This window comes from Streptomyces sp. NPDC088194 (assembly GCF_040702025.1).
In the GTDB taxonomy this organism is placed as follows: domain Bacteria; phylum Actinomycetota; class Actinomycetes; order Streptomycetales; family Streptomycetaceae; genus Actinacidiphila.
Window position 1 is genome coordinate 115,344 of record NZ_JBFBIV010000001.1, and the last position, 57,671, is coordinate 173,014.

Sequence of the window (57,671 nt, forward strand, 5' to 3'; positions counted from 1 at the left end):
GGAGCGGGATGGCCAGTGCCCAGTTGTCGGTGGCGATCAGCTTCAGGATGAGTGAACGAGCAGCTGCTTTGTCGTATGTGTCGCGGTCGCGTACGGCATGGACAAGTGTCAGGTGGAGGCGTATTGAGGCGTCCTCCGATGCGGGGTCGGTTGCCAGAGCGATGTCGGTGCCCGCCAGATGAGCGGCGACCGCGGCCTGGGTGGACGAGCGCATCTCCGATGTCGTCGCCGTCTCAGTGATCCGTGCGGCTTCCTCAAGATCACCTTCCACTACCTTGAGAACAGCGAGTTCGGCGTAGGGGATCTGATCGGGCGGGAGCGTGGATACCCACCCATTCACAGCATCGGCCACGCCGGCCGTGTCGGACACACAGTGGAGCCGCTCCAGAAGTGCGAGAAGGACGACGGACGGTGGGTGCCATTGCTGCCGGGGCTCATGCACGAAGGAACCTGCCTGGCACAGCAGTTTGCGAATCCGCGGTCCGGGCCGACGGATGTCTGGGAAAGCGAGGAGAAGTCCGGCCAATTGGGGGAGGGGCGAGAACGGGCTGCCGTTCCCGAGTCGCAGCTCTACTGCGTCTATCACAGGGTCGATGAGTCGGGCGGCTGCGTGGGGATGTTGTTGAGCGAGGCCGGCGGCGACCGCCGTCCGTGACTGGCGGATCTGCGCGCGGCGGGCGGCGGCCGGCATGTTGTCCTCCGGGTCCGTTCGCGTCGCCACCTCTTCGGCGATGTCAGCCTCGCCGGCATGTGCCAGAGCTTGGGCGGTGAGGCCCCGCAGGACGGGATCGTGCAGGCCGCCTGCGAGCTGTGCTGCGGCCCGTGCGTAGAGGCGCGCCTCGGCCTTGTGGCCGCCCTGTCCGCAGCCGATCGAGAGAGCGGCCAGATGGCGGCACTTGCGGGCTGGTTGCTGAGAAGCTGTGATCAGCCGATTCGCCATGGCGAACTCTCCGACAACCCCGAGCCCTTGAACCAGTGCGTACATCCCATGACTTCCGCTTACGGTTGGTGCTGTGCGTGCGGGCACTTGCCGGAGCGCATCTTCCAGGCGCTCGCGGCCGAGCAGAAGGTTGCCGTCGTGCAGTAGTCGTTGAGCCTGTCGCAGCAGCTCGATGTGTTGTGGCGGTTGGGTTCCATGCTCATGCCGATCGGCCGGAGTTCCATCGTGCTCCTTCTCGGGGAGCGGCTTCAGGCCGAGAAGCTCAAGGCGCCTTGCGGTACGTTCCGTGCTCCTGCGCTCCTCGCCCGCCACGAGGTTGGCTTCGCCGCGTTCCGCGAGATCGTCACCGAGCAGGCCTGAACGCAGCATGTCACGATGAGTTGACACCAGATCTTTGAGCTTGGCGGGAGTCTCCAGGAAGGGTGCCACATCGTTCGCCGCCTGACTGAGCCGCTCCAGCGTTGTGGACACCTCGCGTCGGAGATGGGCCTGGTCGGCGGGGGAGAGGGAACCTGGGTCCGCCAGGGCTGCGGACAGCCGGGCCACTGCTTCCTTCACCAACCGGCGCGCAGCCGCCTTGCTTCCTTTCAGTGCGGAAACGGCGACAGCGAGGACGTCCACGGAGGCCAGGCCGTCGCTCGGGTCCAGCTCGTCGCAGATCGTGATGATGCGCTCTCGGGCGAACTTGCCGCGAGACGGCATCCGGCGGGCGATCGTCGCCCAGACGTCCACGGCGGCGGCCTTCGCCCGAGCGTCGCCCGCGCCCAGGTCGTCCGCCCGCGCCTCGACGGCCGCCACCCACTCCTGGTCACCGGTCGTCGGCAATACGGTCAGCGCCTCGACGAGGGTCTCGATGTCGGCCGCGCCGCTGAGGACGACGGCTCGAAGCAGCATGAACGCGCTAAGCGTCTCGCCGCGTGCGCGCAGTTCGTGCGCTGCCCCGGCGATGTCCGCATAGGCGTCCGCGTCCTGAGCCTGAGGGGGGAACGACCGGCCGGCGCGGCTCAGTGATGTCGCCGCTTCCTCCGCGAGCGCGGCCGATCCCTTTCGCAGCCTCCGTTCGCACATCACCACCGCGATCCGGGCAAGTGCTGCCGCTTCGACCACCGGGCCCGGCATCGTACGTGCCAGGGCACGAGCGCGGTTGACATCGCCGAGCTCCGCGTACAACAGCATCGCGTCGAGCGGTACGTCACCGGCAAGGCCCGTCAGGTAGGCGCGCGAGGCGGCAAGGCGTACAGCTGTTGCGACATGTTCGGCGGCAACGTGACGCTCGTCGGCGTTCGGCTGCTCCGCGCCAAGCACGTCCAACTGTGCGAGGACGACGCCGTGTCCCGCCGTCGTCGCCAACCGCATCTGTCGGCAGGGGGCGAGTACATACTCGCGCCGGAAGTCGGGATCATTCAGCAGGTGCAAGTAGCGCTCGAGAAGGTAAGGGGGCGTCGTTTCCGGCCAGTCAGCGGAGCGCCAGAGCTCGGCCCAGGCGTGGAGCCGTGCCGTACGGCGTGCGACGCCGGTCGTGCCGAGGTCGCGGCGGACTGATCGCAGGATGTCGGCGTGGCTGAGCGCGTACGTTTCCGTCACCGCGTCGTCCAGCACAACACAGCGCCCGTCCACACCGTGGATGAGGCGCTCGACCTGGCTGACCGGAACGCCAGCCAACTCGGCCAGGTCCACCGCGCGCAGGCCCCCGCCCGCCACCGCGAGCAGTTCCATGACGGTGCTGCCCAGGGGGTGGGCTCGTAGCCGGTCGGCCTCGGCCCGAGAGACCCGTTCGATTGCGGTGGCGTGGGGTGAGGAGCCGAGCGTGCGATAGCACTCGCGTCGAAGCAGGGGGTGTTCAGCCGGCATGTCACCGGAAGGTGGCGTACTCCATCGTGTCGAGACGAGGATCCGCAGATCAGGGCCCGGGTGCACGGGCAGCAGAGCGGCGATGCTTCCGCCGGTGACAGCTCCAGATGTCCCCTCGCGTTCCGGCGCCGGACTGCCCTCGCCCCAGGTGAAGTTGGCCCAGGCTGCGTCCTCGTCGAGGCCGTCGACGATGAGAAGCAGTTTCCGTCCCTGCGTGGCGCTCTTGGCGGCGGCCTTGTCCAGGAGACGTGCCCAGCCTCGGGCGTCATGAGGCAACTCCCCCTGGAAGTCTTCACGTTGGTGGTCAAGGAAGGCGTGAATCTGGTGTCCCATCACGGCGGTGAAATCGGCGCGGGTGTTCGTGCCGTGGGCCTCGGAGACGAAGAAGCTCACGACGTTGACGCTGCGCTCTGGTCTCTTCACGTAGTCCGCGAGCAATGCCGTCTTGCCGACCGGGCGTTCCGAGTGCCAGCACAGGTACGACGGCGCGGATGGACCGGAGGCCCGAATGAAGGCGTGCATCGTGGCGCGTTCGTCCTCCCGTCCCGCCAGGCCGTCCACAACTCGCAGCTCGGACAGATGCGTTTGAACAAATCTCGTCTTCGGCTCCGGGGCGGGCGATTCATAGCCGTGCCCTCGTCTCCTGCCCTTGTGCTGCTGCTCCGGACTGAGCCCCCGCCCCTCGGCACTCTGCCGCTGCGCCGCCCGCAGTGCCTTCGCCCAATCGGCGTCGTCGTAGGGACAACGGTGCCCATGCGCTTCGGCGGCCTCCCGTAAGACCTTGATCAGCTCGACGAAGACCGGCTCAAGGCTTGCGGACGGGGCGGAGGTGCCGTCACGCCAGCGTCGGAGAGTGGTGATGTTCAGGACGCTTCCGGGGACGGCCGCGCAAGCGGCACGAAGGCTCAGCTTCGACGCCTCAAAGATCTCTGCGACCATCGCGCCAAGTTGCCCGCGCGGCGTTTCCCCGTCCTTGTCCGACACCATCGGTCACCCCCGCCTTCAAAGAGAGAATCGTACAAAAATTCGCATATATGGGTTTGGCCTGCGCTTATGACGAATGGACGTCAAGGAGCCGCTCGTGGCACAGGGCCTCGCCGTCGGAAGCTGCGTCCATCGACCGAGAGGCCCCCCGCGGTCTCCGACGGAAGGACTTCCGCAGTGTCCGCGCTCCCCGGACTTTTCCATGACGCCACCGCCCTGACGGCCATCGCCAGCCTTCTCTACGGAGGAATCCTGGCCGTAGTCGCCCTCGCCTCGGTGCTGGCCCGCACTCCCGAGCGCCGCCGCGACGCGCGCTCGACCCTCACCATTCTCGTCCGAAAGCGCCGGTCTGGATGAGGCCAGCTCTGGCCAGGCACGCTGTCCTGTTCGGCTTCTTCCCGCCCCCGCCTTGCTGCCAGCCGACGCCAACCGCACGACCTCACGCTCGATCCGGAATCACCCCACAACTCCGGTTATCAACTGCTAGCGTTCATGTCGCTCCAGCGGGTAACCACGCGTGTTGTCCGCCGATCATGATCCAGAGGGCGGTAGTCAGGTCTTGCCCGAGTTACGCAACCAGTACCCCGTCGAGGAACGGCCCCGCTGGGACCCCAGATACCAGCCGTGCATCCCGACGGTCACGCTCGACGGTGCCGTGGCTCATCACTCGCTGTGTGCCCTCCTCGCGGAGGCCGACGCGCTCAGCACCATCAACTGCACGACTCCGGGCGAGACCGTCGCCGTCATCGAGTACCTGATGGCCATCTGCTTCGCGTCGAAGACCTGCCCCTCGTCCGACGAGGAGTGGCGGGCGTGGAACGTCGCCGAGCACAGTCTCAGCGGTGCGTCCGACTGGCTGACCATCCAGCCGGACCAGGAGTGGGACCTGTTCAGTCCCGACGCCCCGCTCGGCCAGAACCGTAATCTCGCACCGGAGATGCCTGAAAGCGGCACCGGGCCAGCCCAGTTGGTGATCGAGCACGTCGGCGACTACAACCAGCACTTCGACCATCACCACCTCGAACGAGGTGACACCCTGCCCGCCGCCGACGCGTTCCGCGCCATGCTGACGCAGCACGTGTACGCCCCGTACGGTCGCGCACGCATATCCGGCAAGAATCTCGGGGCCACTGTCACGAACCTGGCGGCCGGGCGGCTGTTGGGGCGGGTTCGCGTCGTCGCCCTGGGCCGGACCCTGGGCGAGACACTGCGGCTCAACCTCTACCCGTCTGAGGGCACGGGCGAGTCCTTCAACACGTCGTGGACCAGCGGCTCCATCGAACGCCGGACTTTCGCGGTGAAGGCGAAGCCCAGGACACCGGAGAATTCCGCCGACCTACACAGCGCTCTCGGCCGGTCAGTGCTTCTGCACCCTGCTCGCGGAGCGCACGGTCAGACCGTCGTCGACCGTGTGCTCATCGGTGCCGGTGAGGTTCTCGAACTCGACCCGGAGCGCGATCTCCAGGACGCCGCTTACGTGGACACGGCTGCCGGTCGCAAGCCGCTGTGGCCATCCCCCACCAGAGCGCAGTGGCGAGACGCGCACGCGTTGTACGGCGCGGTGATGGAAGCCCCGACAGGTATGTACGCCCGTCTGCGAGCCTTGCCCCACGAGCGGAAAGGCCCCGGCGCTCCTTACCAGATGTGGGCGGTAGGACTCCTCGCCAACAAGACTCTGCCTGTTGCCTGGACGCAGGGCACCTATCCGTTCGCTCCTGCCCTGACCAGGCACCTGCACCGCGCCTCGTACCGCGGTTCCAAGATTGCCGAGTACATCGCCGACAGCCTCAGACGCGCGGCCGTGATCGCCTCGGAAACGGCGTATCCGGCCATGCGCGCAGCGGACGGCAGCGCGCAGTTGGCCCGCTTCGACGGCCGGTGGGAGTTCTGGCCTGCTGCCTCCGTGCCCTTCTACAGCCTGCTCGACGAGGTGATCGACGCGGGAGCGGTGGACGACGACGATCCGGTCTCGGCCCCTCTGGTCGACTACGCCTGCACCTTGATGAAGGCGGCGCGTGCCCACCTGGCCCACCGTCTCGACTCCCTGCCGCCCAACGACCGGGGAAACCGCGCGCGGGCCCGAGCCCAGCAGCGCTTCGAGGACGACATGAACAGCGACAAGGCGCCCGCCGAACTACGAGGGGAGACCGCACATGACTGAAGACAGCAGCGTCGACGATCCCCTCGCCCCTGGCGTCTTCCCGCACGACAGCGCGGCCTTGACCGCATGGCTCACCACGCTCGTCCGCAACCGCGAGTACGGCACTCTCGCGGATCTGCGTCGCGCGAAGGAACCGACCAACGCCCACATCCGAGCCGGCTGGTACGGCGGCGACAAGCACCGCGAGATCTTCGAGAAGGTGGCCTTCCTCTTCGCGATCTACCACCAAGGTCGCCCGGTGCCCTCGTACGGCTACGGCAGTCTGGGCGCCGCGGCACGCCGGATCGGAGACGGTACGGGTCGCGGTCCGGACAACCCGGGGGCACAGCGCCTGCTGGACCGGGTGGTCGCCAGCCGCCGCATCCCCTGGCGTCACCTTCAGCACGCGATCACACGTCTCCGGTCGTGTGATCAGGCGCCGCCTTCCTGGGCCCAGCTCACCGAGGACCTGATCCGCTGGAACGACCGGAAGGCACGTATCGCCTACCAGTGGTCGGTCGAGTTTCACACTCCGGTCACGCGGAGTCGGGCAGCACAGACCAAACAGACGACCCGAAAGGACGCGACCACGTGACCGAGGCCCGACGAAGCCAGTTCCTTTCCCTGCACCTGCTGGAGACACTCGTCGCGGTACTGCCGGTAAGGGATGAAAACGGACAACCCAAAAGCCTCGTGTACGGCGGGGCTGAGCGGCACATGATCACCAGCCAAGCGCGCAGGCGCGCCGAGCGGGTCCACGCACGCATCCGCGCCAACGCCGGTCTCGGCGCTCTCGCCCACCGGAGCATGGGTATCAGGACGCGGGAGTGGGCGCTCCTCGCCGGTCAGGCACTGGAGTCCGAGCACGGCTGGGCCAAGGACGAAGCGCTCGTCACTGCGCGGGCGATCATCGAGGCCAGCGGTCTGAAGTTCGGCGACCCGAAGAAGAAGACCGTGGCCAACCTGACGAAGGTCCTGATCTTCGCGCCCGAGGACACGGGCGTGAGAATTGCCGCTCACATCGCCGAACACGCCGACGACCTCAGGGAATGGCGAGAGACTTACCTTCAGGCCCAAGCCCAGGCGGAGGCGGCGAAGAAGTCCCGACGCGGAGCCAAGCCGAAGGAAGACGCACTGCCGCCGGAGGAGCAGGGCCCGACGGAAGCCGCCGCTACGACGCTCCCGCCGCTGCCCAAAGCCACCCGCGACGCCGTCCTCCTCGCGATCGCCCCGCGCGACGCGGTCGACATCGCTCTCTACGGACGTTTCCTCGCCGAGATCGCCGACTCGCCGAACGTCGACGGGGCTGTACAGAGCAGCCACGCCTTCACCGTTCACGAGGCGGAGCAGATCGACGACTTCTACGCGGCGGCCGACGACGCGAAGCTCGACCGCAAGCGGAACGCCCTCAACTTCCTTGACGCCGCGGACGATGCCGGCGCAGGCATGACTGGATACCAGTCCCTCATCTCCGGAACCTTTTACCGGCACGCGGTCCTCGACCGCATCCAACTCCGCACCAACCTGCGAGCGGCCGGAATGCCGGAGAGCGAGGCGGAGGAAGCCGCCGCGGACGCGGAGAAGGAATTCGTCAACGCCTTCGTGGAAGCATTCCCTGAGGCCAAGAAGAACTCCACCGCTTCCACGGGCTCACTGCCCGCCCTGGTCCTGGCCTTCGAAGGCGAACGCCCCTACAACTACGCGGCCGCCTTCCAACTCCCCGTCGACGAGGCACCCGTGAACGCCGGTGGTGAAGGTCCGGCGGGTCCGGCGGCCGTCCGCAGGCTCCTGCGCCACCACGCCTTCGTCAGCAAGCGCCGGGAGGATCTCCGTACGGCACGAGTCCTCACCTACGACCCTCAGGTCGACGAGGTCCTGAGGGAGCCGCAACTGTCCCTGTCCGCTGAGGTGGTGGAGAAGATCGAGGACCTCACGCCATGACCGAGACGCACGTCCTGCTCATCCGGCTGGCCGGGCCCGTGCAGTCCTGGGGGGTGGCCAGCCGGTTCGCGCGTCGCGACACCCACCCCCGTCCCACCAAGTCAGGTGTGATCGGCCTGTGTGCGGCGGCGCTCGGCCTCGATCGTGACACGCCACTGGGCGAGCTTGCGGCGACGCTGTTCGGCGTCCGCGCGGACCATCCCGGAGTTCCGCTGCGCGATTTCCACACCGTGGGCGGCGGAAAGTATCCGGTCCGGCCGCGCGACCTCGCCACCGACCACCGCCGGGCGGCAGCGATGGAAGCTGCCATGGGCGCGGTGGAGGACATACGTTCCGACTCCGGCCATTCGACGGTTGAGCCCTTCGGGCGTCAGGCGTTGGAGAGCTGGTACGGGGCTCCCAAGAGGATTGCGGCCGATCCGGTTTCGGGAACCCTGGTGTCGGCGGAGGTTCGCCGCCATCCCATGGTCACCGAACGCTGGTATCTCGCCGACGCCACCTTCCTCGTCGGACTCCAGCACGCCGACCGCACGCTCCTTGAAGGAGTTGCCCACGCTCTGGAGCACCCCAAGCGCCTGCTCTGGCTCGGCCGCAAATCCTGCCCGCCGACTGGGCAGTTGGCTCTTGGCGTCGTATCGGGAGTCTTGAAGGACGTGTTCGAGACGAGGTCCCTTCTCCCCGCCGCCGGCGCGCCGTCCACTCCGTCGGCAGGCACCCGCACCTGGGCCTGGATCGAGAGCCCACAGCCGCTCCCCGGCGTCGGACCCGTCCAGGACCAGCCGGTACGGTTCGACGCGGACGGCCCCGAGCACGGCCTCCGATGGGAGACCCGTCACCGCATCACCATCGCCCCGCACGCCAGCGAATGGGACATCATCCCGTGACCACCACAACCCCCGGCGTCGGTCCCGGAGCGAGGTTCGTCACCACGCACACCTTGCTCACCCTGGACGCGCGGCACCCCTTCGTCACCAAATCCCTGCTCGACGCCCAGGACATGCATCGGACCGTCATGAGCGGCTTCCGGGGCTGGGTCGAAGAGGGCAGCAGCGACGCCCGCTCCCAGATGGGTGTCCTGTCGACGTGGACTGTCGACCTCCGGAAAGCACAGCTCTCCCTGGTCGTGCAGTCCGGCGTTCCCGGTGACTGGAGCCCCATTCCCCGAGCCGCACTTGCCGAGAAACCGCACACACTCACCATCGACCGCACCTTCCGCGTCGGCGAAGAACTCGCCTTCCGCACGGTCGTCAACCCCGTCCACAGCCGGCCCCAGCCCGACAGTTCGCCGTCTGCGAAGGTCCGCGGCACCCGTGTCGCCCACAACCGCCCTGACCACATCAAGACCTGGTTCACCCGCCGCCTCCAACCCCTCGGCGAGCCGGCCGTTGCCCCCGACGGAGTGACCCGCATCGGCGCCGACGTCGACACCGAGCGCCTGGGCCTCCGTGTCCTCCCGAAAATCTCCAGCACCACCGCGCACAAGGGCCTGCGCATCGCCCGCGCCGAAATCAAGGGAACTCTCACCATCACGGATTCCGAGGTGTTCGTCGCAGCCCTCACGCGCGGTATCGGCCACGCCCGCGCCTACAGTTGCGGGCTGATCCTGGTGCGATGAAGGGCCGCCACGGAAGGGACGAACCAGGCCATGGCGGTGCTGGGCGAGAGCGGCGCCGTAGTGGTCTGGGCCGGCGAGAACGGCGTACGGTTCTACGCCGGCGGCCGGGCATTGACCCGTTCTTCCGCGCTGGTCGAAGCCCAGGCGGTGGCCTGGGCGAACCAGCGCACCCGGCTGGATGTCGCGCGGGCCATGTACCGGCTGCGCTTTCCCGACGAGGACCCGGCCGGCTGCACGCGGCGCCAACTGCTGGGCCGGGAGGGCGACCGCGTCAAGCGCTGCTACGCGCGGGAGTCGGCTCGTACGGGGGTCCCGTGGCGCGGACGACGCTTTACCCCAGGCGACTTCGGCAGCGGTGACGCACCCAACCAGGCGGTCACCGCTGCCGCTCAGTGCATGTACGGCATTGCCCAGACCGTGGTGGCCGCGTTGGGGTGTAGCCCGGGGCTCGGTTTCGTGCACTCGGGCCACGAGCTGTCCTTCGTCCTCGACGTGGCCGACTTCTACAAGACCGACATTGGCATCCCGCTCGCCTTCGAGGTCGCCGCGGAGGGCCCCGAGGACATCGGCCCTCGTACTCGGCGGGCGTTGCGCGACCGGATCAACAGCACCGGGCTGCTCGACCGGTGCGTGCGCGACATCCAGACCCTGCTCGCCCCGGCAGGCGTCGGCACGCGCGGCGACGGTGATCATGTGCCCCTGCTGTCCGACCGCGGCGCCGAGGTGGCGGCCGGCCGCAACTACGGTGACGCCGAAGGTGGTCAGGACGCCACCTCGGATGAGGACGCCATCTCGGCTCAGGACAGCAGCACGCAGGACGCCTTGGCGCGGGACGGTGTGATCTGGTGACGGTCGTTGTCCTCACACACTGCCCCCTCGGGCTGAGAGGCTTCCTCACCCGCTGGCTCCTGGAGATCTCCCCGGGCGTCTTCCTGGGCAACCCCTCCGCCCGCATACGCGACGCGCTGTGGGACGAGGTCCGCCAGTACGCCGGCAACGGCCGTGCGCTGCTCGCCTACGCGGACAACTCCGAGCAGAGATACTCCTTCAAGACCCACGACCACAAATGGCACCCGGTCGACCACGAGGGCCTGACTCTCATCTTCCGTCCGGCCGATCGCCCCTCGGGCCGCCGTGCCCCGGAGCACTCCTCCCCGGCCGTCGGCTGGAGCAAGGCGTCCAAGCGCCGCCGCTTCGGGAACCGGGCGCCGTAGTCCGCGGCCTGCGGGGACGGCCATCGGCCGGCGCTCCGCGTGCCGTACCGACCGGGGTACTGCGGACCCGGAATCTGCGCGCCGCCCCTCCGACAGGGGCGCCCCTTCCGCCCGAGGGGTCGCAACCCAACGAGATTGTCCAACTGCTGCAAGAACCATGCGACTGGAACTTCCCCCACCAACCTGACGATCAGTACGCCCCGAACTGCCGCCCCTGCGTGCGGGATATCGTCTCGATCGCAGCGCAGCGGCGGGCGTGAGCAGCAGCCGGGAGTCACATCCAGCGCGGAGTCCCGATGGGGCACCAGGAATGCCGCAGGGCGTCCGCGTAGCCTGTCACGTGGACAACTGGGTCCGCTTGGTCCCTTTTCTCCCGTACGTCCTTTTCTCTCATCCTTGCTGAAACAAGCGCCGCCCCTTGATAAAACCGCAGCTCACAGAGACCGCTCCCCGCGCCCGCGGGGATGGACCCGCGGACGTGGCGGGTGTGCCCAACACGATGCGCCGCTCCCCGCGCCCGCGGGGATGGACCCTTGCAGATCGCCGTCACCACGTCGCGGTCGAGCCGCTCCCCGCGCCCGCGGGGATGGACCCGAGGACGTTGCCAAGTCCCTGCCCAGGATTGCCCGCTCCCCGCGCCCGCGGGGATGGACCCTCGGGTGGGGACTGACGTGCTCGGTCCCGTCCCCGCTCCCCGCGCCCGCGGGGATGGACCCTTGCTCAACGTGATCAACGCCCGTCTACTCCACCGCTCCCCGCGCCCGCGGGGATGGACCCTACACAGCAGATCAGGGGAAACCACGGCTGATCCGCTCCCCGCGCCCGCGGGGATGGACCCGCGTCTGGGAGACCACGTACATCCCGGGCCTACCGCTCCCCGCGCCCGCGGGGATGGACCCCTATGACACGGAGTTGATCTTGATCAGAACGGCCGCTCCCCGCGCCCGCGGGGATGGACCCAGGTGGTGGTCGCTGACGTCGAACGGGGCGTACCGCTCCCCGCGCCCGCGGGGATGGACCCGCGGTGAACCGTTGGTCGGTCACCGGGTCGCCCTGCTCCCCGCACCCGCGGGGATGGACCCATGTCCATCAGCACGCGCATGTCTACGACCTGCTGCTCCCCGCGCCCGCGGGGATGGACCCGCGGCTGCGATCAACCCACCATCGGCCTCGACCTGCTCCCCGCACCCGCGGGGATGGACCCCCGCCTGGCTGACCCAACTTCAAGACGCCATGCTGCTCCCCGCGCCCGCGGGGATGGACCCAAGCCGGCGGCCCGGCTGACCAGTTCGACGCCCTGCTCCCCGCACCCGCGGGGATGGACCCGCCACGCTACGACGAACCGGGCGAGGGTCTCTGCTCCCCGCACCCGCGGGGATGGACTCAGGACGTGGAGCGTGGGCTGCACGGGTTGGTGTAATGCCACGCCCGCCAATCTGATGAAGATCGCCGACGCTCTGCATTGCCCGGTCGCGGTCCTGGAACGCAAGCGTGGGTTCAACGCGGCCGACGTCCGTGGTTGACGTCGCTCACGCTGGCGGGGTCCCGATTGGGCGGGTGTGCCGCCGGTTGCTCGGTGGGTGCAGGCCGAGTCCGGAGGGTGCCAGCGGTGCTGCGGGACATCGCGGCTCGGGCCAGCGGGCTCGGTGCGGAGCGTTGGGCCAGGCGGTGGAGGCGCCAGGTGAGGACTTGGGCGGGTGAGCGGCCGTCGGTGAGGGCGCGTTGGTCGGCGGCCAGTTGAAGGAGCCGGCTGGGGTCGTGGCCGGCGGTTTCGGCGTCGGTGAGGGTGGTGGCCAGGCAGGGTCGGACAGGATCTGTTCGGCGTGGGTGGGGATGGTCTGATGCGCTGGGCGTGGCGATCCGCAGCCGGCTGTGCAGGGGCGCGGTGGGTGAGGGCAGCCAGTGGTGTAGCGGCGGCGACGCTTCGGTGGGCGGCGCCGGCGGCCGCGGCACTGCTGGCGTCGGCGGTCGTGGTAGCGGGCGGAGTGCCAGCGCTGGATGGTGATCACGGCGAGGATCGCGGCGTCCAAGGACATCGCGAGGCCGGTGCCGTCGCTGGTGGCGGGCTGGCGGGCGATGGCGCGGATGGCTCCTCGCAGGGCGCGGGCGTGGTGGTGGTCGGTCTGGATGCGGGAGCGGCTGGCACGTTCGAAAACGAGGGCGGCTTCGCGGAATTGGGGTCGCAGGCTGGCGGGGACCTGGAGGGGCAAGGCGTCGAGGGCTTCGGCGAAGGCAGCGATGTGGGCTTGGGAGGTGGCGTCGTCGGTGCCGTCCAGCTGGTGGGGGATACGTTCCGCGGCGGTGATCGCCTGGGTCCACGGGTCGATTCGGCGGATGCCAGGGCTGATGGCGGTGATGGGTGAGGTGGTGGTGAGGCGGTCGAGGATCTGGAGGCAGGACAACTCGGGGGCGAGGGGTGGAGCCGGAGAACCACACGGGCTCGCCCGCCGCGTTGGCGCGCTTTCGGAGGGCACAGGTCGATTCAGGGGCGAGGCTGCTGGTACTGCTTCTCGCCGCACATCATCTGAACGTGAACGGCCAGGCGGGGAAGCCAAGGCCGACTGTCAGCATGGCCGCATAGGATCACCGCTTCCTTGAAGTCGATGCGTTGACAGGAGGGCATGGTGAGCTTTGACCTCGCAGTGTGGAGCGAGGAACTCCGCCCATCCCGTGCTGCGGCAGAGCAGACGCTTCGGCGACTGTGCGCGGGTGAGGCTGAGGTCGTCATGCCGGTCGAGGCGGTGCGGGGTTTCCACGCCGCACTGGTAGCCGAGTTCCCGGAGGCCGATGGCATCACGGACGAGGCGTCGCCGTGGTCGGCGGGTCTGGATGTCGGTGACGGCTTCGTTCTGATGCCGGTCCAATGGAGCCGGGCGGCAGAGGTGGCCACCCGGGTTGTCGAACTGGCCGGGGAGCATGGGCTGGTCTGCTTCGACCCGCAGGCCGGCGTTGTGCACGTCCCCCCTTCTCTCCGGGCCGCAGGAGCGTTGGAACTGCAATCATGTGTCGGCCTGCCGGTCAGCGACCCGGACCCGGAGACCGTCGCGCGGGCTGTGCGCAGGTTGTCGGCGGAGAACTGGTTCGTGATCCTTGAAGACCCGGCAGGACGATATGTACAGGTCGGAATAGGTGCTCATGCGGGAGTCGCTGCGGGGGGCCACGCGGTCGAGTTCCGGGATGACTCGTCCGGACGGCACTATCGCTGCGTGCTCCAGGAGCGTGAGCGGGCTGTGAGCGTTTTCGCGGCCTTCACGCGCGATTCGGCGACCCGACCGGATGGGATTGCGTGGGAGGAGCTGACGTTGTGAGCGTTGTCGGAAGCGGTACCAGCCCGCTATGGCACGCCAATGGCACGCGGCCCCGTAATTGGTCTGGGCAACGACAAAGCCCCAACTCGGTGAGTTGGGGCTTCTTTGTGGAGCGGATGACGGGATTTGAACCCGCGCTCTGAGCTTGGGAATCACTGGGGCCTTGCCGGCGTCTGTGCTGGTCTGGTAGCTCGGTGACCGTCGGGTGCTTCATGACCGCGGGGTGGTGTGTGACTGCGGGTGCCCGCGGCATACCGCTGGAAATGGTGCAGCGGTGGTGCGGTGTGACGCTCGCGCCCTTGCGGTCGTGGAGCCGCTGCGTCGAACCCACGCGTTTACTCGCTTTGCGAGGTGGCCGGGAGCGGTGGGCCATCGCACGACCTACTCTGTGCGGTAGGGAGTTGCCGGTCGCCCCCGCCCGTTCGGTGCCCCAAATGTCGCTTTCTCTGCAGTTGGTTCAGGGCAGGTCCACCCTCCCGAAAACCCGCAGGTCAGTAAGTCTGCTCCCCGCACCCGCGTGGATGGACCCATATTCTGCGGCACGTCGCGCGGACGCTGCGTCTGCTCCCCGCACCCGCGTGGATGGACCCATCATGGGCATCGGCGACGGCAAGTACGTCAACTGCTCCCCGCACCCGCGTGGATGGACCCGTGCCGGCTACGCCAAGAGCAAGGCCAGTGAACTGCTCCCCGCACCCGCGTGGATGGACCCTGCGCGAAGTAGTCCGCGGGCCCGTTGCCGTGCTGCTCCCCGCACCCGCGGGGATGGACCCACCCGGGCCTCGCTGTTCAGGTGCTGCTCGGTCTGCTCCCCGCACCCGCGGGGATGGACCCGAAGTCGCCTTCGAGCACGGCGCGGTGGAACTGCGGATCAGCCGCGCCGCACCCGAACTCACCACGGCGCCGAAGGGCGGTGGGCGACCCGAAGTCGCGGGCCGGGAAGCGCGTCGTGGTGCTGCCGGGGTTCCTCGCCGTGGACGTACGGCGGCACCTGGAGTGGTTCGCGGCGAAGGAGCCGGATGGGTTGCTGTTCGTCGGCGAGCGCGGTGCGCCGTTCCGACGCTCGACGTTCGGTCGTAGGTGGCGCAGGGCTCGTGCCGCCGCTGGCTTGCCGCCGAGTTTCGCTTCTACGACCTGCGGCACACCGGCAACACCCTCGCAGCCGACACCGGCGCCAAATTCAAGGACCTCATGGTCCGCGCCGGCCAGTCCTCACAGAAGGCCCAACTCATCTACCAGCACTCGACGCTGGAGCATCAGCGACGGCTGGCCGAGGGCATCGATGCTCATGTCCGTGACCGACGCGCTGGCGGCAAGCAGTCCGGAGGGGATGCCCGGCAAGCGTGATTGGGTGCGTGCCGCACGGCGGTCGTAGCAGGTTCTCCTGCCGAGGTCGCCGTGTTGGCGTGAACCTGGCCGTGCCGATTCGCAGTCCGGCACGATCGGCCGCATGACGTATGTGGTGACGGTGGACGCGGAGGTCCCCGAAGGCGCCCCCGAACTGGACGCGCTACAGCGCGAGGGCGTGATCAACCTGTTGGGCAAATACCTGGACCAGCTCGACGCGATCGAAGGACCGGAAGATCTGGAGGTCGACGTCCTCGACCGCGTGATCGCGGTCCTTCCCGGTGGTGCGATCGTGAAGGTGTTCGTGGACGCGTCCACGCTGGAAATCGCTGAGGAAGCCGTCCATGCAGTGATGACGGACATCCTTGAGCGCACCGAACTGCTCGCGGAGTGGACCATCGCTCGGTGCGAGGTCGAGCTGCATGAAGGTATTGCACAGCAGGGCCTCGACGCAGCGGACGGGCCGGACGCACCGCCCTCCGACCCTGCCGAGCGGGCGCGTCGGCATCGCGAGGCACTGACCGGGCCGGAGTCGGGGAAGCTCGACGAGGCGGAAGTGAAAGCGATGCGCAGCAAGCTGCGCGCCATGGGCACTCAACTGCATGCCTTCCCTCTCGACTCCTTCGGATTCACCGAGGACAAGGAAGACGAGGACGAGGAGGGCTATGGGCCGCTCGTTACCCAGGAGGCAGCCGAGATCGCGGCCGGCACCCTCGTCTACGGCATTCACCTCCTCGTGGACGAGCTGTTCGCCGATCTCGGCCGGCTGGAGAACGACGGGCCGAACGTCGCCGAGAGCGACGAGGTGTTCATGGTCCTCGACGGTCTGCCCGAGCGGTACGTCCTCAAGTACGACGTGCTGTTCGTACGCCGACTGGTCACCACGGCCGTCTGCATGACCGCCCGCCTTACACAGCCGAATTTCGGACCGTTGACCTGTGTCGCCGAGGAGTTGCTCATGCGCCTCCTCCTGACCGAAGCCGAGGTGACAGCCGACCTGTACGGACTCCTCGACGACGACGTACGCCGAGCCCTCGAAATCCTCGCCGATGAGGTCTACGAGGACATGGACCACGAATGGCTTTACCAGCCTGCCGCGGACGGAATCGACGAAGACCCTGCTTTCGCCCACATGGGAATCGCTCCCATGGGCATCAACGACTGGTTCAAGCCCTTCAACGAGGGACGCTTCGTCCACGTCTACGCGGCGGACGACGACAGCGAGGCCGCCACTGAACCGGGGACGGAGGAGTGAGTGTCGGCACCGTTGTGGCACAGCAATGGCACGCGGAACCGTAATTGGTCTGGGCAACGGCAAAGCCCCAACTCGGTGAGCTGGGGCTTTTATATGGAGCGGATGACGGGAATCGAACCCGCGCTCTGAGCTTGGGAAGCTCATGTTCTACCATTAAACTACATCCGCGAGGTGAGCGGCTTTGGGAAGACGCTGCGAGGCTACTGTACCCCATGGTGGGAGGCGGACGGGGCGGGGTCGGGGGGTGTGGGAGGGGTAGGTTGGGGGTCGGTGTGGTGGAGCCGGGTGGGGCGGGGGAATCCCCTAATGTGTGGGTTTGTCGGCCACGCGGAGTTGGGGAAGGGGCTACATGGAGCGCACGGTTGTTCGGTGTGCGGAGGGACATGTGTTCAGTACGGCGTCGTTTCCGATGCAGCATCTCGGAGCCGAGCGGTTGGGGCCTGGGCGGCTGTTGAGGTGTCCGAAGTGCGCGCGGCTGCGGCATGCGGTGCCGGTGGACGAGCTGCACGGGAGCACGGGGAAGTGAGCGGGAAGTAGGGCCACGCGTCCCGGTGCGCCCCGTCGCTCGGTGCCGCGAGGCGCCATGGCGGTGCCGTGAGGGCCCCGCGGGGTGCGGGGTGCGGGGCGCCGGGACGCGTGATCGGGTTCGGCTAGTCTCGGGGGGTGCTTCTCTCAGACAAGGACATCCGGGCCGAGATCGACAACGGGCGGGTGCGGGTGGACCCGTTCGACGCGGCGATGGTGCAGCCGTCGAGTATCGACGTGCGGTTGGACCGGTTCTTCCGGGTGTTCGAGAACCACCGCTACCCGCACATCGACCCCGCGGTGGAACAGCCCGACCTGACCCGGCTGGTGGAGCCGGAGGGCGACGACGCGTTCATCCTGCACCCGGGGGAGTTCGTGCTCGCCTCGACGTACGAGGTGATCTCGCTCCCCGACGACATCGCGTCGCGGCTGGAGGGGAAGTCGAGCCTCGGGCGGCTGGGGCTGCTCACGCACTCGACGGCCGGCTTCATCGACCCCGGGTTCTCCGGCCACGTGACGCTCGAACTGTCGAACATGGCGACGCTGCCGATCAAGTTGTGGCCCGGGATGAAGATCGGGCAGCTCTGCCTGTTCCGGCTGTCGTCCCCCGCGGAGTTCCCGTACGGGTCCGCCCGCTACGGTTCGCGCTACCAGGGCCAGCGCGGCCCCACGCCCTCCCGCTCGTTCCTCAACTTCCACCGCACGCAGGTCTAGCCCACGCCTCGAAGGCCCTCAGGGGTGCATCCGCGCACCCTTCAGCACCTTGTCCACCGCGTTCTTCGGCCCGTACACCGCCAGCCCCACCAGATCGAGCCCGTCCCGCGGCACCGCGCGGACCGCGGCCCGGTTGTCGTGGTCGTTGCCGGTGCTGAAGAGGTCCGCGGTGAAGACCGACCGCGGCAGCGCGCGGGACAGCGCCCGGGCGTGCGCGGTGGTCAAGGTCTGCTTGTCGCCCTCGAAGACCAGGACCGGCTGCCGGAACATCGGCAGGTACGGCGTGCCGTCGGCGTCCTCGTACGGCTCGCCGACCACCTCGGGCACCTGCGAGCCGAGCCCGCTGACGAGGAAGGCGGTCGTGTTCAGCCGCTGCCAGGTCTCCAGGTCGTCCCGCAGGAGTACGGCGATCTTCGTGTCGAAGCGGAACGGTTCGGGTGCGATGTCGTTCTCGGTGCTCATGCACCCAGCCTCACGCCCGGCCGGCCCCGGATCTTGTACGTTCCTGACCGATCCCGCGGATCGGCGCCGACCCGGCCGCGCCCCTCGGCCCGCACCGGCCCACCCCTCCCCGCGCACCGTCCGCGCCCCCCCGGCCCACCCCTCAGATCAGCGGCAGCTTGAACAACATCAGCAGCGCCACCAGCTGGATCGACGACGCCCCGAGCGCCTTGAGCCACGGCAGATCATGCGACTTCGCCACCATCGACGTCAGCAGCGCCCCGCACGCGATCCACGTCGCCCAACCGAGCAGCTGCACGAACCCGTTGCCGCCGCCGAGGAACAGCGCGAAGAGCAGGCGCGGTGCGTCCGTGAGCGAACTCACCAGCATCGCCAGGCCGATGGTGGGCGCCCAGGCGCCGTCCCCGCCGAGCTGGCGGGCGAGCGTGTTGGTGACGGCGCCGAGCGTCAGCCCGCACAGCACGACCATGACCGCGGTGGTCAGCACCCACGGCACGCTGGCGGTCAGCGTGGAGTTGAGCACGTCGCTGCGGGCCGCGTCGAAGCCGAAGACGGCGAGCAGCCCGTAGATGAAGGTCACGATGAGGGCCGGGCCCCACACCGTGTGGTCGCGCATCTGCCAGAACGTACGGCCCGGCCGCAGCACGATCCCGCTCAGCAGTTCCTTCCAGTGCAGCCGCGGGGCGACCGGCGGCGCGCTCGCCTGGCCGGCCCGGTACGTGGCCACGTTGTCATCGCCGTAGGGCGCGCCGCCGTAACCGCCGTCGTACCCGCTGCCGTAGGAACCGCGGTCGTAGGACCCGCCGTCGTAGGAACCGCGGTCGTACGACCCGCCGTCGTACGCCTGCTCCGCGTACGGGTCGGCGTACCGCGCGTCGTTGCCCACGGTGAACGCGCGGGTGCTGCCGGGGGAGTCGTCGTACGAGGGGGCCGGGGCGCCGCGGTGGTCGTAGTAACCGGGCTGGTCGGGCCCGCCGTGCGGCGCACCCGCGCCGGGCGCGCCGTCGGGGTAGCCGCCTCCGCCGCCCCCGCCGTATCCCCCGCCGTACGCCCGCGGGTGCCCCTGCGGCTGCTGCGGCGCCGCGCCGGGCCCGGGCGGCCGGTACCGCGCCGACCGCGCCCCGCCCCGCTGCCCGCCCTCGCCCCGTCGTCCCTTGAAACCTGCCACGCCTTCGAACGTACCCGCTACTTCCGGATGCGGGGACGGCCCTCTGTGCGCGGGCGGCCCATTGCTGCCAACCTGTGACACGCCCGGTAGCCTGCCGGGCGGCAACGGGTGACGGGCTGGACCGGGTGTGGGGAAGTCGACGATGAAGAAGAACGCCGCTGGGATCATCGGAGCGGAAGCCGCGGACAAGGGCGCGCGGACCAGGGCCGTTCGGGTGATGCGCACCCCTCCCACCCCCTTCCCCGCCCGCCGCAGGGCCGCCCTGGTCGCCACCGCCGTTCTCGCCCTCGCGCTGCCGCTGGCCGCCTGCTCCACCGGCACGGACCCCGGCTACGGCTCCCACCTCCCGGACTCCCGTACGAGCGCGCCCGCGACCCCTTCGGCACCGACGGCGACCGGCACCGGCGCCCCCGCCGACGCCGGGCACGCGATCCCGGCCCGCCTGGAGGCGGACGGCACCACCATCACCGTCGGTGACCCCTCCGCGGCGCACACCCTCACCGTCTTCGAGGACCCGCGCTGCCCGATCTGCGAGCAGTTCGAGCAGGCGAACGCGGCCCAGGTCCAGGCGCTGGAGGTGGCGGGCAAGATCCGCGTGCAGTACACGTTCGCGTCGTTCCTCGACCAGCGCGGCGGGGGCGGCTCGAAGCGGACGGTGAACGCGCTGCGCGCGGCGTTGGACGCGTCGGCGGACGGCAGCGGCTTCGCGGCGCTGCACACGCTGGTCTACCAGTACCAGCCCGACGAGCAGACCGACGGCTTCACCGTGGACTACCTGCTCCAACTCGCCGGCCGGGTGCCGGGGTTGCGCAGCACCACCTTCGACGCGGCGGTGCGCGACCAGAAGTACGCGAGCTTCGTCAGCGCCTCGGAGAACGCGTTCGACAAGAGCGGGGCGGCCGGCACCCCGATGGTGAAGATCGACGGCGACAAGGTGTCGGACGACAGCGGGATCTTCAAGACGGCGGACTTCAAGAAGATGCTGGCCGACCACGGGGTGTCCTGAGGGACTACCACCCGGCGGCCGGCTACTGCACGCCGCACGCCGCGCGCCGGCCACTGCACGCCGGCCGCCGGCCGCTGGTGACGTCCGGGGCCCGGTGACGTCCGGGCCCCGCACCGTCCGTGCGGCTCAGCCCGTCGTGGTCGCCTCCGCCGGCACCGCGGCCGGCGTCCGCACCGAGTCGAGCAGCAACTGCGCGACATCCACGACCTGCAGCGACTCCTTCGCCTTGCCGTCGTTCTTCTTCCCGTTGACCGAGTCCGTGAGCATCACCAGGCAGAACGGGCAGGCGGTGGAGACGATGTCCGGGTTCAGGGACAGCGCCTCGTCGACGCGCTCGTTGTTGATGCGCTTGCCGATCCGCTCCTCCATCCACATCCGCGCGCCGCCCGCGCCGCAGCAGAAGCCGCGCTCCTTGTGGCGGTGCATCTCCTCGTTGCGCAGCCCGGGCACCTTGGCGATGATCTCGCGCGGCGGTGTGTAGACCTTGTTGTGCCGGCCGAGGTAGCAGGGGTCGTGGTAGGTGATCAGGCCCTCGACGGGCGTGACCGGGACCAGCTTCCCGTCGTCCACCAGGTGCTGGAGCAACTGGGTGTGGTGGATGACCTCGTACTCGCCGCCGAGCTGCGGGTACTCGTTGGCGATGGTGTTGAAGCAGTGCGGGCAGGTGGCGACGATCTTCTTCGAGGCGCGCGGCTTGCGGGAGGTGGGGACCACCTTGCCGTCGTCGTCGAGCTCCTCGCCGAACGCCATGTTGAGCATGGCGACGTTCTCCTGGCCGAGCTGCTGGAAGAGGAACTCGTTGCCCAGGCGGCGGGCCGAGTCGCCGGTGCAGTTCTCGTCGCCGCCCATGATGGCGAACTTCACGCCCGCGATGTGCAGCAGCTCGGCGAACGCCTTGGTGGTCTTCTTGGCGCGGTCCTCCAGCGAGCCCGCGCAGCCGACCCAGTACAGGTACTCGACCTCGGTCAGGTCCTCGACGTCCTCGCCGACGACCGGCACCTCGAAGTCGACCTCCTTGACCCAGGCGAGCCGCTGCTTCTTCGGCAGGCCCCAGGGGTTGCCCTTCTTCTCCAGGTTCTTCAGCATCGTGCCGGCCTCGCTGGGGAAGGCCGACTCGATCATCACCTGGTAGCGGCGCATGTCCACGATGTGGTCGACGTGCTCGATGTCGACCGGGCACTGCTCGACGCAGGCGCCGCAGGTGGTGCAGGACCACAGCACGTCGGGGTCGATGACCCCGTTCTCCTCCAGGGTGCCGATCAGCGGGCGTTCGGCTTCGGCGAGGGCGGCGGCCGGCACCCCGGCGAGCTGCTCCTCGGTCGCCTTCTCCTCGCCCTCCGCGGACTTGCCGCCGCCTGCCAGCAGGTAGGGCGCCTTGGCGTGGGCGTGGTCGCGCAGGCTCATGATCAGCAGCTTCGGCGACAGCGGCTTGCCGGTGTTCCAGGCCGGGCACTGCGACTGGCAGCGGCCGCACTCGGTGCAGGTGGAGAAGTCGAGGATGCCCTTCCAGGAGAACTGCTCGACCTGGGAGACGCCGAACACGTCGTCCTCGCCCGGGTCCTCGAAGTCGATCGGCACGCCGCCGCTGGTCATCGGCTGGAGCGCGCCCAGGGCCACCGGGCCGTCGGCGTTGCGCTTGAACCAGATGTTGAAGAAGGCGAGGAAGCGGTGCCAGGCCACGCCCATCGAGGTGTTCAGGCCCAGGGTGATCGCCCAGATCATGGTGACGCCGAGCTTGATCATCGCGACCAGGTACACGGTGTTCTGCAGGGTGTGGGTGCTCAGCCCGCGCAGGCCCGCCACCAGGGGGTACGACACCCAGTACGCGGCTTCGTAGTGGTCGACGCCGTGCAGGGCGCCCTCCAGGCCGCGCAGCATCAGGATGGCCAGGCCGATGACGAGCACCACGTACTCGACGAAGTACGCCTGCCATGCGGTCGATCCGGCGAAGCGCGACTTGCGTCCGGCGCGGGAGGGCAGGTTCATCAGCCGGACCGCGATGAGCACCAGGATGCCCAGGGTGGTGAAGAGCGTGATGAACTCGATGTACACCTCGTACGGCAGCCAGGTGCCGATCACCGGGAGAATCCAGTCGGCCTTGAAGAGCTGTCCGTAGGCGTTGAGGATGGTCAGGCCCAAGGTGAGGAAGCCGACCGCCACGAACCAGTGGGCGACGCCGATCGGGCCCCACTTGTTCATCCGGGTGTGGCCGACGAACTCCTTGGCCAGCGTCTTCGTGCGCGCGACCGGGTCGTTGGTGCGGCTGCCCGCGGGGACGGGCGTCCCGAGCTTGACGAACCGGTAGATCTGCGCGACGGCGAGGCCGATCAGGGCGACGCCGACCGCCGTGAGGACCAGCGACACGATGATCGCGGCGAGCTGCATGAGGGCTCCTCGGGCCTGCTGCGAGCAAAAACGTACTAAGCGGTAACTTACTCCGGTCTCGGCTGAGGTTACCCGGGAATTCCGGGCCCATAAAGCCGCCCTGCTGGTGATCTGCGTCGCGACGGGGGTACCCGCGGGGCGGAGCGGGGGCGCCCGCTGGGTGGGGGTGGGGGTGCTCGCGGAGCGGAGCGGGGGTGTCCGCGGGGCGGATCTGCCGCCGATCGGGTGAATTGCGGCGGTTCAGGCGTGGCCGGGGAACTACGCAGGGTGCCCATCCGTGAGACAGGTGAGGGGCGGCGCCGGTGGTCGGGTGGGCGTCGCTCGGGTAGTGCGTCAGACACGCGCCGTTAAGTTGAGTCGCCTCGACTCATGTCAATTGACAGCGGGCTCGTTGTCGTGCACTGTTGAGCCAGTTGCACTCAAGTCAGTTGTTGGAGGATTAACCATGGCACGTGCGGTCGGCATCGACCTGGGCACGACTAACTCCGTCGTCAGCGTTCTCGAAGGCGGCGAGCCCACCGTCATCACCAACGCAGAGGGCGCCAGGACCACGCCGTCCGTCGTCGCCTTCGCCAAGAACGGCGAGGTGCTCGTCGGCGAGGTGGCCAAGCGCCAGGCCGTCACCAACGTGGACAGGACCGTCCGCTCGGTCAAGCGCCACATGGGCACCGACTGGCGGATCAACCTGGACGGCAAGGACTTCAACCCGCAGCAGATGAGCGCCTTCATCCTGCAGAAGCTGAAGCGGGACGCGGAGTCGTACCTGGGCGAGAAGGTCACCGACGCGGTGATCACCGTCCCCGCGTACTTCAACGACTCCGAGCGGCAGGCCACCAAGGAGGCCGGCGAGATCGCCGGTCTGAACGTGCTGCGCATCGTCAACGAGCCGACCGCCGCCGCGCTGGCGTACGGCCTGGACAAGGACGACCAGACGATCCTCGTCTTCGACCTCGGCGGCGGCACCTTCGACGTGTCCCTGCTGGAGATCGGCGACGGCGTGGTGGAGGTCAAGGCCACCAACGGCGACAACCACCTCGGTGGTGACGACTGGGACCAGCGCGTGGTGGACTACCTGGTCAAGCAGTTCCAGTCCGGCCACGGCGTGGACCTGGGCAAGGACAAGATGGCGCTCCAGCGGCTGCGCGAGGCCGCGGAGAAGGCGAAGATCGAGCTGTCCTCGTCGACCGAGACCTCGATCAACCTGCCCTACATCACGGCGTCCGCCGAGGGCCCGCTGCACCTGGACGAGAAGCTGACCCGGGCGCAGTTCCAGCAGCTCACCTCCGACCTGCTGGAGCGCTGCAAGACCCCGTTCCACAACGTGATCAAGGACGCCGGCATCCAGCTGTCCGAGATCGACCACGTGGTCCTGGTCGGCGGCTCGACCCGTATGCCCGCCGTCGCGGAGCTGGTGCGCGAGCTGACCGGTGGCAAGGAGGCCAACAAGGGCGTCAACCCGGACGAGGTCGTCGCCATCGGCGCGTCCCTCCAGGCCGGTGTCCTCAAGGGCGAGGTCAAGGACGTCCTGCTGCTCGACGTCACCCCGCTGTCCCTCGGCATCGAGACCAAGGGCGGCATCATGACCAAGCTGATCGAGCGGAACACCACGATCCCGACCAAGCGTTCGGAGATCTTCACCACCGCCGAGGACAACCAGCCGTCGGTGCAGATCCAGGTCTACCAGGGCGAGCGCGAGATCGCGGCGTACAACAAGAAGCTCGGCATGTTCGAGCTGACCGGTCTGCCGCCGGCCCCGCGCGGGATGCCCCAGATCGAGGTCACCTTCGACATCGACGCCAACGGCATCATGCACGTGGGCGCGAAGGACCTCGGCACCGGCAAGGAGCAGCGGATGACCGTCACGGGTGGCTCCTCGCTGCCCAAGGACGAGGTCGACCGGATGCGCCAGGAGGCCGAGCAGTACGCGGACGAGGACCACAAGCGCCGCGAGGCCGCCGAGACCCGCAACCAGGGTGAGCAGCTCGTCTACCAGACCGAGAAGTTCATCGCGGACAACAAGGACAAGCTTCCCGAGGACGTGAAGTCCGAGGTCGAGACCGCGGTCGCCGACCTCAAGGAGAAGCTGAAGAACGAGTCGTCCGACGACGGCAACACCGCGTCGATCCGCGAGGCCACCGAGAAGGTCGCGGCCACCAGCCAGAAGCTCGGCCAGGCGCTGTACGCCAACGCGCAGGCCGAGGGCGGCGCGGCGACCGCCGGTGCCGGTGCGGGCGCCGGTCCGGCCGACGACTCGGCCCAGGCCGCGGACGACGACGTCGTGGACGCCGAGATCGTCGACGACGAGAACAAGAGGGATGGTGCCGCGTGACGGAGGAGCCGAAGGGCTTCGAGGAGCCCGACGTCCCCTCCGACGCCGCCGACAAGCCGGAGTCCGGCAAGGCGGGCAAGTCCGGCTCGGGCAACGGGACCGCCGGTAAGGCGGGCCCGGTGTCCGGGGCCGGGGACGACGCGACCTCCCAGGAGCTGACGGCCGTCAAGGCGCAGTTGGACCAGGTGCGCACCGCGCTCGGCGAGCGCACCGCCGACCTCCAGCGCCTCCAGGCCGAGTACCAGAACTACCGCCGCCGGGTGGAGCGGGACCGCGTCGCCGTCAAGGAGGTCGCGGTCGCCAACCTGCTGACCGAACTGCTCCCGGTGCTCGACGACATCGGCCGGGCGCGGGAACACGGCGAACTGGTGGGCGGCTTCAAGTCGGTCGCCGAGTCGCTGGAGACGGTCGCCGCCAAGCTGGGCCTGCAGCAGTTCGGCAAGGAGGGCGAGCCCTTCGACCCGCTGGTGCACGAGGCGCTGATGCACAGCTATTCGCCTGATGTCACACAGACGACATGCGTGCAGATCCTCCAGCCGGGGTACCGCATCGGGGAGCGCAACCTGCGGCCGGCCCGGGTCGCGGTCGCCGAGCCCCAGCCGGGCGCCCACGGCAAGGACGAGCAGTCCGAGTCGGACGAGCCGGCCGACCAGGCCGACCGGGCCGACCGGAAGGCGGACGACGACGAGGAGACCGGTGGCCCGTCCAAGGGCTGACGGAGCGGGACGTGACGGAGAGGAGGGACGCCGAGGATGAGCATCAGTAGGGACCTGTTGGAGAAGGACCTGTACAAGGTCCTCGGTGTCCCCAAGGACGCCACCGACGCCGAGATCAAGAAGGCGTACCGCAAGCTGGCCCGGGAGTTCCACCCCGACGCCAACAAGGGCGACGCCAAGGCCGAGGAGCGCTTCAAGGAGATCTCCGAGGCCAACGACGTCCTCTCCGACACCAAGCGGCGCAAGGAGTACGACGAGGGCCGCGCGCTGTTCGGCAACGGCGGCATGCGGCCCGGTCCCGGCGCGGGTGGCAGCGGCGGGTTCAACTTCGACCTGGGCGACCTCTTCGGCGGCGCCCAGGGGCCCGGCGGCACCACCACGACCGGCCAGGGCGGCGGCTTCGGCGGCGGCCTGGGCGACGTGTTCGGCGGGCTGTTCAACCGGGGCGGCGGCACCCGCGTGCAGCCGCGCCGCGGCCAGGACATCGAGTCCGAGGTGACGCTCAGCTTCACCGAGGCCGTCGACGGGGCCACCGTCCCGCTGCGGATGTCCTCGCAGTCGCCCTGCAAGGCGTGCTCCGGCACCGGCGACAGGAACGGCACGCCCCGGGTGTGCCCGACCTGCGTCGGCACCGGGCAGGTCTCCCGTGGCGGCGGTGGCGGCTTCTCGCTCACCGACCCGTGCGTGGACTGCAAGGGCCGCGGTCTGATCGCGGAGAACCCCTGCGAGGTCTGCCACGGCAGCGGCCGGGCGAAGAGCTCGCGCACCATGCAGGTCCGCATCCCCGCCGGGGTCACCGACGGGCAGCGCATCCGGCTGCGCGGCAAGGGCGCCCCCGGCGAGCGCGGCGGACCGGCCGGCGACCTGTACGTGGTCGTGCACGTCGGCCGGCACCCGGTGTTCGGCCGCAAGGACGCCAACCTGACGGTCACGGTCCCGGTGAGCTTCACCGAGGCCGCGCTCGGCGGCGAGATCAAGGTGCCCACCCTCGGCGGGCCGCCGGTCACCTTGAAGCTGCCCGCCGGCACGCCGAACGGCCGGACCCTGCGGGCCCGGGGCAAGGGCGCGGTGCGCAAGGACGGTTCACGCGGCGATCTGCTCGTCACAGTCGAGGTGGCGGTGCCCGCACGGACCGAGGGCAAGGCGCTGGACGCGCTGGAGTCCTACCGTGAGGCGACCGCGGACCTCGACCCGCGGGCGGAGTTGTTCAAGGCCGCAAAGGGAGCGTGAGCGGATGAGCATCGACGGCGGCGGGGTCTCCGGGCCCCGGATGGGACGCGGCCGCAATCCGTACCAGTTGACGGAGGAGTCGCCGGTCTACGTGATCTCCGTGGCGGCCGAGCTGTCCGGGCTGCACCCGCAGACCCTGCGGCAGTACGACCGCCTCGGCCTGGTCTCGCCGGACCGCGCGGCCGGCCGCGGGCGCCGTTACTCGGCCCGCGACATCGAGCAGTTGCGGGAGGTGCAGCGCCTCTCGCAGGACGAGGGCATCAACCTCGCCGGCATCAAGCGGATCATCGAGCTGGAGAACCAGGTCGCCGCGCTCCAGGCCCGGGTCGCCGAACTCTCCGCCGCCGTCGACGGCGCCGCCGCCGTCATCCAGCAGCGCGAGGCCGCGGTGCACGCGTCGTACCGCCGCGACCTGGTGCCGTACCAGGACGTGCAGCACACGAGCGCGCTGGTGGTGTGGCGTCCCAAGCGGGACGGCTAGAGCCTGCCCTGGGAACCTGGGTTGCCGTTGCCGTACCCGCGTCTCTTCGGGGGCGCGGGTGCCGCACGTTGCCGGCCGTAAATGCGGCGACAGCCCCGCGGGTGGCTTGTTAGCTTCGGATGCCATGGACCCACTTGGCGAAGCGCAGATCCGGGACTCCTTCGTGAACTGCTCGAAGGGGGAGGCGAAGCGGATCAGGCTGCCTCGGGACCTGGCGGAGGTGCCGTGGGGCGACCTCGACTTCTTCGGCTGGCGGGACCCGGGCGCGCCGGACCGCGCGTACGTGGTGACCGGCGGGGAGCGGCCGCTGGGGATCACCCTGCGGATCGCGCCGGGGGCACGGAGGAACCTGATGCGCAGCAGCCTGTGCTCGATCTGCCTGACCGGGCACTCCGGCGGCGGGGTGGACCTGCTGGCCGCGCCGCTGGCCGGCCCGGCCGGGCGGCAGGGCAACACCGTGGGCATCTACATGTGCGCCGACCTGGCCTGTTCCCTGTATGTGCGGGGCAAGAAGACCTCGGTGCTGGCCAAGCGCATGGAGGAGACCCTGACGCTGGAGGAGCAGGTGGAGCGCACCCTGCGCAACCTGGACGCCTTCCTGGCCAAGGTCACCGGCGCCCGCGCGGCCTGAACCGGCGGCACGAACCCGGATCACCCGAACCCGGGGTGCCCGCAACCGAGTGCGCGGCGTCGGGCGGACGCGTCAGGCGTTGCCCATCGCGCGGGTGAGGGCGATCTCGATGACGACGCGGTCCGGGTTGAACGCGGGGGTGCGGTCGTAGCGCTCGGTGTAGCGGCGTACGGCGTCGGCGACGCGTTCCGGGTCGGCGCTGACCGTGGCGAGCCCTTCGAGGGTGGCCCAACGGCGGCCCTCCGCCTGGCAGACCGCGACCCGGGCGCCGGACGGCCCGGCGGCCCGCACGTTCGCCGCCTTGCGGCTGGCGGTGTTGGTGATCACCCGGGCGAGCCCCGCCTCGGGGTCGTAGGTGACGCCGACCGGGACGACGTGCGGGGAGCCGTCGGGGCGGCTGGTGGTCAGCGTGCACAGGTGGTACTCGCGCCAGAAGTCGAGGAATCCGGCGTCGGGGGAGCGGGGGTCACGGCGGGCCATGGGAGGAACCGTAGCCCGTCGGCGCGGTGGCGTTGCCCGCGCGGGGCTCAACCGTCCAGCCGGACCGGCAGTTCCTCCACGCTGTTGCCGACGAAGCCCGGCAGCGGCGGCAACTCGTCCTCGTCCACGGCCATCGTCAGCCGCGGATACGCCCCGTACAGCGTGCGCAGCGCGACCGCGGCTTCCAGGCGGGCCAGCGGGGCGCCCAGGCAGTAGTGGGCGCCGTGCCCGAAGGAGAGGTGGCGGGTGCCCGGCGGCCGGGTGATGTCGAACCGGCCCGCGTCGGGGCCGTATTCGCGCGGGTCGCGCCCGGCGGCGGCGTACCCGGCGAGCACGGGCGTGCCGCGCGGCACCCTGGTGCCGTCCACGTCGAGGTCGGTGGTGGGGTAGCGGAACGGGAAGTTCGCCACCGGGCTGTCCCAGCGCAGCGTCTCCTCGATCACCGCGTCCCAGGAGGCTTCACCCGAAAGAACGAGGTCGCGCTGACCGGGGTGGCCGCACAGGGCGCGCACCGCGTTGGTGATGAGATTGAGCGTGGTCTCGTGCCCGGCGACGATCATCAGCAGCAGGGTGCCGGTCACCTCCTCGTCGCTCAGCCGCTCGGCGCCGTCCGTCCGGTCCCCGTCGCGGGCCGCGATCAGCGCGCTGGTCAGGTCGTCGCCGGGGCGGGCCCGGCGCTCGGCGACGACATCGGCGAGCACGCCGTGGATCGCGCGCTGCGCGGCCATCGCGTCGGCGGCCGAACTGGAGGTGCTGACCAGGAGGTGGGTGAGGTCGTGCAGGCGGTCGCGGTGCGCCGGGTCCACTCCGAGCAGCTCGCTGATCACGCCCATCGGCAGCGGGTACGCGAAGTGCGCCCGCAGGTCCACCACGCCGTCCTCGCCCGCCCGGCCGGGCAGTTCGGCCACCAGGTCGCCGGCCAGCCGCTCGATCCAGGGGCGCATGGCGGCCACCCGGCGCGGTGTGAACGCCTTGGTGGCCAGCCCCCGCAGCCGCCGGTGGCTGTCGCCGTCGGCCGTCGTCATCCCGTTGACCAGGGCGAAGGCGTTGAGCTGCCACTGGTCCGGGATGCGGCCCTCCTGGAGTGCGGCGAAGTGCCGGGCGTTCTTGGCCACTTCGGGGTCGGCGAGGAAATCGCGCAGTTCCCGGTAGCGGGAGACGATCATGCCGGGGACACCGTCGGGCAGCATCACCGGACAGGCGGCCGCGCGCTCGCGCAGTATGGCGGCGTCGGCCCGTACGGACGCGCCGCTGGCGTCCATCGGATACGGGTCGGCGGGGCCGGCCGGGTCGGTCCTGCCGGCGGGGCCGGTCGGGATGGCGGGGTCGGTCGCGCCGGCTGGGCCGGTGGGCTCCGTGGACTCCGTGGGCTCGGTCGGGCCGGTCGGCCGGGAATCCGTCGGGTGTGCCGAGCTCATGGGTCCTCCCGAGACGGTGCCCCGAACCGGTGCGCGAACCTGTGCCCGGAATCACCTTGAGTGGAATAGACTCAACTTGCTTCATGTTCCTGTGATCAGGTTGAGGTACATGGTAGCGACGATCGAATGAGGAGGACAGCACGCCCGTGGAAGCCGAGCTGACCAACAAGAGCCGGGAAGCGCTGAACAGCGCCAACGCCAAGGCCGTCGCGGAGGGGAACCCGGACCTGACGCCCGCGCATCTGCTGCTCGCTCTGTTGAGCGGCACGGACAACGAGAACGTGCTCGACCTGGTGGCCGCGACCGGCGCCGACCCGGCGGCGCTGCGCGCCGACGCGGAGCGGCTGGTGGAGAGCCTGCCGTCGGTACAGGGGGCCACCGTCGCACCCCCGCAGGCGAACCGTGACATGCTCGCGGTCATCGCCGACGCGTCCCAGCGCGCCACGGACCTCGGCGACGCGTACGTGTCGACCGAGCACCTGCTGATCGGGACCGCCGTCAAGGGCGGCCCGGCCGGCGAGCTGCTCAACGCCGCGGGCGCCAAGGCCAAGGCGCTGCTGACGGCGTTCGAGAGCGCCAGGGGAGGGCAACGGGTGACCAGCCAGGACCCGGAGGGCACCTACAAGGCGCTGGAGAAGTACGGCACCGACTTCACCGCCGCCGCCCGCGAGGGCAAGCTCGACCCGGTGATCGGCCGGGACCAGGAGATCCGCCGGGTGGTCCAGGTGCTCTCGCGCCGTACCAAGAACAACCCGGTGCTGATCGGCGAGCCCGGTGTCGGCAAGACCGCCGTCGTGGAGGGCCTGGCCCAGCGCATCGTCAAGGGCGACGTGCCCGAGAGCCTGCGCAACAAGCGGCTGGTCTCCCTCGACCTGGGCGCGATGGTGGCCGGGGCGAAGTACCGCGGCGAGTTCGAGGAGCGGCTGAAGGCGGTGCTCGCGGAGATCAAGGACAGCGGCGGGCAGGTCATCACCTTCATCGACGAGCTGCACACCGTCGTCGGCGCGGGCGCCGGCGGCGACTCCGCGATGGACGCGGGCAACATGCTCAAGCCGATGCTGGCTCGCGGCGAGCTGCGGATGGTCGGCGCCACCACGCTGGACGAGTACCGCGAGCGGATCGAGAAGGACCCGGCGCTGGAGCGGCGCTTCCAGCAGGTGCTGGTCGCCGAGCCGACCGTCGAGGACACCGTGGCGATCCTGCGCGGCCTCAAGGGCCGCTACGAGGCGCACCACAAGGTGCAGATCGCCGACTCCGCGCTGGTCGCCGCCGCGACGCTCTCCGACCGCTACATCACCTCCCGCTTCCTGCCCGACAAGGCCATCGACCTGGTCGACGAGTCCGCGTCCCGGCTGCGGATGGAGATCGACTCCTCGCCGGTCGAGATCGACGAGCTCCAGCGCTCGGTGGACCGGCTGCGGATGGAGGAGATGGCGCTCAAGAACGAGACCGACCCCGGCTCCGTGCAGCGGCTGGACAAGCTCCGCAAGGACCTCGCCGACCGCGAGGAGGAGCTGCGCGGCCTGACCGCCCGCTGGGAGAAGGAGAAGCAGGGCCTGAACCGGGTCGGCGAGCTGAAGGAGCGGCTCGACGACATCGTCACCCGGATCGAGCGGGCCCAGCGCGACGGCGACTTCGAGGCCGCGTCGAAGCTGATGTACGGGGAGAAGCCCAAGCTGGAGGAGGAGCTGGAGGAGGCCACCCGCGAGGAGCAGGAGGCCAAGACCAGGGGTGCCGACGAGAAGATGGTCAAGGAGGAGGTCGGCCCGGACGACATCGCCGACGTCGTCGCCGCCTGGACCGGCATCCCCGCCGGCCGCCTGCTGGAGGGCGAGACGCAGAAGCTGCTGCGGATGGAGGACGAGCTCGGCAAGCGGCTGATCGGCCAGACCGAGGCGGTCCGCGCCGTCTCCGACGCGGTGCGCCGCTCCCGCTCCGGCATCGCCGACCCGGACCGCCCCACCGGCTCCTTCCTCTTCCTCGGCCCCACCGGCGTCGGCAAGACCGAACTGGCCAAGGCGCTCGCCGACTTCCTCTTCGACGACGAGCGGGCCATGGTCCGCATCGACATGAGCGAGTACGGCGAGAAGCACTCGGTGGCCCGGCTGGTCGGCGCCCCGCCCGGATACGTCGGGTACGAGGAGGGCGGCCAGCTCACCGAGGCGGTCCGCCGTCGCCCGTACAGCGTGGTGCTGCTCGACGAGGTGGAGAAGGCGCACCCGGAGGTCTTCGACGTCCTGCTCCAGGTCCTCGACGACGGCCGGCTCACCGACGGCCAGGGGCGTACCGTCGACTTCCGCAACGCGATCCTGATCCTCACCTCCAACCTGGGCAGCCAGTACCTGGTCGACCCCAAGCTGGACCCGGAGCAGAAGAAGGAGAACGTCCTCGCCACCGTCCGCGCCTCCTTCAAGCCGGAGTTCCTCAACCGGCTGGACGACATCGTGGTGTTCTCCGCGCTCGACCAGGACGAGCTGCGCCGGATCGCGCGGCTGCAGACCGCCCGGCTCGCCGAGCGGCTCAGGGACCGCCGGCTCACCCTGGACATCACCGACGGCGCCCTGGACTGGCTCGCCGAGGAGGGCAACGACCCCGCCTACGGCGCCCGTCCGCTGCGCCGGCTGATCCAGACCGCGATCGGCGACCCGCTGGCCCGCGCCATCCTGGCCGGAGAGGTGCTGGACGGGCAGAACGTCCGGGTGGACCGGGCGGTCGACGGGCTCATCGTCATGGGGGAGGATGGCGGGGAAACGTCACGAAGGGAACCCTCACGGTGAGCATCGACCCCTCCTCGATTCCGAACTTCGGGAGCCAGCCGGAACCCGACCAGCCGAGCGGAGGACCCACCGCCAACGTGGTGATCCCGGACCAGGACCTGGTCAAGCAGCTCCTCGACCAGATGGGGCTCAAGCACGCCATCGACGACGAGGACGACCTCCTGGCGCCGTGGGAGGAGTTCCGCACCTACTTCATGTTCCGCGGCGAGGCCCAGCAGCACGTCTTCGCGGTGCGTACGTTCTACGAGCGCACATACTCCGTCGACGAGAAGGCACAGCTCCACGAGGCGATCGACGAGTGGAACCACCTCACGCTGTGGCCGAAGGTCTACACGAACACCGACGACGAGGGCGCCGTCCGCCTCGTCGGCGAGGCCCAGATGCTCATCGGCATGGGCGTCAACCTCGACCACTTCGTGGCCACCACGGTGAGCTGGGTGCAGGCGTCCATCGAGTTCAACAAGTGGCTCGGTGAGCGGCTGGGCCTGGAGGAGGCGGCCGGCGACGACAGCGACGGCGAAGGCGGCTCCGACTCCGGCGCCGGCGACTCGGGCGACGGCTCCGAGGGCTGAACGAAGGAAGCGCCGGGCGAGGAATCGTCCGGACCCGCACACGCACCTCCACGGGCGCCCGGGACGAAGCAGGTACGCGCACGCACGCGTACGACGTCCCGGGCGCCCGTGCGTGCGCTGAGCGTGCGTGCGTGCGCTGAGCGTGCGGGCGCCGAACGTCGGCGTAACCGAACGGGCGTACGTGTCCGGCGCGGTGGGTCAGTAAGGTGTTGGCCATGGCTTCTCCGCGTGGCGCCGATCTGACGGCGCCGACCATCCTGCGTGCCCACGGGCTGGTGCTGCGCCCCGTCGTCGCGTCCGACGAACCGGCGGTCGCGCGGGCGATGACCGATGGCGAGGTGCTCCAGTGGGCCGCGGGCATGGCGGTGCTCGACGCACCGCCGAAGGACCGCGCCACGGTGTGGCTGTCGGCACGCCTCACCGCGTGGTCGACCGGCACCGCGGCGTTCGCCGTGACCGACCCGGCCGATGACGTCATGATCGGCTACCTCGGCCTGCGCGACGTGCACCGGGTGCCCGACCAGGCGGTGGCCGGGTACTGGGTGACGCCCGCCGCCCGCGGCCGCAAGGTCACCGCCCGCGCTCTGGACGCCGCCGCGGACTGGGCCTTCAGCCCGGCCCACGCCGGCGGCCTGGGACTGCACCGGATCGTCCTCGACCACGTCCTGCACAACGTCGGCTCCTGCCGGGCCGCCCTGCGGGCGGGGTTCGCGGAGGAGGGCGTGATGCGGGAGGCGTTCGTCGAGCCGAACGGAAAGCGGCACGACTGCCACCTGCACGCCCGGCTCGCCACGGACCCGTCCGCGCGGCCCTTCGACTGAGCGGACCTGCGGCCGAACCGAGCGGCGGAGCGGCGGAGCGGCTGGGTCGGTCGGCCGGGCGGTGCGTACGGCGGAGCCCGGACCTGTGACTGTGACTCAGGTCTCATCGGGGGCGTGCAGCAGACGGGACCGCTGCCGCGTCGGGAAGGGGTGAACGCAGCACGGACGACACCCCCTTCGAGCAGGAACCGGTGAACGCCATGAACGACTCGACCAACAGCGCCGAAGCGCCGCACTCCGGCACCGCCACCACCGCGCGCGGAGCCCGTCGCAAGCGGGCCACCGCCGTCGCCGGTATCGCCACCGCACTCGTCCTGGCCGGTGCCGGCACCGCCCTGGCCGCAGGCGGCGGCTCGCACACCTCGCATCCGTCGCACACCTCGCACCGGTCGCACACCTCGCGGCCGGCCGCCACGGCGGCCCACAAGACCACCGCCGACGGGAACGTCACCACCGTGCAGTACGGCGACATCCCGATCCAACTGGCCGGCTTCAGCCTGGACATGGCCAGGGCCGAGCTGGTGGACAAGGCTCAGCTCAAGATCGGCACCGTCACCAAGGCGTCGCCCCGCGGCTGCAAGCCGACCTCCGTGCTCGCGGTCTCCCCGCACGCCCCGACCGTCGTCCACAAGGGCGACACCGTCGACCTGACCATCTGCGCCGCCTGACCCGACGGGGCCTGAGGACCGCCTCCCGCCCTACCCGACGCGCTCGCGATCGATGAACGCGGTCAACGCGCCCACCACCGCGTCGGGCTGCTCGTCGGGAATGAAGTGCCCGGCACCAGGGATGACGGCTCCGGTCACGTGGTCCGCCCAGGGGCTGATGGAGGCGGCCATGTCCGGGATCGAGCCGTGGGACGAGGAGACCGCCAGGATCGGGACGGCCAAGTGCCGCCGTCCGAGGGCCTCATGGTTCCCGCGCGCCGATTCCGCGGCGGCGCGGTAGTACGAGAGCGACGCCCGCAGCCCGCCCTCCGCCGCGACGGCGGCGGCGTAGTGGTCGATCTCGGCGTCGTCGAACGTGTCCGGGGACAGCGTCTTGGCCTTCAGGAACCAGTCGACGTAGTCGCGTTCGCGACCGGCGAGCAGCGTCTCGGGCAGGTCGGGCACGAGGTGGAACGCGAAGTGCCAGGTCTTCCAGGCGCGTTGGGGGTCCGTGGGGATGGCGTCCGGGAGGCTGATACCGGGAATGCCGGCGTCGAGCAGGGCGACACCGTGCAGGCGGTCCTCGTACGCCAGGGCCAGCGAGAAGGCGACCCAGGCCCCGATGTCGTGGGCCACGAGCCAGTACTCCTCCGCGTGGAGCGCGGTCACGGCGGCGTGGACGCGCGAGGCGACGGTGTGCGTGTCGTAGCCGTGTGGAGGGCGGTCGGAGTGGCCCTGCCCCGGCAGGTCGATCGCTATCACGTGGTACCGCTCGGCGAGGCCCGGCATCACCTTGCGCCAAGCCCACCAGGTCTGCGGGAACCCGGCGAGCAGGACGACGGCGGGGCCGCTCGGCCGACCCCCTTCCACGGCATGGAGGCGGATGCCTCCGGCGTCGACCCAGCGGTGGCCGAAGCCCGCGAGGTCGTGCAGCGGCAGCCCGGAGATCGGGTGCTGCCCGGGGGAGCGGTTCTCGGTGGTCGCGGTGTCGGTCATGCCGCGAGCCTAACCTATCTTGAACCGATCAGTTCAAGATAGGATGGGCAGGGGCCGCGACGGAGTGGCCCGAGCTCGTCGACGAGGTGCGTGCGTGATGGCCGGGAAGAAGCAGTTCGATGTGGACACCGCGCTCGACGCGGCGATGGTCCGGTTCTGGCGAGCCGGATACGCCGACACCTCCCTCGACGACCTCTCCCGGGCGACCGGACTGAACCGCAGTTCCATCTACTCCTCGCTCGGCGACAAGGACACGCTCTACCTGCGCTGCCTGGACCGCTACACCACGCGGTACGGAGGCAGGTACGACCAGGCCCTCTCGGCCGCGTCCGAGGAACCGCTGCGGGCGGTACGGGCCTTCTTCGAGGTCACGCTCGCGCGCATCGCCGACCCCGACGTGCCGGACGGATGCCTGGTCGCCCAGACCGCGATGGCGGTACCGGTGCTGAACCCCGCCATCGCCGCGCGCGCGATCGAAGCCCTTGCCATGCAGCGCACCCGGCTGCGGACCGCCCTGACCGCCGCGGACCTGGCCGACCCCGATGCCGACGCCTTCGCGGTCCACCTCGCGGCGGTCAACCAGTCGCTGGCCGTGATGAGCAGAGCCGGCACGAGCAGCCGGCAACTCCACACGATTGTCGACATCAGCATCAGCGCACTCGCCCACGCACTCCCGACCCCGACCCCGATCCCCGCCCCCAACCCCTGAGCCCGAGCCCGAGCCCGAGCCCGCCGACGCCCTGTCGCGGGCGAACCGGAGTCGGGGGCGTGTCGGGTCAGCCCTTCAGGCCGGTTTGCGCGAGCCCTTCGACGAAGTGGCGCTGGGCGGCGATGAAGACGGCCAGGACGGGGACGACTGTCGTCACGGAGGCGGCGAGTTGGACGTTCCACAGGTGGGAGCCGTAGGCGTCGGTGTACTGGGTGAGGGCGACCGGGAGCGTGTAGTTGCGCTTGTCGGTCTCGTAGACGAGTGGTTCGAGGTACATGTTCCAGCTGTTGAGGAACGTGAAGATCGCCACCGACGCCAGCGCCGGCCGGGCCAGCGGCAGCGCCACCCGGAAGTACAGGCCGAAGCGGTTCAGACCGTCCATGCGGCCGGCGTCCTCGAGTTCGTCGGGGACGGCCAGGAAGAACTGCCGCATCACGAAGGTGCCGAGCACGCTCGGCGCCCCGAGGATCGGGATGACGATCAGCGGCCAGTGGGTGTTGGTCAGCCCGAGCCGGTCGACCATCTTGAACAGCGGGATGACGGTGACCTCGGTCGGGATCAGCAGGCCGCTGAGGATCAGCGGGAACAGCACCTTGTTGCCGGGGAAGGGGATGCGGGCGAAGGCGTACCCCGACAGGGACGCGACCACCATCGTGCCCGCGGTGACGAGCAGCGCGATGTAGAGGCTGTTCAGGTACTGGTGGGCCAGCGGGTAGTTCGCGAACGCGGTCTTGTAGTTGGACCACTGCGGGTGCAGCGGCAGCAGCTTCGGCGGGTAGCCGAGCACCTCGTTCTCCGGCAGGAGGGAGGAGGTGATCATCCACCAGGTCGGGAACACGAAGGGGATCGCGAGCACGACCATGACCGCGTACAGCAGGGGCTTCTTCCACCTGCCGCGGCGCCGTCCCGGTGGTCTCGGCGCGGTGGCCGCGTCCCGGAACGGGACCGGGTGGCGGGCGGCTGTCTCAAGACTCATAGAACACCCACTTCTTGCGCAGGCGCCACTGGATCAGGGTGAGCACCAGGATGATCGCGAACAGGACGACCGCGACGGCGCTGCCGTATCCGAAGTCGTGGTTGTCGAACGCCTGCTGGTAGAAGAAGTACACGAGGACGTTGGTCCGGTTGTCCGGGCCGCCCTCGGTGAGGATCTGGATCTGCGCGAACACCTGTAGGGAGCCGCTGATCGTCACGATCGTGGTCAGCAGCGTCGTGGGGCTGATCATCGGCAGGATCACCGAGCGGAACCGGCGCCACGGCCCCGCGCCGTCGATCTCCGCGGCCTCCAGCAGCGACCGCGGTACGCCCTGGAGGGCCGCGAGGAACAGCACCATGTTGAGCCCGACGTTCTTGAAGACCTGCACGATCACGACCGACACCAGCGCCGAGTCGTCGCCGCGCAGCCAGTTGGGTCCGTCGATGCCCACCGCGTGCAGCAGCGCGTTGATGCCGCCGTTGTTCTGCAACAGGAAGTTCCAGGTGATCGTCCAGGCCACCAGCGAGACGACGACGGGCGAGAAGAAGAGCGTCCGGAACACCGTGGTGCCGCGCAGCCGCTGGTTCAGCAGCAGGGCCAGCAGCAGGGCCAGGGAGATGTTGATCACCACGAGTCCGACGCAGAACAGCGCCGTGGCCCGCGCCACCGACGGCGTGGCCGGATCGTGGATCAACTGCGAGTAGTTCTTGGTGCCCACGTACGTCGTCACGCCGGAGAGCACGTTGGACTTGTGGAAGCTGTAGTAGACGACCGCGATCAGGGGGTAGAGGACGAAGGCGAGGAACCCGAGGGTCTGCGGCAGCACGAACAGCCAGCCGCTGAAGGCATCCTGCCGCCGCAGCGTCCAGAACCGCCCGGTCCCGGTCCGCGGCCTGGTCGGTGACTCGGTCCGTGATCCGGTCCGTGATCCGGTCCGCGGCCCGGTCCGTGATCCGGTCCGCGGCCCGGTCCGTGATCCGGTCCGTTGCTCGGGGGCGCTCGCCCCCTGTCGCGTGGGCGGTATCTCCCTCATGGCGGTCACTCGGACAGGGCCGGTGCGATCGCCTTGCAGACGCCCGCCAGCACCGAGTCGACGTTCGCGCCGGCCTTCCACATCGGATCGAGCGCGTTCTGCACGAGGTTGGCGATCTTGGCGCTGTCCTGGTGGGACGGAAGGACGGCGCCGTTCTTGATGCCGTCGATGACCACCTGCTGCAACTGCTGCGGGGTGAAAAGGGGGTTGGCGCCCGCCAAGGTGCCAGTGGTGAGCTGGCTGGTGCGGGCCGGCGGGAAGTAGCGGGCGAGCTTGGCGGAGTTGGCCGGGTCGGAGAAGTACGCGAGGAAGTCGGCCGCCTGCTGCTTGTGCGAGCCCTTGGTCAGCACGCCGATGCCGGCCTGCCCGATGACCTGGGACGCGCCGGTCGGGCCGGACGGGAGCGGGACGATCCCCCAGTCGAACGGATGGTTCGCCAGCAGCGTCGCCCGGCTGATCTGGGTGACGGTGAGGGCGGACTCGCCGGCGAAGAAGTCGGCGGTCTCACCGGGGCCCGGCAGCGCCTTGTCCGTGAAGATCGCGTCGTGCAGGAAGGTCATCGCCTGCCGCATCGCGGGCGCGTCGAACGTGCAGGTCTTCCCGTCGGCCGACCACGCGTCGGCCCCCCAGCCGCGCCACAGTGCGGCGAGTTCGATCCAGGTCTTGTAGTCCCAGTCGCGGATCACCAGGCCCTGCTTGTCGGTGTGGGCGGCGACCCGCGCGGCCATCCGCTCCGCGTTCTGCCACGTCCACTGGTGGGCGGCCACCATCTGGTCCGGGGTCTGCTTCACCCCGGCCTTCTTGAGCAGGTCCTTGTTGTAGAACATCCCGAACGGCGAGGTGGAGAAGGGGTACGCGTACAGGTCCCCGCCCTGCTTCCACAGCTTGGTGGCCGCGGGCGTCAGGTCGCCGTACTGGTAGCCGGCCGTCTTCTCCAGGGTCGGGGTCAGGTCGGTGAGCGCCCCGGACGTCACGAAGTCGGGCGCGTCCCGCTCCAGTACCCAGGCCATGTCCGGCGGGTTGCTGCCGGCGATCTGGGTGGTCAGGGCGGTGGTGTAGTTGTCGATCGGGATGTAGTCGAAGGTGATCGACCTGATGTCCGGGTGGGTCTTGCGGTACTCCGCCGCGATGCTGTCGAACAGCGCCGTCTGCGACTTGTCATTGCTCCACACGGTCATCCGCAGCGACACGTTCGAGTCGTCGCCCGAGCCGGACCCGTTGGAGCACCCCGCGAGCGGGACGACCAGCAGGGAGACGGCGGACAGCGCGAGGGAGGTGAGCCGGAGGCGTCTGGTTCTCATCGTTGCTCCAGAGGATTCGGTTCTAGTAGCCGCGGATCTCGGGCCAGGCCAGCGGAACACCGCGCCCGGACAGCAGGGACTGGTAGTCGTGGAGGTGGTCGGGCGTGGCGTGCACGCCGTGCGGCGTACGGCCGGTGGCGACGCAGTGCGCGGCGAGCGCGCCGGCGGCCTCGCCGATGTTCCACTCGACCGGATGCAGGCGGTAGGCGCCGTTGGTGATGTGCGTGGTGCCGATGTTCTTGGCGGCCGGCAGCAGGTTGGTCATCCGCCGGGGCAGCAGCGCGCCGAGCGGGATCTGGAACGGGGTCGACGCCACGTCGAGGTAGGTGTCGCCCCCGGTCGAGGGGTGCAGGTCGATCCGGTACATGCCGATGCCGACCGAGTCCGGGTAGCGGGTCGCGCCGCGCTCGCCGCGGATCTCCAGCGAGACGTCGTCCTCGCGGATGGTTGTGACGGCCCGGATACGGCGGGACTCCCGCACGTAGATGTCCTGGGCCAGGCCGTCCTCGGTGCCGAGCAGGTCACCGCGCAGCCGCAGGGACGGGAAACCGGTGCCGCCGTCGGGCCGCGGCGCTTCGGTCTGCATCCAGTACAGGGCCGACAGCGCCAGTTCGCGCGCGCCCGCCCGGTGCTTGGCGGCCTCGTCGGCCGAGACCTCGAAGAGCGGCCCGTCCATGTAGTCGATCATCGGCCAGTTCACCAGGGTGATGTCACTGGCGTAGGCGCCGGGTTCGAAGAGCTTGCGGGCCGCGATACGGCGGAACCGCCACAGGTCGTCCGTCCCGGCGTCCTTGCTCTGGTCCGCCTCGACGGACAGCGGGTCGTCGTCCGGGTTCGGGTCGAGCCGGCCGTTCGACGGTTCGAGGGTGCGCGGGTTGGGCCAGGAGAACGCGAGCAGCGGTCCCGGCCAGACGTCCGGGCGGACCGACCGCCAGTAGTCGTACGTCGCCGGCCGGTCGATGGTGTGGTCGCCGTCCACGTGGTCGACGGCGAAGCACCAGGACGCGGCCTGCATGGTCAGCGGTTCCGCGGTGTCCTTCGCGCTGGGCTCGCCGGTGTCGTCCCTGGACTCGGCGCCGGTGACGTACTCGGCGCCGCTCAGCGGCAGCAACTCGCCGGTCTCGGTCGCGTCGATCACGTACCGGGCCTGCACGGTGACCGGGCCGTCCCCGGTGTCGCCGTCCGGCACCAGGGTCACCGCGGTGATCGCGTCGCCGTCGACCGAGACCGCGTCCGCGCGGTAGGGCCGCAGCACCGTGAGCCGCCCGGAGCTGCGGGCCGGCGCGAGCATCGCCTCCAGGACCGCCACCGCGACCCGCGGCTCGTGGCAGAGCCGGCTCACCAGGCCCGCGCCCGGGTTCAGTTGGCGAGCCCGCAGGGCCCGCGCGGTCAGCGGATAGTGGCGCCGGTAGTACTCGCGTATGCCCTCCCGCATCGACCGGTACGAGGCGGTGACGCCGAGCATCTCGACCCACGGGTGCTCGTCCGGCGGGGTGGCCTGCGCGGTGAGTTGGCCGCCGAGCCACCGCGAGCCCTCGGTGAGCACCACCCGTGCGCCGTGCTCGGTCGCGGCCAGGGCGGCGGCTATGCCACCGAGTCCTCCGCCGACGACCAGCACGTCCGTGCGTACTTCCTTCACCTGCACGTCCTTCCTGGTAATTCGTATTAGCGCACGCTAGGGAAGGAACCCGGAGAAGTCAACGACAAGTGCGGAAGCGGTGGGAGGGGGGTTCGGGCGTCTCCTGGAGGGGCTCGGCTTCCGGTCGTACGCGCGGGAGGTCGGCTCGGCGCGGGGTGCGGCGCGGGGCAACGGGCGGGTGGCGCGGCGCGGGGCAGCGGGTGGGCGTGCGGCGGGGTGCGGCGGGGGCAGCGGGTGGGCGTGTGGCGGGGTGCGGCGCGGGGCCCGGCCGGTTCACCGCGGAAGCGTTCGGCCCGTTTCGGCCTCGCGTACCGCCCGGTTCGGGCTCGCGTACCGCCCGGTTCAGCGCCGCCGGGCGGGCGGCGCGGCGGTGACGGTGGCCCCTTCGACCAGCTCGCACGGGAGCAGGACCTGCGTCTTGCGGCCCGGCTTCATCTCGCCGCGCAGCATCCCGACCAGGATGCGCACCGCACGCGCGCCCATCTCGCGGCGGGGGATGCGGAACGTGGTCCAGTCGACCTCGGGCGCCGTCCGCAGCGGCCATGCCGATGTCTGCGTGGGGTCGGTGTCGCCGAGTACGCCGATCGACAGGTCCTCGGGTACCCGCAGCCCGGAACCCGTGGCCAGCGCACGTAGCGCGGCCGCCATCTCCGTCGCCTCCACCAGGGCGGCGGTGACCTCGTCGGCGCGCAGCCGGTCGAACACCGCGGTCGGATCGTCGTCGGTGAGGGCGAGCGGTGCCTTGCGGTGCCGTCGGCAGGCGCGCAGGTATCCGGAGCGGCGGTCGGCCGTCGACTCGCTCTCCTCGCGGTAGCCGACGAGCGCCACCCGGCGGTGGCCGAGCGACCACAGCCGCTCGTACAGGTCCGCGGTCGCCGCCGCGTAGTCGCCGCCGACGTAGCTGACCGGCCCGGCGGACGACTCGCGCCGGCCGATGAACACGAACGGGAACCGCTCGTCGACCAGGCGGTCGAGCTCGTCGCGGTCGGTGTGCCGGCCGAGCAGGATGCAGCCGTCCGCTATGCCGAGCCGGTTCGACCCCTCCTCGTAGACCTTGCGCCGGCCCTGCCGGCGCCCCGGACTGGTGAAGAGCAGCAGGTCGAAGCCCTGCGCCTCGGACTCCTCCTCGATGCCGCCGAGGAAGGGGCCGTAGAAGTCGGCCGTGCCGGAGGGGAAGACCGCCTCGTAGGTGAACACCCCGATGATCTGGTTCGACTTGCCGCGCAGGCGCCGGCCCATGATGTCCACGGTGTAGCCGGTCTGGCGCAGTGCGTCCTCGACGCGCTTGCGGGTCTCGGGCGCGACGCGCACCCCGTCGGAGTCGTTGAGCACCAGGGAGACCATCGCCTGCGAGACGCCCGCGAGGCGGGCCACCTCGGCCTGGGTCACCCGTTTCCGGCGCTGCGTCACGTGTCGCATCGTAACGCCACCCTTATCCCTCCGGAGGATCGGCTCCGGGCCGGCGCGATCCGGCCGCTCTCTGCCGGAGCCCATGCTAATACGTATTATCGCTTGACTTCCACCGGCGCGCGGCGCCACCATCCCTCACGCCCCCCGGCACCGCCCTTTCCGGTCGGCTCCCGGCCGCCGCCCTTCCCCCTACCGTGAGGGTCCTTTCATGTCCGCTGAGCACAGTTCCCGTGGCATCACCCGCCGCTCCACGCTGCTGGCCGGCGCCGCGCTGGCCCCCGCGTGGTTCCTCGGCTCGTCCCTCGGCGCTCCGGGCCGCGCCGCAGCCGCGACGGCCGCGGACTTCGCGAAGGTCAGGAGCCAGTGGCAGGACACCCTGATCGGCAGCTACGACACCTCCGACCCGGTGATCTCCGGCTACGTGCAGGACGCGGCCGACGCGGCGAGCGGCCTGTGGTCGACGCTGGACACCTCCAGCTCCCGCAGCTACCTGTGGGCGGACCTGGACAGCAGTACCGTCTCGGCCGTCCAGCGCGACGTGATCGGACGGCTGCGCCAACTCGCCCTGGTCTACGCGTCCCCCGGCTCCTCGCTGTCCGGCAACTCCGAGCTGCTGGCCGACATCCGGTCGGCCGTCGACTGGTTCCTCGCCCACAAGTACGGCGTCACCGCGCAGTACGACAACTGGTGGGACTTCCAGATCGGCATCCCGCTGGCACTGGGCGACACCTGTGTCGCGCTGTACGGCGAGCTCTCGGCGAGCCAGATCGGCACCGCCATGGCCGCGATCGCCCGCTACCTGCCGGACCCGAGCCAGGTGGGCGGAGGCGCGGCCACCGGCGCCAACCTCGACTGGACCTGCGCCGTCACGACCGTGCGCGGCGCGCTGAGCGAGGACGCGAGCGTGATCGACAGCGCCATGACGGCGATCGCGAACCTCTTCCCCTACAGCTCCGGCGGCGACGGCTTCTATCCCGACGGCGGCTTCATCCAGCACAAGCTGTACGCCTACAACGGTTCCTACGGCGTGTCCCTGCTGCAGTACCTGACCTATCTGCTGGTCGCCCTGCAAGGCACCCCGTGGGCGGCGACGACCGACCAGGTGCAGCGCGTCTTCACCTGGACGCAGGCCAACTACGTGCCCTGGATCTACCGCGGGGCGTTCATGGACATGGTGCGCGGCCGGGCGCTGTCCCGCTTCTACGAGACCGATCACCGTATCGGGCGGCTGACCAGCGCCACCCTGCTCCAGCTCGCCCACCTCTTCCCGGCGAGCCAGGCGCTGACCCTCCGCTCGCAGGTCAAGGGCTGGATCACCGCGGACACCTACCAGGACTTCTTCGGCTACGACCCGGTGCCGCTCGAACAGGTACGCACCTCGTCGATCGCGCTCGGCCGGGCCGTCGTCGCCGACCAGGCCATCCCGGCCGGAACCGAGTCCACCACCTCCGTCGTCGCGACCTCGATGGCGCGGGTCGTGCACCGGCGGCCCGCGTTCGCCTTCGCCATCGCCATGGACAGCATCCGGATCAAGCCGTACGAGAGCGCGAACGCGGAGAACCTCGAAGGCTGGTACACCGGTGAGGGCGCCGCCTACCTCTATCTGGCCACCCAACCCGGCCACTGGACGAACGCCTACTGGCCGACCGCGAACAAGTACCGGGTGCCCGGCGTCACCCTTGACGCCAAGACCCTCGCGCTCGGCGCCAACCGCGGCTCCACCAACACCTGGGCCGGCGGCGCCCTGCTGGACGGGAACGTGGCCGCGGGCATGGGGCTGTCGTTCGCCGTGCAGACGCTCACCGGCCGCAAGTCGTGGTTCTGCCTCGACGACATCGTGGTCTGCCTGGGCGCCGGGATCACCAGCACCGACGGCCACACCGTCGAGTCGGTGATCGAGAACCGCAACACCGGCCCCGACGGGCGGGCGAACATCCACGTCGACGGCGCCGTGGTGCTCGCCACCCCGAGCAGCACGCCGACCGTCGTCCAGCCGCGGTGGATCTTCGTGGACAACCTCGGCGGCTACGTGTTCCCGGTCGGCGGCCACGTCACGCTGCTGCGCGAGGACCGTACCGGCAAGTGGACCGACATGGACCACCGCGGCGTCTACGACGACACGACCGCGTACACCCGACGGTTCGTCACCATGTGGGTCGACCACGGGGTCAGCCCGACCGACGGCAGCTACCGCTACATCCAGCTGCCCGCCGCGACCTCGGCCCAGACCGAGGCGTTCGCCGCGTCGAACGACGTCACCGTCGCGAACACGACCCAGGTGCAGGCGGTCAGGCGCGCCGGCGCCGGGATCGCGATGGCCAACGTCTGGCAGGCCGGCGCGCCCAAGGCCGGGGGCATCCAGGTCGACCGGACCGCCTCGGTCATCACGCAGCGGAAGGACGGCACGCTCAGCGTGGCCGTCTGCGACCCGACCCAGCAGCTCACCGGCACGGTGACCGTCACCGTCGACGGCGCGGTGTCGGCCGTGGTCTCCGCCGACCCCGGCATCACCGTCCTGGCGACCACGCCGAACGTGCGCCTGGCGGTGGCCGTCGGGGGAGCGGCGGGCAAGAGCTTCGTCGCCCGGTTCACCGAATGACCGAACAGTCGCCATGACCGCGAACGCGCCCGGTTCACCGAAGAGAGGAGAGCTCATGCGCACCAGAGCAGTGGCGGCGGTGCTCGGGTTACTCGCCGCGAGTTGCGCGGTGGCGATCGGCCCGGCACACGCGGCGTCGTCTGTCAACGCGGCGTCGTCCGTCTACGAGGCGGAGGACGCGACCATCTTCCACGGCACCGTGGACACCGACCATCTGGGCTTCACCGGAACGGGATTCGTCAACACCGCCAACGAGGTCGGCGCCTACGTCGAGTTCACCGTCGACTCGCCCACGGCGGGTGACGCCACCTTGGCCCTGCGCTACGCGAACGGAACGACGGCCGGACGCCAGGCGGACGTCAGCGTCGACGGCACGGTGGTGTCCACACCGGCTTTCGCGCCGACCACGGACTGGAACACCTGGTCCGTCTCCAGGCTCCCCGTGACCCTGCGCGCGGGAACCAACCTGATCCGGGTCACCGGCACGACCACCGGCGGCCTGCCCGACCTCGACTCGCTCACCGTCGCCGACCTGCTGGGCACCCAGTGGTCGGACGCGCTCGTCGACTCGACCATGCACCGGTACACCCCGGCGACCGTCGGCGGCTGGAGCTACCCGGTCGCCCTCTACATGATGGGCCAGTACCAACTCGCCCAGCACACCACCGATCCCGCGCGCCGGGCCGCCCTGATCGCGTACATCAAAGCGTGGGCCGACCGCTTCGTCGACGCCTCCGGGCACATCGCCAACAGCTTCACCAGCCTGGACAGCATGATGCCCGGCCAGGTGATGATCGCCCTCTACCGGGAGACCGGCCAGACCAAGTACGGACTGGCCGCCAAGCAGATCCACGACCGGCTGCTGCCCGGCGCCGGATACCCGACCACGCCCGACGGCGGATTCTGGCACGCCACCAGCGCCGACCGGGCCGACCAACTCTGGTCCGACGGCACCTTCATGGCCGACCCGTTCATGGCGCAGTACGGCAGGTACATCGGCGACAGCACCCAGTCGTTCGACATCGCGACCAAGCAACTGGTGGTCTACGCGAGCCATCTCCAGCAGCCGAACGGCCTGTTGAAGCACGCCTACGACGCCTCCAAGTCGGCGTCCTGGGCGGACCCGGCCACCGGACTCGCGCCCGAGTACTGGTGCCGCGCCGTCGGCTGGTACGGCATCGCCGCCACGGAGATCCTCGACCTGATCCCCGCCGACCACCCGCGCCGGGCCCAGCTGATCTCCATCGTCCGCGATCTGGTCCGCGGCATGGCCGCCTACCAGGACCCGGCCAGCGGCCGGTGGTTCCAGGTCGTCGACAAGGGCGCCGACCCGGGCAACTGGACCGAGACGTCCTGTTCGGCGATGTTCACCCAGACCATCGACACCGCGATCAAACGCGGATACGTCCCCGCCGACACCTACCAGCCCGTCGTGGACGCCGGGGAACGCGGCGAGCTGGCCCGGATCTCCCTCCACGACGACGGCCTCACCTACCTCACGTCCACCTCCGTCGGAACGAACGTCGGGGACTACGCCTACTACGTCGACCGCCCCCAGGCCACCAACGACTTCCACGGCCTCGGCGCCTTCCTCTACTTCTACGAGGAGACCCACCCCTGACCCGAAACCGCCCCCCGACCGGGGCAAGCCGTCGCCCCAGCCCCGCCGGATTCATGCACTCACGGGGCCACGAGGGAAGGTCGCCGGCCGGGAGACGGCAGCACGTCTCCCGGCCCAGCGGGCGCACCGCAAGCGGCCCGTCAGACCGTGGCGTGGTCAGCAGGCTCCGCGGCTCCAGGGAACCCGAGCCTGTCCAGGAGTGCCGTGAACGACTCCTCCACGAAGACCTCGTGGGAGCGCAGAACCGCTTCGATCTAGGCGGGGTCGGCCTTGCCGGGGAAGCCCGCGTTGGCTGCCCAGGCGAGAGCAGCCCGCGCGTCGGCCGGCAGCGTCGCTTCCAGTTCCGCCAACTTGCGCCGCGTGGCCGCCGCGTAGGCGGGTGTGGTCACCCATACGCTCATATCGCCCCTGCTCTCGGGCTCCTCCTCCCAGAGATTTCCCGCCTTGCCGGCCGCCAGCAACTCCAGGTGCAGATAGGCGTCCCCCTGCCGGCCATCGGCCCCCAGCCCGTTGATCAGCGCAGTGTCGCTGTCGTGGACGCAGGCGCAACAGGCCGCGGCTAGGCGGACGACGACGATCAGACCGGCGTCGACCGCCAAGAACGGATCTGCCGTGAGATCGCCGAGCGTCGCGGTCTCGTCACAGACCCCGCTCACGTGTACGTGGACCACAGCCGCTCGGCGTGGAGCCGCATGCGGAAGCGCCCGGGCTGGGACCGCCTGCTGGACGATGCCCGAGAGCGCGGCTTCCAGCACATCATCGCCTACCACCCCGACCGCCTCATGCGGCAGCCCCGGGACCTGGAGGAGCTGCTCCAGGTCTCCGACGAGCACGCGATCACTCTCCACGGAGAGGCGAACCGGCGGGACCTCTCCGACCCCGACGACCGGTTCATCCTCCGGATCGAGGTCGCGCACGCCTGCCGGTCGTCGGACGACATCTCACGGCGGTTGAAGTCCGTGCAGGACCGGGTGAGGGACGGCAAGCCGCAAGGTGGCATGCGGCGGTTCGGCTACAGCAAGGACGGCATGACCATCGTCGAGGAGGAGGCGGAGATCGTCCGGGAGGTCTTCGATCGCTGTCTGAAGGGCGAGGGCGCGGCCCCACTCGCGAAGGACCTCCACCGGCGAGGCATCCGCACGGCTGGCGGCAAGGCGTGAAGTGCCGGGACCGTGCGCGGCCTGCTCGACTCCCGGCACGTCGTCGGCATCCGGATGCACCAGGGCGAGGAGGTCGGCCCCGGCACCTGGCCCGCGATCATCGACGCGGGCAGTCTGGGCGGAGGTCAGGGCTCGGCGCGAGTTCCGGTCGGCAGCCCACAAGGAGGCACTGAGCAAGCCCCGGCAGCGGTACCACCTCCTACGCGGCCTGGTGATGTGCGGGCGCTGCGGCACCCTGATGTCGGGCACCGCGAAGACCGCAGGCCCCGCCTACCAGTGCAATCGCCGAAGACGGAACGACGAAAAGAAGTGCTCCCGGGCGATCGTGGCTCCGACACTGGAGGACTTCGTCAGCGACGCCGCTGTCAAGCTGCTCAGCGAGCTCCGGGTGGACGGCCGGCTCGCCAGCAGCAACCTCTCCGAGGGCATGGCTGAGGAGGTGGAGGACGACCAGCGCCAGTTCGCCGAGCTGAACGACATGTGGACGGCGAAGGAGCTGTCCACGGCGGAGTACCGGAAGATGCGCAAGGAGATCACCGATCGCATCGCCGAGGCGCAACGCCGCGTCGTCATCCGGCCGATGGTGCTGCTCGACGCCCTTTATGGGCGCTGGCGCCCGCGCTGCTTGGGACGCCGACGACATGACGAATGAGCGCCGTAATGCGGTGTTGCGGTTCTTGTTCTCCGGTGTCGTCATCGACGAACCAACGAAGCTCGGCCGGTACATGGACCGGGGCCGGATCCGCATCGACCAGAACCCGCTGTAGTGAGGTGTTGGGCCCAGCCGGCTCATGTCCTCGATGTGGCGTGGGGCGGAGGTTGGATCCACTGGAGCATCTGCTCCATGACGGGGGTGGGCAACGCCGGGTGCCGGGCTGCCGTCTGTGCGGTGTCGGGGTCTCCCAGCAGCCGGATCAGCACCTGTGCGGGCAGGGCGGGGTGCCGGGCGGCCGCGTGGCGCACGCGTTCGTTCGGGTCGTCAAGCAGCCGCACGGCCGACGCAGGTGTCAGCCGGGGGTCAGTCGCGGCCCGGTGTCGAACTTCTTCATCGCTGTCCCGGCTGAACCGCTCGATCATCTCGGCTGTCGACTCCGGGTCATCCAGGGCCAGTTGACGCATCCGCGGGTTCGGGTCGTCGGTGTAGCGGAGCAGGTCGCGACGGGGGAAGTTCGGATGGCCATGGGGGCGGTCGGGGATGCTGAGGCTGCCGGTCCACCACTGCCACACCCTCAGCAGCATGTCCGCTGGTGCGTCGTCGCAGGATTCCGCGAGAAAGAGCTGGACGACACGGTCTTCGTCGCGGGCGAGGCGTTCGACGACGTCCGGTGGAAGGCGCCGGGCTCGGGCAACGCTTCTGCGCACGAGAGGGTGGGTGGAGGCGGCCAATCGGCGCATGGCGCCGGGATCGTGGTGCAGCGCCATGACCCAGTCGAGCGCGTGGTGATGGCCGCGCGGGTCGAAGTCGATGGGGATGTCCGCCCGCTGTCCCTCGGTGATGTCGGAGCGTATGGCCACCACGGAGCGGACGTTCTCGTCGGAATCATGGGCGAGGAGGATCACCAGGTCCGGGTCCAGGTGCGGGTTGCCCGCGAGGGAGCAACGCTGGGCAGGGCTGCCCTGATGGGCCAGGTGTTCGGCGAGGACGCGCTCCAGCCGGCACGTGCTGATCGCGCGGTCTGTGAGTTCCGCGGTGTCAAAGACCGACCGGGGCATCGGGTGCTCCTGGTGGTACTGGATCAGTGCTTCGACGCGGACGTTGCCGTAGGGATCACCCAGGAGAGAGCGCCGGGTCTGAGGGTTCAGATGAGGCCAGGCTCTCCGGCAGGCCGAGGCCCGTACGGACGGGTCGACATCGGCGGCCAGGGCGGCGAGTATCCGTACGGGCAGACCGGAAAGGCGAGCGGTCTCTTCGCGGACCCGTGCCGACGGGTCCGTTGCGAGTTGCTCGTACGCGGCGTCGGTCAGCTCGGCGAGCCGGTCCGCCGCGAGCATGGTGAGGATCCATCGGTGCCGGGATTCCTGTTCGCCCAGGATCAGGCGGGTCCACTGTTCGGCGGTGATGTTCGGCTGAGCCTCGGCCAGCAACTGCCGTAGCTTCCAGTCCGGGTGGACCATGGCCGCCTCAACGACCGCCGTCGGCAGGTGGTGCCACAGGAGGAAGTGCGACAGGCCCAGGAGGCGGGCGCGGAGGTCATCGGGTGTGGCCGAGTTGAGGGCCAGCCCGTGCGCCCACATCTCGCGCACTCGCGTCGAAGGCCCCGGTCCCTGAAGCAGTGCCGCCCAAGCAGCTTCCCGCTCCCGAGGGGTTTCCCGAGCCGCCACCTGCGCGGCCGCCTCCTGCCGTTCCGCGATGTGATCCAGCAGGGTGAACCAGACCTCGTCCTCCTCGGTGGTCACCCCGACCAGCGTGCCGCCGTCCGTCGCGAGGGTGACGAACTTCGGCTGCCCGGGCCGCTCGCCGAGGACTCCGGCGAGGTCCCACCGGCCAGTGAGCCGCACCGCCGTCCAGCGCCTGGCCGCCCCGCCCGTCCAGGCGCCGGCGACATCGATGAGGAATACGCCGTCCTCACCAATGATGCCGTTGTCGGCCGCGAGCCGGCGCCACTGCGCGTTGAGTTCGGCGATCAGGTCGGGCAGGTCCTCCCGCACAGCCACGGTCGGCTTGGCGTTGCCCGAGACGACCGGTCGCCAAGCGGCTCGGGGCGGCAGTACCTCCTCGGTCCGCCAGTCCTCCACGACTTCCAGCCCCGCACGCTGCAACAGCTCTATGAGCGTGTCTTTCCCACCCGTCACGGGAACCCATTTTGCCCGATTGCGGCTTTCCATCTTCCCGTGACCTTTGGAGTGTGCTGCGCGGTTGGTTGCCGGCTTCAGGGCGGCTGGCTATGTCGCCGCCCGGAGAAGGCCGCTAAGGAGGAGGCCGATCATGGAGCACCCGCTGCCATTGGAACTTGAGTGGGTTCAGAACCGGTAGAGACTGTCACTCGGCGAGCGACCGTTGCGCGATGAGTTCAGAACGGGTCAGCTCCAGCAGTCGGCCCATCCAGTTCCGTCCGCGACTGTCAGGGGCGTCTCTCCAGAAGGGGGAGTCCGACAACCCGGTGTAGCGGATGGCGGCGTCGCCGGTGGAGACGAGGATCTCGGCGAGTTCGATGTGCTGGGCGAACTTCGCCCGCAGCAGGCCTGCCATCACGGCGAGACGAACGCTGGGCCAGTCTGCTCTCCGGCTTGCGCGTCCCCCCAGGTCATGCGCCTCCCGGGCGGTGGGAGCAGCTGCTATCTGCCGACGATCGGTGGCATTCGCCGCGGACAGGGACCAGTATCCGTGAAGTACGGAGGGGTAGGACTCACCCGCGAACCGTACGGACGCTGGAAAATCGTTGCGCAGCACGAACAGTCCCAGTTCTTCGGGCCAGCCTCGCGGATAGACGGTCTCGTGCAAGGTGACGTCCGGACCGGTGCCCTCGTGGGAGTCGTCCGCGTGTTGCACAGCGCGTTGCTCCTGCGCCCGGGCAACTCCCTCGTCTACGCGGTTGAAATAGTCCAGGGCTGACTGGTGCATGTCCTCCGTCACCATTGGACCGTCACCGTCGACAGGCTCGCCCCGCTCGGTGAGCAGGACCCGCAGGGGACGATCCTGGCGGTCCATGTCGCCGAGAACGTAGATGCGCAGGTGCGGTGGCACTGCCAGATATGCGTCCCGCAACAGGGCGCGACGCTCTGCGGCCGGAGACTGCTGGTAGCGCCGAATAGCCTCCCAGCAGCGTTCGCCCGCGGTTGATCGGCCGCTCAGCTCTTCGATCCGGTCGGCGACCTCCGCGAGGAATCCCACGGGAGTCAGCGGTTCGCCGTGCCGTGAAAGCCACTTCGACGGTTCGGCGGCCGGCGGGGTGATCCCAGGCTTGGTCGGGGAGAGCATCTCCGATGCCAGCAACTTCTTGAGACCGGCCAGGTCGGTCCGGTCCCCGCACATGATCGCGCCGTCGGCATAGACGATCAGATCGTTCACGAACCACTCTGCCTCTGGGCGATGACGGCGCCACACGTGGCACCAGGCCCCGTCGATCCGTTCCCCGTCCACCATCCGATACGTCGGTCGCTGCCATGCCATGGGCCGCACGCTACCGTCTGCTCATGGGCTTCTGACGAGCACAAACGTCAACCCATGGCGAGGACCCGGGCCACCTCTCGTTCACGCACTCATCGGCTCACCGGGGCGGCAAGGGCTACGTTCACTGCATCGGCGAGGCCGGATTCGAGGTCGAGGTCGCGATACCGGGCGCGGCCAAGAGCGCCGCATTGGAGCCGTGGTGTTCCGGACGTGCCGAGTCGAGGGGGCCAGGAGCCCGGCAGTGTCCGCGACGACGATGATCACGTGTCGTCCTTCTCCCACGACGTTGGACAGGTACGCGCGCCTGGCGGCGGCCTCAGCCGTGGAACGCCCCGCGAAGGCGTTCGGCCGCCTCGGTCAGGACCTTCTCCTTCTTGCAGAAGGTGAAGCGGACCTGGGTGCGGCCGGCGTCGGGGTGGTCGTAGAAGACGGAGTTGGGGACGGCGACGACGCCGGCGCGTTCGGGGAGGGTGCGGCAGAAGGTGAAGGCGTCCTTCTCGCCGAGGCCGGCGATGTCGGTGGTGATGAAGTAGGTGCCCTGGGGCTGGAAGACCTCGAAGCCGGCGTCCCGGAGGCCCGCGGCCAGCAGGTCGCGCTTGGCCTGGAGGGTGTCGCGGAAGGCGGTGAAGTAGTCGTCCGGGAGGCGGAGGGCTTCGGCGATGGCGTACTGGAAGGGGCCCGAGGCGACATAGGTGAGGAACTGCTTGGCGGTGCGGACGGCCGCGACCAGGGGCGCGGAGGCGGTAACCCAACCAACCTTCCAACCCGTGAACGAGAAGGTCTTCCCGGCCGAGGAGATGGAGACGGTGCGGTCGCGCATGCCGGGCAGGGAGATCAGCGGGATGTGCTCGCCGTCGAAGACGAGGTGCTCGTAGACCTCGTCGGTGACCACGACGAGGTCGCGCTCGACGGCCAGTTCGGCGATGGCGGTCAGCTCGTCGCGGGTGAGCACCATGCCCGTGGGGTTGTGCGGGCTGTTCAGGAGCAGCAGGCGGGTACGCGGAGTGACGGCATCGCGTAGGGCGTCCAGGTCCGGGCGGAAGTCGGGGGCGCGCAAGGTCAGCGGGACGCGGGTCGCGCCGGCCATCGCGATGCAGGCCGCGTAGGAGTCGTAGAACGGTTCGAACGCGATCACCTCGTCGCCCGGTTCGAGCAGCGCGAGCATCGCCGCCGCGATGGCCTCGGTGGCCCCGGCGGTGACGAGGACCTCGCTGTCCGGGTCGAAGTCCAGGCCGTAGAAGCGCCGTTGGTGGTCGCTGATGGCGGCGCGCAGCGGGGGCACCCCCATGCCCGGCGGGTACTGGTTGCCGTGGCCGTCCCGCAGCGCCTGAACGGCCGCTTCCCGGATCGCTTCCGGCCCGTCGGTGTCGGGGAAGCCCTGCCCGAGGTTGATCGCGCCAGTGGCCACGGCCAGGGCGGACATCTCCGCGAAGATCGTCGTCCCGAGCCCGTCCAGCCTGCGGTTCAGCAGGGGGCGGCCGGGGCGGTGGAGGCCGTGGCGGCGGTCAGTGCCGCCCGCGGCGCCGGCATCGCCCGGGGCACCGGCATCGGCATCACCCGGGGTGCCCGCCCTGCCCGTCGCATCGGCCGTGCCCGCCATTGCGTTCCACCCGCTCTCCGCCGCGTGCCCGCCATTCGATCAGCCGATGGTACCGGGTTGTCATATCGGAACACCTGAACTCGTAAGCGCTCCAAGGGATGGAAAGTACGCACAGATGGGTAAAAACGCTGAGAAGGCGATGCGATCCGTGATTCCGTTGGTTCCGGATCTCTTCGGGGCCTCCCGATCATCCAGATCACCCCGAACCCGCTGGACCAAGCCTGGTCCACCGCGATCCGTATCCGTATCACCCCTGATCCACCCGGCCCACGCCGGCGCAAGCCACCGCACCTTCGCCTCGCGGCGGGGGCGGGACGGCCCGATTCGCGCCGCGTGTGCGATCCCCAGCGTGACCCGCGGAGCCTTCCCATGCTCACCACCCTTGATACCGCATACACGGACACCCGGGCCGGCGACCTCGCCTGGTGCCTGGACAAGGATGCGCTGCCCGCGCTCGCCACCCTCGGCGTGCGGATCGGCGACGCCGCCCGGCTCCACGCCGACGTCGAGTTACGCCTGCTCGGTGCCTCCCACCAGGTGCTCGTCGACGCCGGCCGGGGCAGCTGCTCCGAGACGGTCGCCTGCCTGCCCGGCAGCCAGGCGCCACTGCCCTTCGGCGTCTCCCGCCGCGTCGGCCCGTGGGACTACGAGTTCGCCGCCCGCATCGAGCACCTCTCGCTGGGCTCCTTCACCGCCCGCGCCCAGGAGTTGCTCGCCCTGGTCGCCGACCACCCGCACGGCCTCGCCGGCACCTTCCCGGGCGACCCGAACGCGTTCACCGCGATGCTGGTGCAGTGCGGGGAGGGGAACGTGCGGTGGCGTACATGGCACGCGTACCCGCAGGAGGGGCGGTTGGTGGCGACACGGACGAAGGTGCGGGTGGCGGGGTGAGCAAAGTCCTTACGGGGGACGCCGTTTGTACGGTGCGACGCCAACCGGCTTTCCCGGGCTGCCTCGCGGTGCCGTGCCGCCTTACGCTGCCCCGTTCCCGTAGCAGGCCGCGTCCCCGTACGAAGCCGCATCCCCGTACGGCAGATGCCCGCGGGGCGCATACCGTCCGGTGCCGGCGCCCCGTCGTACCCCTGCGTGCTTCCGGGCGCCGTCGCCCGCCGCCACCCGCCTGCCCGGCCGCGCCGATTGAACCCTTGTGGGTGACCGGCGGCGGAGCAAGCCTGACATAACGTGCACTCATGCTTGACCAGCGCGGCCGTCCGCGAGCCCCCCACCAGCTCTCCTTAGCGCTGCCCGTCCCCGCGCGGGCGGCCCGCGCGCTGGTGCTCGCCGCCGTCTTCGTCTGCGCCGCCTGCGGCCTGGTCTACGAACTCGAACTCGTCGCCCTCGCCTCGTACTTGGTCGGCGACTCGGTCACCCAGGCGTCGCTCGTACTGTCGGTGATGGTCTTCGCGATGGGCTGCGGCTCGCTGCTGGCAAAACGGTTACGCAACCGCCCCGCCGCCGCGTTCGTCGCCGTCGAGTCCGCGCTCGCACTCGTCGGCGGGCTGTCGGTGATGACGCTGTACGCCGTCTTCGCCTGGTACGGGCAGGCCCGCTTCGCCATGATCGGCTGCGCCTTCGCGATCGGCGTGCTGATCGGCGCGGAGGTGCCGCTGCTGATGACGCTCGTGCAGCGCATCCGCCGCCAGGACGCGGGCGGCGCCGTCGCGGACCTGTTCGCCGCGGACTACGTGGGCGCGCTCGTCGGCGGCCTCGCCTTCTCCTTCCTTCTGCTGCCGTATCTGGGGCAGTTGACCGGCGCGCTCGCCACCGGCGCGGTCAACGCGGTCGCGGGCGGCGCCACCGTGCTGTGGCTCTTCCGCGGCGACCTGTCCGGCCGCGCCCGCGGCTGGCTGCTCACCGCGAACGTCGGCGTGCTCGCCCTGCTGGCCTGTGCCGCCGTCGGCGCGGGACCGTTCGAACGCGCCGCCCGCCACGCGGTCTACGGCAGTCGGGTGCGGGTCGCCGAGCAGACCGGCGCGGAGGAGATCGTGCTGACCGGGGGGACCGGCGCGAGCGGCGTCTCGTCGCTGCGTCTCTACGTCGACGGCGACCTCGCGGTGTGCGGCGCCGACGAGGCGGTCTACCACCAGGCGCTGGTGGAGCCGGCGTTGACCGGACCGCACGCCCGGGTGCTGATCCTCGGCGGCGGCGACGGACTCGCGCTGCGGGAGGTGCTGCGCCACCAGGGCGTCGAGGCGGTGACGGTCGTCCCGGACGACGACGAACTCGCCCGGCTGGGCCGCACCGATCCGGGGCTCACCGCGCTCAACGGGCACGCGTTCGACGACCCGCGCGTGCGGGAGGTGGGGGGCGACGCGTTCGACTGGTTGCGGAGGGCGACGAGCCAGAGCGCCGAACGGGTAAGCGGCGCAGGGGCGTTCGGGAGCGCGGGTGCCGGTACGGGCGGGGGTGGTGTGGCCGGGGGAGTCGGTGCCGATACGGGCGGGGGTGGCGCTCGCGGGGACGCGGGTGCCGATACGGGCGGGGGCGGCGGGGCGCCCGACGCGGGAAGCCCCGGTCGGCAGCGGTACGACGTGATCATCGCGGACCTGCCCGCACCCGGAGCCTCCGACAGCGCCAAGCTCTACTCGCAGGAGTTCTACGGACTTACCGCGCACGCGCTCGCCGGCGGAGGGCGGCTCGCCGTCCACGCCGGTTCCTCTGCCCACACCCTGTGGACAACCGACGCCACCCTCCACACCGTCTCCCTGCGCACCACTCCGTACGTGATGACCGGCACCCGCGCCTGCGGCTCCTCCGCCGGCTGGAACTTCCTACTGGCCGCGCCCACTTCGGCCCCGCCCCACCTCGCGCTCCCGAACCGTCCGCCGCCCGGCCAGTCCCTCACCGCCGCCGGCCTCCGCGCCGCCGCGCGCCAGGCCCGCCGCACCCGCCCGGCCCGCCCCCTGCCCCCGTCCACCCTCCTGCGCCCGCGGATCACCGAGTAGCGAGCACGCGCGCACGCGGAGTGACGTACAGTGTCCGAGTTGTGCCAGAATTCCCCTGTGTCGTGGGGGAGTTGATGACCCCACGCGACGAGCGTGCGATCGCGCGGACCACCGCGGACCAGCGCGGCGGGCGCACCGGACGAGTACGGGAGACGGCGAGTGGCGGCGTACGACGACCACGGGCCCATGGTCGACAATCCGTGGCGGCAGCACCTGGTGACGTTGAGGAGCGACCTCCTCAAGGAGATGCACGAACTCCGGTCCCTGTTCCAGGGCCCCTGCGCCGACATCGGCCTGGGGGAGACCTGGGTCGGCCCGGCCGCCGACACCTGGCACACCGAGGCCCAGGGCCGCCGGACCGACATACTCGCGCAACTCGGCCGGCTGGTCCCGCTGGTGGAGGCGGCGATCGGCACGTGCGCGGAGAAGGTCACGGTGGGCGAGGCGAAGAGCCTCCAGGTGGACCTGCTGTAGCCGGTCACGGGTGGCCGTAGCCCGTAGCCCGTAACTCGTATCCGCCGACAGCGGATCGCACCCCTTGAACCGTACGTACGCGGGCCCGCCGCGAGAGCGTGCCCGCGTACGGCAGCACCCTGGGACGACACGTGGGACAC

Annotated in this window: 47 protein-coding genes, 1 tRNA gene, 2 pseudogenes and 2 CRISPR repeat arrays (2 of these 52 cut by a window edge); of the genes and pseudogenes, 33 read left to right on the forward strand and 17 right to left on the reverse strand. The window is 70.1% G+C overall.

Going from position 1 to position 57,671, the window contains the following annotated elements; translation table 11 throughout:
• A protein-coding gene (locus AB0399_RS00455) for a hypothetical protein (protein WP_366409759.1) crosses the window boundary here: on the reverse strand, positions 1–3,778 show its 5' portion. The gene continues 83 nt to the left of window position 1, outside the view; 3,778 of the gene's 3,861 nt are visible here — the first part of the coding sequence; it begins with the start codon at positions 3,776–3,778; its stop codon lies off the left edge, out of view.
• Between the two features lie 174 nt (positions 3,779–3,952).
• Here AB0399_RS00455 and AB0399_RS00460 point away from each other — a divergent pair, with 174 nt between their 5' ends.
• The 12 genes and pseudogenes from AB0399_RS00460 (at position 3,953) to AB0399_RS00515 (ending at position 16,595) form a co-directional block, all read left to right on the forward strand.
• A complete protein-coding gene (locus AB0399_RS00460) occupies positions 3,953–4,132 on the forward strand; it encodes a hypothetical protein (RefSeq protein ID WP_366409760.1) in 180 nt (59 codons plus the stop codon).
• 202 nt (positions 4,133–4,334) lie between these two features.
• Complete coding sequence (locus AB0399_RS00465) at positions 4,335–5,936, forward strand: type I-E CRISPR-associated protein Cse1/CasA (protein WP_366409761.1); 1,602 nt, start codon at positions 4,335–4,337, stop codon at positions 5,934–5,936.
• Entirely contained in the window at positions 5,929–6,510 is a 582-nt protein-coding gene (gene casB / locus AB0399_RS00470) for a type I-E CRISPR-associated protein Cse2/CasB (protein ID WP_329366449.1), read from the forward strand. The genes AB0399_RS00465 and casB overlap by 8 nt, the downstream gene beginning before the upstream one ends.
• A complete protein-coding gene (locus tag AB0399_RS00475; protein WP_329366447.1) occupies positions 6,507–7,856 on the forward strand; it encodes a type I-E CRISPR-associated protein Cas7/Cse4/CasC in 1,350 nt (449 codons plus the stop codon). Before casB ends, AB0399_RS00475 begins: the two co-directional genes overlap by 4 nt.
• Positions 7,853–8,740 (forward strand): type I-E CRISPR-associated protein Cas5/CasD, encoded by an 888-nt coding sequence (cas5e, locus tag AB0399_RS00480; RefSeq protein WP_366409762.1) that lies wholly within the window; start codon positions 7,853–7,855, stop codon positions 8,738–8,740. The genes AB0399_RS00475 and cas5e overlap by 4 nt, the downstream gene beginning before the upstream one ends.
• Before the next feature lie 53 nt (positions 8,741–8,793).
• Positions 8,794–9,471 carry a type I-E CRISPR-associated protein Cas6/Cse3/CasE gene (cas6e, locus tag AB0399_RS00485; protein ID WP_329366443.1) on the forward strand — a complete coding sequence of 226 codons (678 nt, stop codon included), beginning with the start codon at positions 8,794–8,796 and terminating at the stop codon, positions 9,469–9,471.
• An 18-nt stretch (positions 9,472–9,489) separates the two neighbouring features.
• Positions 9,490–10,320: pseudogene (cas1e, locus tag AB0399_RS00490) on the forward strand (type I-E CRISPR-associated endonuclease Cas1e); the annotation flags it as partial.
• Positions 10,317–10,685 (forward strand): type I-E CRISPR-associated endoribonuclease Cas2e, encoded by a 369-nt coding sequence (gene cas2e, locus AB0399_RS00495; RefSeq protein ID WP_329366442.1) that lies wholly within the window; start codon positions 10,317–10,319, stop codon positions 10,683–10,685. The pseudogene cas1e and the gene cas2e, both read left to right, overlap by 4 nt.
• A gap of 443 nt (positions 10,686–11,128) precedes the next feature.
• Positions 11,129–12,070: a CRISPR direct-repeat array (repeat unit 27 nt; unit sequence GCTCCCCGCGCCCGCGGGGATGGACCC).
• A 600-nt stretch (positions 12,071–12,670) separates the two neighbouring features.
• Positions 12,671–13,048: a hypothetical protein gene (locus AB0399_RS00500; protein WP_366409763.1), complete on the forward strand. Its 378-nt coding sequence runs from the start codon at positions 12,671–12,673 to the stop codon at positions 13,046–13,048.
• Positions 13,049–13,306: 258 nt separating this feature from the next.
• Positions 13,307–13,993: a hypothetical protein gene (locus AB0399_RS00505; protein WP_366409764.1), complete on the forward strand. Its 687-nt coding sequence runs from the start codon at positions 13,307–13,309 to the stop codon at positions 13,991–13,993.
• A 500-nt stretch (positions 13,994–14,493) separates the two neighbouring features.
• Positions 14,494–14,827: direct repeats of the CRISPR family, unit length 29 nt; unit sequence CTGCTCCCCGCACCCGCGTGGATGGACCC.
• Between the two features lie 30 nt (positions 14,828–14,857).
• Positions 14,858–15,340: pseudogene (locus tag AB0399_RS00510) on the forward strand (tyrosine-type recombinase/integrase); the annotation flags it as partial.
• A gap of 103 nt (positions 15,341–15,443) precedes the next feature.
• Positions 15,444–16,595, forward strand: a complete 1,152-nt coding sequence (locus AB0399_RS00515) for a hypothetical protein (RefSeq protein WP_366409765.1) — start codon at positions 15,444–15,446, stop codon at positions 16,593–16,595.
• 94 nt (positions 16,596–16,689) lie between these two features.
• On the opposite strand, the gene AB0399_RS00520 is transcribed toward AB0399_RS00515, so the two are convergent.
• Positions 16,690–16,763 (reverse strand) — tRNA-Gly (locus tag AB0399_RS00520).
• 495 nt (positions 16,764–17,258) lie between these two features.
• On the opposite strand from AB0399_RS00520, the gene dcd reads away from it, so the two are divergent.
• Entirely contained in the window at positions 17,259–17,834 is a 576-nt protein-coding gene (gene dcd, locus AB0399_RS00525) for a dCTP deaminase (RefSeq protein WP_328467284.1), read from the forward strand.
• Between the two features lie 18 nt (positions 17,835–17,852).
• Here the strand turns inward: dcd and AB0399_RS00530 are convergent, their stop codons facing one another.
• Together AB0399_RS00530 and AB0399_RS00535 are read right to left on the reverse strand one after the other, a co-directional pair.
• Positions 17,853–18,296 carry a DUF2000 domain-containing protein gene (locus AB0399_RS00530; protein ID WP_329366435.1) on the reverse strand — a complete coding sequence of 148 codons (444 nt, stop codon included), beginning with the start codon at positions 18,294–18,296 and terminating at the stop codon, positions 17,853–17,855.
• A gap of 142 nt (positions 18,297–18,438) precedes the next feature.
• Positions 18,439–19,545 (reverse strand): YIP1 family protein, encoded by a 1,107-nt coding sequence (locus tag AB0399_RS00535; RefSeq protein WP_329366433.1) that lies wholly within the window; start codon positions 19,543–19,545, stop codon positions 18,439–18,441.
• Between the two features lie 61 nt (positions 19,546–19,606).
• Between AB0399_RS00535 and AB0399_RS00540 the strand changes: the two genes are divergently transcribed.
• Positions 19,607–20,470 carry a thioredoxin domain-containing protein gene (locus tag AB0399_RS00540; RefSeq protein ID WP_366409766.1) on the forward strand — a complete coding sequence of 288 codons (864 nt, stop codon included), beginning with the start codon at positions 19,607–19,609 and terminating at the stop codon, positions 20,468–20,470.
• A 126-nt stretch (positions 20,471–20,596) separates the two neighbouring features.
• Here the strand turns inward: AB0399_RS00540 and AB0399_RS00545 are convergent, their stop codons facing one another.
• Positions 20,597–22,855 (reverse strand): (Fe-S)-binding protein, encoded by a 2,259-nt coding sequence (locus AB0399_RS00545; protein WP_329366429.1) that lies wholly within the window; start codon positions 22,853–22,855, stop codon positions 20,597–20,599.
• Positions 22,856–23,300: 445 nt separating this feature from the next.
• On the opposite strand from AB0399_RS00545, the gene dnaK reads away from it, so the two are divergent.
• From dnaK to AB0399_RS00570, 5 genes are all read left to right on the forward strand, one after another.
• Positions 23,301–25,184, forward strand: a complete 1,884-nt coding sequence (gene dnaK, locus AB0399_RS00550; protein ID WP_329366427.1) for a molecular chaperone DnaK — start codon at positions 23,301–23,303, stop codon at positions 25,182–25,184.
• A complete protein-coding gene (grpE, locus tag AB0399_RS00555) occupies positions 25,181–25,900 on the forward strand; it encodes a nucleotide exchange factor GrpE (protein ID WP_329366425.1) in 720 nt (239 codons plus the stop codon). Before dnaK ends, grpE begins: the two co-directional genes overlap by 4 nt.
• A gap of 36 nt (positions 25,901–25,936) precedes the next feature.
• Positions 25,937–27,130, forward strand: a complete 1,194-nt coding sequence (dnaJ, locus tag AB0399_RS00560) for a molecular chaperone DnaJ (RefSeq protein WP_328467297.1) — start codon at positions 25,937–25,939, stop codon at positions 27,128–27,130.
• 4 nt (positions 27,131–27,134) lie between these two features.
• Positions 27,135–27,611 carry a helix-turn-helix domain-containing protein gene (locus AB0399_RS00565; RefSeq protein ID WP_328467299.1) on the forward strand — a complete coding sequence of 159 codons (477 nt, stop codon included), beginning with the start codon at positions 27,135–27,137 and terminating at the stop codon, positions 27,609–27,611.
• A 124-nt stretch (positions 27,612–27,735) separates the two neighbouring features.
• Entirely contained in the window at positions 27,736–28,242 is a 507-nt protein-coding gene (locus tag AB0399_RS00570; protein WP_366409767.1) for an FBP domain-containing protein, read from the forward strand.
• 72 nt (positions 28,243–28,314) lie between these two features.
• On the opposite strand, the gene AB0399_RS00575 is transcribed toward AB0399_RS00570, so the two are convergent.
• Together AB0399_RS00575 and AB0399_RS00580 are read right to left on the reverse strand one after the other, a co-directional pair.
• Entirely contained in the window at positions 28,315–28,722 is a 408-nt protein-coding gene (locus AB0399_RS00575) for a TIGR03618 family F420-dependent PPOX class oxidoreductase (protein ID WP_328467303.1), read from the reverse strand.
• Between the two features lie 47 nt (positions 28,723–28,769).
• Positions 28,770–29,912, reverse strand: coding sequence for a cytochrome P450 (locus AB0399_RS00580; protein ID WP_366409808.1), 1,143 nt, complete (start codon positions 29,910–29,912; stop codon positions 28,770–28,772).
• 374 nt (positions 29,913–30,286) lie between these two features.
• Between AB0399_RS00580 and clpB the strand changes: the two genes are divergently transcribed.
• The 4 genes from clpB (at position 30,287) to AB0399_RS00600 (ending at position 34,978) form a co-directional block, all read left to right on the forward strand.
• Entirely contained in the window at positions 30,287–32,917 is a 2,631-nt protein-coding gene (gene clpB / locus AB0399_RS00585) for an ATP-dependent chaperone ClpB (protein WP_329366417.1), read from the forward strand.
• Positions 32,914–33,489 (forward strand): YbjN domain-containing protein, encoded by a 576-nt coding sequence (locus AB0399_RS00590; protein ID WP_366409768.1) that lies wholly within the window; start codon positions 32,914–32,916, stop codon positions 33,487–33,489. Before clpB ends, AB0399_RS00590 begins: the two co-directional genes overlap by 4 nt.
• 215 nt (positions 33,490–33,704) lie before the next feature.
• Entirely contained in the window at positions 33,705–34,310 is a 606-nt protein-coding gene (locus AB0399_RS00595; RefSeq protein WP_366409769.1) for a GNAT family protein, read from the forward strand.
• 200 nt (positions 34,311–34,510) lie between these two features.
• On the forward strand, positions 34,511–34,978 hold the full coding sequence (locus AB0399_RS00600; RefSeq protein ID WP_366409770.1) for a PASTA domain-containing protein: 468 nt from the start codon (positions 34,511–34,513) through the stop codon (positions 34,976–34,978).
• A 30-nt stretch (positions 34,979–35,008) separates the two neighbouring features.
• Here the strand turns inward: AB0399_RS00600 and AB0399_RS00605 are convergent, their stop codons facing one another.
• The gene (locus AB0399_RS00605) at positions 35,009–35,953 is read right to left on the reverse strand and encodes an alpha/beta hydrolase (protein WP_366409771.1); all 945 of its coding nucleotides are present in this window, start codon (positions 35,951–35,953) and stop codon (positions 35,009–35,011) included.
• Positions 35,954–36,050: 97 nt separating this feature from the next.
• Between AB0399_RS00605 and AB0399_RS00610 the strand changes: the two genes are divergently transcribed.
• Positions 36,051–36,662 (forward strand): TetR/AcrR family transcriptional regulator, encoded by a 612-nt coding sequence (locus AB0399_RS00610; RefSeq protein ID WP_366409772.1) that lies wholly within the window; start codon positions 36,051–36,053, stop codon positions 36,660–36,662.
• 67 nt (positions 36,663–36,729) lie between these two features.
• On the opposite strand, the gene AB0399_RS00615 is transcribed toward AB0399_RS00610, so the two are convergent.
• From AB0399_RS00615 to AB0399_RS00635, 5 genes are all read right to left on the reverse strand, one after another.
• Complete coding sequence (locus AB0399_RS00615) at positions 36,730–37,524, reverse strand: carbohydrate ABC transporter permease (protein ID WP_329374084.1); 795 nt, start codon at positions 37,522–37,524, stop codon at positions 36,730–36,732.
• A gap of 103 nt (positions 37,525–37,627) precedes the next feature.
• A complete protein-coding gene (locus tag AB0399_RS00620; protein ID WP_366409773.1) occupies positions 37,628–38,464 on the reverse strand; it encodes a sugar ABC transporter permease in 837 nt (278 codons plus the stop codon).
• Positions 38,465–38,676: 212 nt separating this feature from the next.
• Entirely contained in the window at positions 38,677–39,972 is a 1,296-nt protein-coding gene (locus tag AB0399_RS00625; protein WP_366409774.1) for a sugar ABC transporter substrate-binding protein, read from the reverse strand.
• A gap of 22 nt (positions 39,973–39,994) precedes the next feature.
• The gene (locus tag AB0399_RS00630) at positions 39,995–41,611 is read right to left on the reverse strand and encodes an FAD-dependent oxidoreductase (RefSeq protein ID WP_366409775.1); all 1,617 of its coding nucleotides are present in this window, start codon (positions 41,609–41,611) and stop codon (positions 39,995–39,997) included.
• Between the two features lie 342 nt (positions 41,612–41,953).
• Positions 41,954–43,021: a LacI family DNA-binding transcriptional regulator gene (locus tag AB0399_RS00635; RefSeq protein WP_366409776.1), complete on the reverse strand. Its 1,068-nt coding sequence runs from the start codon at positions 43,019–43,021 to the stop codon at positions 41,954–41,956.
• Positions 43,022–43,229: 208 nt separating this feature from the next.
• Between AB0399_RS00635 and AB0399_RS00640 the strand changes: the two genes are divergently transcribed.
• Positions 43,230–45,620, forward strand: coding sequence for a polysaccharide lyase 8 family protein (locus AB0399_RS00640; protein ID WP_366409777.1), 2,391 nt, complete (start codon positions 43,230–43,232; stop codon positions 45,618–45,620).
• 55 nt (positions 45,621–45,675) lie between these two features.
• Complete coding sequence (locus tag AB0399_RS00645) at positions 45,676–47,241, forward strand: glycoside hydrolase family 88 protein (RefSeq protein WP_366409778.1); 1,566 nt, start codon at positions 45,676–45,678, stop codon at positions 47,239–47,241.
• A 254-nt stretch (positions 47,242–47,495) separates the two neighbouring features.
• On the opposite strand, the gene AB0399_RS00650 is transcribed toward AB0399_RS00645, so the two are convergent.
• Positions 47,496–47,897: a hypothetical protein gene (locus AB0399_RS00650; protein ID WP_366409779.1), complete on the reverse strand. Its 402-nt coding sequence runs from the start codon at positions 47,895–47,897 to the stop codon at positions 47,496–47,498.
• On the opposite strand from AB0399_RS00650, the gene AB0399_RS00655 reads away from it, so the two are divergent.
• The 3 genes from AB0399_RS00655 (at position 47,859) to AB0399_RS00665 (ending at position 49,168) form a co-directional block, all read left to right on the forward strand.
• Positions 47,859–48,401 carry a recombinase family protein gene (locus AB0399_RS00655; protein ID WP_366409809.1) on the forward strand — a complete coding sequence of 181 codons (543 nt, stop codon included), beginning with the start codon at positions 47,859–47,861 and terminating at the stop codon, positions 48,399–48,401. The genes AB0399_RS00650 and AB0399_RS00655 overlap by 39 nt on opposite strands.
• 238 nt (positions 48,402–48,639) lie before the next feature.
• Positions 48,640–49,053 carry a hypothetical protein gene (locus tag AB0399_RS00660; protein WP_366409780.1) on the forward strand — a complete coding sequence of 138 codons (414 nt, stop codon included), beginning with the start codon at positions 48,640–48,642 and terminating at the stop codon, positions 49,051–49,053.
• On the forward strand, positions 49,043–49,168 hold the full coding sequence (locus tag AB0399_RS00665) for a hypothetical protein (protein WP_366409781.1): 126 nt from the start codon (positions 49,043–49,045) through the stop codon (positions 49,166–49,168). The genes AB0399_RS00660 and AB0399_RS00665 overlap by 11 nt, the downstream gene beginning before the upstream one ends.
• A 22-nt stretch (positions 49,169–49,190) precedes the next feature.
• Here the strand turns inward: AB0399_RS00665 and AB0399_RS00670 are convergent, their stop codons facing one another.
• The 3 genes from AB0399_RS00670 to AB0399_RS00680 form a co-directional block, all read right to left on the reverse strand.
• Positions 49,191–51,227, reverse strand: coding sequence for a PE-PGRS family protein (locus AB0399_RS00670; protein WP_366409782.1), 2,037 nt, complete (start codon positions 51,225–51,227; stop codon positions 49,191–49,193).
• Between the two features lie 154 nt (positions 51,228–51,381).
• Positions 51,382–52,512: an NADAR family protein gene (locus tag AB0399_RS00675; RefSeq protein ID WP_366409783.1), complete on the reverse strand. Its 1,131-nt coding sequence runs from the start codon at positions 52,510–52,512 to the stop codon at positions 51,382–51,384.
• Between the two features lie 316 nt (positions 52,513–52,828).
• Positions 52,829–54,112: a pyridoxal phosphate-dependent aminotransferase gene (locus tag AB0399_RS00680; protein WP_366409784.1), complete on the reverse strand. Its 1,284-nt coding sequence runs from the start codon at positions 54,110–54,112 to the stop codon at positions 52,829–52,831.
• A gap of 369 nt (positions 54,113–54,481) precedes the next feature.
• Between AB0399_RS00680 and AB0399_RS00685 the strand changes: the two genes are divergently transcribed.
• From AB0399_RS00685 to AB0399_RS00700, 4 genes are all read left to right on the forward strand, one after another.
• A complete protein-coding gene (locus AB0399_RS00685; protein WP_328467329.1) occupies positions 54,482–55,003 on the forward strand; it encodes a DUF2617 family protein in 522 nt (173 codons plus the stop codon).
• Between the two features lie 299 nt (positions 55,004–55,302).
• The gene (locus tag AB0399_RS00690; protein ID WP_366409785.1) at positions 55,303–57,057 is read left to right on the forward strand and encodes a spermidine synthase; all 1,755 of its coding nucleotides are present in this window, start codon (positions 55,303–55,305) and stop codon (positions 57,055–57,057) included.
• Between the two features lie 186 nt (positions 57,058–57,243).
• The gene (locus AB0399_RS00695) at positions 57,244–57,531 is read left to right on the forward strand and encodes a hypothetical protein (RefSeq protein WP_329366390.1); all 288 of its coding nucleotides are present in this window, start codon (positions 57,244–57,246) and stop codon (positions 57,529–57,531) included.
• A gap of 131 nt (positions 57,532–57,662) precedes the next feature.
• Positions 57,663–57,671, forward strand: the 5' end (the start) of a protein-coding gene (locus AB0399_RS00700) for a hypothetical protein (protein WP_366409786.1). 2,061 nt of this gene lie beyond the right edge of the window; 9 of the gene's 2,070 nt are visible here — the first part of the coding sequence; the start codon lies at positions 57,663–57,665; its stop codon lies off the right edge, out of view.

Bases quoted from the DNA above. Each gene is read 5' to 3' on its own strand.
- casB (WP_329366449.1), top strand. From the start codon at position 5,929: ATGACTGAAGACAGCAGCGTCGACGATCCCCTCGCCCCTGGCGTCTTC.
- cas5e (WP_366409762.1), top strand. From the start codon at position 7,853: ATGACCGAGACGCACGTCCTGCTCATCCGGCTGGCCGGGCCCGTGCAG.
- AB0399_RS00505 (WP_366409764.1), top strand. From the start codon at position 13,307: ATGGTGAGCTTTGACCTCGCAGTGTGGAGCGAGGAACTCCGCCCATCC.
- AB0399_RS00515 (WP_366409765.1), top strand. From the start codon at position 15,444: ATGACGTATGTGGTGACGGTGGACGCGGAGGTCCCCGAAGGCGCCCCC.
- AB0399_RS00530 (WP_329366435.1), bottom strand. From the start codon at position 18,296: ATGAGCACCGAGAACGACATCGCACCCGAACCGTTCCGCTTCGACACG.
- AB0399_RS00540 (WP_366409766.1), top strand. From the start codon at position 19,607: ATGAAGAAGAACGCCGCTGGGATCATCGGAGCGGAAGCCGCGGACAAG.
- AB0399_RS00545 (WP_329366429.1), bottom strand. From the start codon at position 22,855: ATGCAGCTCGCCGCGATCATCGTGTCGCTGGTCCTCACGGCGGTCGGC.
- dnaK (WP_329366427.1), top strand. From the start codon at position 23,301: ATGGCACGTGCGGTCGGCATCGACCTGGGCACGACTAACTCCGTCGTC.
- dnaJ (WP_328467297.1), top strand. From the start codon at position 25,937: ATGAGCATCAGTAGGGACCTGTTGGAGAAGGACCTGTACAAGGTCCTC.
- AB0399_RS00565 (WP_328467299.1), top strand. From the start codon at position 27,135: ATGAGCATCGACGGCGGCGGGGTCTCCGGGCCCCGGATGGGACGCGGC.
- AB0399_RS00570 (WP_366409767.1), top strand. From the start codon at position 27,736: ATGGACCCACTTGGCGAAGCGCAGATCCGGGACTCCTTCGTGAACTGC.
- AB0399_RS00575 (WP_328467303.1), bottom strand. From the start codon at position 28,722: ATGGCCCGCCGTGACCCCCGCTCCCCCGACGCCGGATTCCTCGACTTC.
- AB0399_RS00580 (WP_366409808.1), bottom strand. From the start codon at position 29,912: ATGCTGCCCGACGGTGTCCCCGGCATGATCGTCTCCCGCTACCGGGAA.
- AB0399_RS00595 (WP_366409769.1), top strand. From the start codon at position 33,705: ATGGCTTCTCCGCGTGGCGCCGATCTGACGGCGCCGACCATCCTGCGT.
- AB0399_RS00600 (WP_366409770.1), top strand. From the start codon at position 34,511: ATGAACGACTCGACCAACAGCGCCGAAGCGCCGCACTCCGGCACCGCC.
- AB0399_RS00605 (WP_366409771.1), bottom strand. From the start codon at position 35,953: ATGACCGACACCGCGACCACCGAGAACCGCTCCCCCGGGCAGCACCCG.
- AB0399_RS00610 (WP_366409772.1), top strand. From the start codon at position 36,051: ATGGCCGGGAAGAAGCAGTTCGATGTGGACACCGCGCTCGACGCGGCG.
- AB0399_RS00615 (WP_329374084.1), bottom strand. From the start codon at position 37,524: ATGGTCGTGCTCGCGATCCCCTTCGTGTTCCCGACCTGGTGGATGATC.
- AB0399_RS00625 (WP_366409774.1), bottom strand. From the start codon at position 39,972: ATGAGAACCAGACGCCTCCGGCTCACCTCCCTCGCGCTGTCCGCCGTC.
- AB0399_RS00640 (WP_366409777.1), top strand. From the start codon at position 43,230: ATGTCCGCTGAGCACAGTTCCCGTGGCATCACCCGCCGCTCCACGCTG.
- AB0399_RS00645 (WP_366409778.1), top strand. From the start codon at position 45,676: ATGCGCACCAGAGCAGTGGCGGCGGTGCTCGGGTTACTCGCCGCGAGT.
- AB0399_RS00660 (WP_366409780.1), top strand. From the start codon at position 48,640: ATGTCGGGCACCGCGAAGACCGCAGGCCCCGCCTACCAGTGCAATCGC.
- AB0399_RS00665 (WP_366409781.1), top strand. From the start codon at position 49,043: ATGACGAATGAGCGCCGTAATGCGGTGTTGCGGTTCTTGTTCTCCGGT.
- AB0399_RS00670 (WP_366409782.1), bottom strand. From the start codon at position 51,227: ATGGAAAGCCGCAATCGGGCAAAATGGGTTCCCGTGACGGGTGGGAAA.
- AB0399_RS00675 (WP_366409783.1), bottom strand. From the start codon at position 52,512: ATGGCATGGCAGCGACCGACGTATCGGATGGTGGACGGGGAACGGATC.
- AB0399_RS00680 (WP_366409784.1), bottom strand. From the start codon at position 54,112: ATGGCGGGCACGGCCGATGCGACGGGCAGGGCGGGCACCCCGGGTGAT.
- AB0399_RS00685 (WP_328467329.1), top strand. From the start codon at position 54,482: ATGCTCACCACCCTTGATACCGCATACACGGACACCCGGGCCGGCGAC.
- AB0399_RS00690 (WP_366409785.1), top strand. From the start codon at position 55,303: ATGCTTGACCAGCGCGGCCGTCCGCGAGCCCCCCACCAGCTCTCCTTA.
- AB0399_RS00695 (WP_329366390.1), top strand. From the start codon at position 57,244: ATGGTCGACAATCCGTGGCGGCAGCACCTGGTGACGTTGAGGAGCGAC.